The organism is Gluconobacter sp. P5E10 (assembly GCF_018812145.1).
Lineage (GTDB): Bacteria > Pseudomonadota > Alphaproteobacteria > Acetobacterales > Acetobacteraceae > Gluconobacter > Gluconobacter cerinus.
In genome coordinates, this window is the sequence record NZ_JACRVZ010000001.1 from 517885 (window position 1) to 574070 (window position 56186).

Below are 56186 nucleotides of genomic sequence, written 5' to 3' on the forward strand. Positions count from 1 at the left end.
ATTGGCGGCTTTAATGATCATCATATTGCGCATGTCGAAACGAATACGCCCAAAATCCGTATCAGAAAGATTCTCCCCTGCCAGCGTAAAGACGTCGCTGTCCGCCGTATCGATAAACACTGTACTGTTTCCGATGAGGGTAAATGCCGTGGCGGAGGGTGGAATGACGATCGGCGCGGAAATCAGGCACTGGCCCCCATGAAAATTAATCGGAGATCCTAGCCTTGCTGCGACGTTAACAGCCATCTGGATCGCGGCAGTGTCATCCGTTCCAGAAACAGCATGTGTTGCTGTATTCAGAGACGCATTGCATTTAATTCCAAAGTCGTGACTGTTGACGATATCGGAAAAATGCTCGGCAGTCGTTCGGGCCAGTGGCGCACCGGCAGCCTTAATGACAGAACCAGTCACGTCTAGACCTGTCGCTGTACCCCCCTGGATTTCCGGATTTTGCATCTGCCCGTTGAGTGCATCCACTTTCCTGCCAATACTGGCGGCAACGTCTGGAGAGCCAACAATGTCTCCCGGATTCCGGGCCTGAGTATAAGATCGCCAGTTCGGTACGAAATTGGCGGGATTGGCCATTGCCTGCCCCATGCAAGGCAGCAATAAGGCAGAGATGAAAATTGCATAAGCGTGTTTCATGCTACAGGCTTTCCTTATCGCGCAACTGCTGCTTTGAAATGCAGGGTATTGGCTCGTTCGTTGGCCTTGCCCACTGCTATATTATACACACATTTGTGAAGCGAACTTATGTCCATGGAGGGCGTTCTAGGCCGGAAGCAGCCCGCGGTTGCACCAGCATTTGATGCGAGCCGTGGCAGAATTTTAGGCATCACATTGGTAATCATCCGATCAGCGTTTGGCGTCAGATTGCCAATAAGCCCGTGGATAACCTTGGCTACAGTGCTTTGTGATAGATTATTGAGCCGTGCTTCCAGCAATTATCATGCGTCAGAGGCTCTATCTGGGTAAGCCCACGAGCGGGGCCATATCTCGAGTTTGTCCGCTGCCGTTTATAGCGGAACTGGCTTTCTACCATGGGAACTCCGAGCATCAGATTGATAGCGGCGAGGCTGGCGAACTGACTTTCCATGGCCGTCAGCACAATCAGGCTGAAGGCGGTGGGCATATCCAGCACATTAATGCGGGCCTGCGGATCCTCCGTGGTACCGGACCAAGCGTCATAAACGCGTGCCATTCGGGGCCGCATAATAGCGATCCGGATAGGCGGCCTTGATGGCCTCTAGAGCAGTGGTTATTTATTTGTGTACGATTGCAAATACCGTGATGTCTGTTGTGCCGCCGCCGTTGATCCACAACGTAAAGCCGCCTGCATCGGCATTGACCTCCCTGCAGTTCGCGTCGCTCGCACTGGCGTTCTGCGCCACCACCTGCGGCGTATCCGAGAAGCCGGACGAGAACGTCACGTGGCTTTGAGACGCGACCCCATGGACGATCATGCGAACAATCTTGTCCGTCTTGGGGAGCTGCAGATCGTCAGTGAAGACAAAGCCACGGCCGTTCCAGTTGATGGCGCTGGAAGATACGGAGAAAAAGGCATTCCCCGACCCGTCATAGGCCATGGCGTTTCCGTCTGGCTGGAAGCTGAATTTTCCCCCGCCATACTGAACAGTCAGATAGCCATTGACGGTCTGGTTTTGGCTTGTGTCGCCCGCACGCAGAATCCGGGTATCTGCATTGGCGGCATTAATGCCACCAATCGCACGGACGGTCAGTTGCGTGGCTGTCTTGAGGGCAGGGGGCGTGATTCATGGCTTCACCCATGCGCCATCATCGGCCATCTTGCGCGCCTCACTATAAAACGGAGCGACGACACATGGCTGACGAATGGAAACTGAAGGAAGACGGAAACCTCGATATTTCGAGCGTAACGGGCTTTCGTACGGTGGTAATCCAGGACGGCGCTGTGGTGCTTCAGGTAAAAGCTGCAACATCCCCTGAACACTATCCTGCTGGTGATAAGCTCGAACAGTTCTCTCTTTCGCCGCAGACGGCGGCTGAATTAGGACGCGACCTGCTCGACGCTGCGCAGGTGCTTCTCCAAAAGCCTGAAGGCGAGATGCACTAAGGATTACAAGCAGGACTGCATCTTGCTGACGGTGGCATGAGCGGAGCTTACCCTTGAGGGTGTGAAGAATGCTCATGTCGAACCTTCATATAGATCTGGTCGTAGCTTTTTGGGGTGGCATACCTGTTGTTTTGGCTATTGCCAGAACTCGTCCCGGTGAGATTTTTTCCACGAGTACACAGACGGTGGTTTTGCTGTTTTATACGGCGCAGCGTCGCTCGATGTCCGCAAACACCTTCTACAATCAGTTTATTAACTGGTGCTCTCAGGTGCGGCCTTTGTCCGAATGCAATCCGCATGGTCTTCGCAAGGCGCAGGCCCGGAGGCTGGCTGTACAATGCACCAGATCGTCGCCATCACAGGGCATGGGAGTTTGGCCGAAGTAGCGCGCTATACGCGGGCCGCCGAGCCGGTTGAATTGGCACGTTCGGCAATGTCAAGGTTGAGGCGAAATGCCAAACCTGTCTTCGAAAGTGTCAAACCTGCCGAAAACTGGCGGCAGATAGCGATTTTTGAGATTGGTGGTGGACCCGACGCGATTCGAACGCGTGACCTTTGCCTTCGGAGGGCAACGCTCTATCCAGCTGAGCTACGGGTCCGTCGGGTCTCCAATAGACGGTTCAGGATAGGCTTGCCAAGCCCTTAGTAAAATTTTGTTTGTTCACGGTTGCGCGGTGGCTTTCCACAGGGCTGCCGCCACGTCTCCGCCAGATGGGAGGGCGCTTTCAGGCGTCAAAATCCATGAGGTGACGTCCTGTGCTGTCATCCGTTTATCCCGGCTCATCAGGTGGTGGGCCGTCGGAAATTCGTCCAGTCGTACTGAGCCGGGAAGGCGTTGCAACAGACGTGCTGTGTAAGGCGGAAGAACGAACTGGTCCCGACCACCGAAAATCATAAGCATGGGTGTCCTGACTCGTGATGCGGCATCGAAGGCGGTGGTCATGAGGTGGGTCAGGCCAAAAAGTGGATGAATGGTCGAACTATGCTGGGTCAGTGGGTCGAAATACATGCGTCGCAGGGCATGGATATTATCGCTCGCAACGCGCTCTCCGGGGACGGATGATCCATCCAGTTTCCAGTGGGGCGCGACTGTATCGAGGCCATCCAGAACGGTCTGCCAGGGCTCGCCGAGCTTCATGATGGCTGGTGCGAGAAGAATGGTTCCGGATAATTCCGGTGTCGGATTGGTCGCAAGAATCAGGGCGACGGCTCCCCCCATGCTTTCGCCCATGACATAGAGAGGCACGCCGGGATAACGGCTGCGGAGCCACGTAAGCTCTTCCCGCGTGTCCTGAATCATGCGCGCCGTGCTGCTCCAGCCACCTGCGTCCTGTGTGGCGCCGAACCCGCGCTGATCTGGGGAGACGATTTCAATACCGGCAGCGCTCAGGGGCGGTGCAAAGAATTCCCACGCATCCCGGCTGTCTCCGAAGCCATGAAGGGCCAGAACAACGGCCTTCAATGGGTGTATTGCGGGATAAATTCTTAAAGGAATGTGAGCACCATCCGACATGCTAAGCGTCACATCGGGAGGGATGAGGGCTGTTTCTTTCGCTCTCGGATGCAGGTCGGGCATTGGCCGGTGCGTGCAGGCACCAAGAAGCAGCGTGCAGGCCGTAAAGCAGGCCACGGTGCAGGAAAGACGCCACAGGCGGTTTGAAACGGATGGGAATGAGCCTATCATCGCGAAGATTTTAGAACGTCCGGCCCTTCCGGGCGAGAAGGGAGATATTCGTGCCGTCTGAAACGCCTCATCTGGTTCTGGTTGACGGGTCTGGGTTCATTTTCCGTGCGTTCCATGCCCTCCCGCCTATGAGCAGCCCGGACGGCGTGCCGGTCAATGCGGTTTACGGCTTCACGAATATGCTGACACGGTTGCTGCGCGATCATGTCGGTACGCATCTGGCCGTCATTTTCGATGCTGGTCGTCAGACGTTCCGCAACGAGATTTATCCTCAATACAAGGCGCATCGCCCTGAGCCGCCAGAAGACCTGCGCCCGCAGTTTGGTCTGATCCGGGATGCGACAGCGGCGTTCAATGTGCCGTCGATTGAACTGGCTGGCTGGGAAGCAGACGATCTGATCGCGAGTTATGCCAAGGCTGTTGTGGCGCAGGGTGGACGCTGCACGATCATCTCATCGGACAAGGATCTGATGCAGCTGATCTGTCCTGGCGTCGAACTGATGGACCCGATGAAGCAGAAGCCGATTCGGGAAGCGGAAGTTGAAGCCAAGTTCGGTGTGCGGCCAGATCAGGTCGTCGATGTTCAGGCCCTGATGGGGGACTCTACTGATAACGTGCCGGGGGTGCCGGGTATTGGCGCGAAGGGCGCGGCCCAGCTTATTAATGAATATGGCACGCTGGAAAAGGTTCTGGATGCTGCGGAGGGCATGAAAGCCTCTAAGCGCCGCCAGAACCTGATTGAATTTGCGGATGCCGCCCGGATGTCTCGCAAGCTGGTTCTGCTGGCCGATGATGTGCCGTTGCCGCAGCCGATTGAGGAACTGGGGTGCCGTGAGCCTGTTCAGGAAACGCTCCGGGACTGGCTCGACGCGATGGGCTTCCATTCCACGATCCAGCGTATGGGTTTGGGGTTGGCGGCACAGCCAAGGCCCACGCCGCGTCCCAAGGCAGCGCCAGCGGAGGGTGAAGCACCGACCGTGACGCTCTCTGAAGCGTCTTATGGACCGTATGAAACGGTTACAGATTTCGAGACGCTGGATCGGTGGATTGCCGAGGCGCGAACGGCTGGGGTTGTCGCCGTTGATACGGAGACGGACAGCCTCAATGCGCGTCAGGCCAATATGATCGGGCTGTCGCTGTCTGTTGCGCCGGGCAAGGCCTGTTATGTGCCGTTCCTGCATGAAGGCAAGCGGGATCTGTTGCAGGATGGGCCGGACGATCAGCCGACCGATCAGCAGCTTGATCGTGCTGCAACGCTGGAGCGTCTTGCCCCGCTGATGCGGGATGCGTCTGTCCTGAAGATCTTCCAGAACGCCAAATATGATCTGACGGTGTTCCGCAAAGCTGGTCTGCCTGAAATAACGCCGATCGACGATACGATGCTCATTTCCTATGCACAGTCTGCGGGAGAGCACGGGCAGGGCATGGATGAGCTGTCGCAGCTTCACCTTGGCCATACGCCGATCACGTATGATTCCGTAACGGGAACGGGGCGCAAACGCATTCCGTTCGCTGAAGTACCGCTGGATCAGGCGACGGCTTATGCAGCGGAAGATGCCGATGTCACGCTGCGGTTGTGGCAGGTTCTGCGTCCTCAGTTACGTCTTCGTCAGTCGCTGGCCCTCTATGAAGAAATCGAGCGCCCTTTGATTGAAGTCCTGACGGATATGGAAGATGTCGGGATCAAGGTGGATGCTGTTGAGCTGCGGCGTATGTCGGCCGATTTTGAAACGCGTATGGCGGTGATCGAGAAAGATATTCACGAGCAGGTTGGGCGCAGTTTCAATGTTGGATCGCCCAAGCAGCTTGGTGAGATTCTGTTCAACGAAATGGAGCTTCCGGGTGGGAAGCGGACCAAAAGCGGCTCATGGGGGACGGATTCCTCTGTCCTTGAGGGACTGGCGGAGCAGGGGCATGACCTACCGCAGAAGATCCTGTCCTGGCGGCAGTTGGCCAAGCTGAAATCCACGTATGCTGATGCGCTTGTTGAGCAGATGGATCAGGGAACGCAGCGCGTTCACACGTCCTTTCAGATGGCCATTACGACCACCGGGCGTCTGTCTTCCAATGAGCCGAACCTTCAGAACATCCCGATCCGGACGGAAGAAGGCGCGCTGATCCGTAAGGCTTTCGTGGCGGCTCCGGGGCATGTTCTGGTGTCTGCGGATTACAGCCAGATCGAACTGCGACTTCTGGCCCATGTGGCGAAGATCGAGCCTTTGCTGGAGGCGTTCCATCTTGGGCAGGACATTCATGCCCGCACGGCCTCCGAAGTGTTCGGTATTCCCATTGAAGGCATGGACTCTTTGACCCGTCGTCGGGCCAAGGCCATCAACTTCGGCATTATTTACGGGATTTCAGCGTTCGGTCTGGGGCGTCAGCTTCAGATTTCGCCGGGTGAAGCACGCTCTTATATTGATGCGTATTTTGCCCGCTATCCCGGTATTCGCGCCTATATGGACCGCACCAAGGAAGAGGCGAAAGAGCATGGCTACGTTCTGACGCCGTTTGGTCGCCGCTGTTATGTGCCGGGCATCAAGGACAAGAACGGCGCTCGTCGATCTTATGCTGAGCGTCAGGCGATCAATGCGCCGCTTCAGGGCGGTGCCGCTGACATTATCAAGCGCGCCATGGTGCGTCTGGCGAGAAAGCTGCCTGAGACGGGCCTGAAGGTGCAGATGCTGCTTCAGGTGCATGATGAACTGCTCTTCGAAGTTCAGGAGCAGGATGCGCAGGCATTGGCGGGTTTCGTCCGTCAGGAAATGGGAAGTGCTGCCAAGCTGGATGTGGCACTTGAGGTTGAAACCGGTATTGGCCCGAGCTGGGCTGACGCACACTGAGAGACTGAACGACCATGGAAACCCAACACGAACGCCGCAAGCGGATCAGCAATCGCATCATCTGGGGAGTGCTGGCAGTTGCGGCAGTTCTGGCCGGGGTCGGCTTCCAGTTGGCCTCTCATGGTGGACCGGGGCTGCTGGTACAGTCCAACGGAAATGAAGTTGGCGGCAGCTTCCGTCTTGATTCCCTTGGGGAAAGCACGGTGACGGAAGGAGACTTCCACGGGACCTGGGTTCTGGTGTGGTTCTTTGACACCAACTGCCCGGAAGATCGCTGCCAGCCGGTGCTGAAAAGCATGGAGCAGGCGTATCAGGCCCTTCACGCACAAGGCGTCCGTGTCTCTCCGCTTGCGGTGTCTCTGGACCCGTTTGATGAAAACGAAGCCCTCAGGAACTACGTCATTCCGGTCGCTCCCCATGTGATGCCGTTCACGGGTACGCCGAATATGATTAAGGCCATGACGGCTGAGTATCATGCCCCGGATCAGAAAGAGGGTGACCATTACGTTCCGGCTCCACGGATCGTTATCATGGATCCAAGCGCCCGCTATGCTGGTACAATCGATGCGACTGGCGATGCAGATGCGTTGATTGCCCGCCTTCGTCAGCTGTCAAAGCGCTAAATGGCAATGCGTGTCCCGGCCTTTCTCTTCGCTCTTTCACTTGGTGTGGCCGGGACGGGGTTTGCTCAGGAGCAAACACCTCCTGACTGGGATGGGCAGACGCTGGGCAGCCCGCATAGAGGTGGAACGCTTCGACTCACCGCTGATGGTCCCGGTGGGACATTAGATCCGCAGGTTAATTACGGCACGCAGTACATGCAGGTGTTCGTCAATATGTACGATCCCCTGCTGACGTTCAGAGAGGCGCGTGGCCCTACCGGGCTAGAGGTCGTTCCCGATCTTGCGGACGCTATGCCGACTATCAGCCCTGATGGGCTGACATGGACACTCCATTTACGGTCCGGTCTGAAGTTTTCGGATGGATCGCCGGTTCGTGTTGAAGACGTGGTTGCGTCTTTTCGTCGGATCTATCGGGTCGGCAGCCCGACGGCAGCCTCATTTTACGGCGGAATTGTCGGTGCGAAAGAGTGCCTGGATGCGCCGGACCACTGCACGTTGCCGGGTGTGGAAGGGCGCCCAGACGGAACAATCGTATTCCATCTAGCTCATCCGGATGGAGAGTTTCTCTATAAGCTTGCGTTCCCTCACGCAGTTATTCTGCCTGCGTCAGTGTCTGTGCACGATGTGGGGAATGAGACCGTGCCGGGTACAGGGCCTTATCGGATCACGCATTACGATCCCGAGCATGGCATTGTGCTGGAACGAAACTCCCACTTTCATGTCTGGAACCCACAGGCCCAGACAGACGGGTTTGCTGACCGCATCGAGTATAATTTCGGTCTCTCTGACGAGGCGCAGATTACTGCGGTCGAGCAGGGCCAATATGACTGGATGCTCGATGCCAAGCCCTCTGACCGATTGGGTGAACTCGGCGCGAAATACACCTCGCAGGTTCATATAGAGCCGCTGCTGGGGCTGTATTATCTGGCTATGAATTTGCACGAAAAGCCGTTCACAGATCAGCGGGTTCGTCAGGCTGTCAGTATGGCTGTGAATCGGCATGCCATGACGATTTTGTTCGGTGGTGGCGCGATTTCCGAACCTCTTTGTCAGATGGTTCCACACGGCATACCAGGCGCTGATCTTGGTCTTTCGTGCCCACAGGACCTGGAGAGAGCCAGAAAGTTTGTGCGTGAGGCCGGTGAAGAGGGAGCGACCGTAACGCTGGTGGTTCCCAACCGGGCCGTTGAGCTTGGAATGGGAACATATCTGCGAAATGTACTTCAGCAGATCGGTTTCAAGGCACAACTCCGTCCCATAACAGCTGGACTGGCAGAGTCCTACGAACAGAATACAGCCAACCATGTGCAGATTAGTCTGTCTTACTGGTTCGCAGATTATCCCTCAGCATCGACGTTTCTTGATGATCTGTTTGGGTGCGATAATTACCATCCGAACTCAGCCATTTCGCCTAATTTTACGGGTTTTTGTGACCAGCATGTTCAGTCTCTTTTTGAACGTGCCAAAACCCAGACAGATCCAGCTTTAGCAGCACCGATCTGGCAGGATGCTGGTCATGAGATCATGAGGCAAATGCCCGGTGCCCCCATGATCCAGATGAAGACAATCGACTTTGTGTCAAAGAGGCTTGGGAATTACTACTCGACGCTTCTCAGCCACATGCTGTTCTCTCACGTCTGGGTAAAATAAGGCCGCGTGTCGGATTAAGTCTGCTGATATTGCAGGACGCAGAATTTCTCCCAGTCCATCACATGAGAGACGGGCGCAACTGTCCCATCGGGCCGTGCAGAGAGATGCCCGTTTTCGGTATGGATCGAGAAGCAGAAACCATCCTGCTGGGTCTGGCAGGCTAATGGAATAAGGCCTGCGGGTGTAAGGGCGTAAAGACCATCGTCATTCAGGATGACTGGTGCGCCACGTTCGGGAATATGATGCTTGGTTTGCAGGAAAGATTTTTCGGAAATGTCGTAACACAGCAATTCACCGGTCCAGGCCAGGACATATGAAGCGGTGAAAACCTGACGGTAATTTCTCCCGAGTTGACGAAATAGCTGTGTCGCCTCCGTAGAATGACCAGCACGGGCAAGATCAGCAGCCAGAGCACGCATGTCAGCGTCATGATGGCGCATGAAGTGATCGAGGATCTCCCGATTGGCGGGATGGTCAGAGGTTAGTAAGCGAAAAACCCAGAGTGGACTTTTTCTCTGAGCATATCGAAGAATTTTGAAAATATTTTCAGGGGCATTTCTGCGGGTGCGCGCCGCAATACGGCGGATAGCGGTGGGATTGTCTAGGTTGCTCACGAGTTTTTGGAAAATCTTCGTGCCCTTGAGACGTGCCGTCACCATATGGCCTGCGTGACAGACGGGAACAGAAAACGCAGGGGTCTTCTGTTGTATAAGTTTTACTTCTTCGGAGTCGGGTTTTTCATACGGGTCAAAGAAAACATAAATTTTTCCATGAGTGTCTTCGGTCTGAATGCCCATGGATTTGAGTATTGGTTGGAAAAAATTCTGGAAGTGGGAGTGATGACTAACTTCGCTTCTATCAATGCTCCATTGCGGGGCCATGGAAATGACATAGTCAAAATTAAATAGTCTGGAATATTTAATAACAGCATAGGCTCCCATGGATACGCCGTATCCCAGAAGAGAAATATCCTGTGTGTGCAAAGTTTGCTTTCTGATCTGGATCCAGTGAAGAGCTGCGCTAAACGCTTGCAGATAATCTCCGTCCCTGTACCAGCAGTCATGCTTGGCAATAATTCCTACCCAAGGAAGATCGAGTTTTTTTGCAAGTGAATATCCAAAAAATGTACCGTCGTGTCTTTCAGGAGCGCCTACGCCGGTAAAGCTGGTAACAATAATATTTTTTTCGTCAGTACCTTCCAATGCACGAACAATGTAATGATCGCCTTCATATATTGTGCTCATAAAGGTTCTTCTTCGCAGGTGTGCAGGAAGGCTCGAAAATTAATGCCGAACCATGGCGCGTGATAGATTAAATTGAATTCGGATCATATATTCACAAATTTTCAGCCATGTTAAGGGATAGGCATGAGATGACCGTCCGAGAGAAAGAATAAATTATCATGGGAAAAAAGACCGCTGTTCTCTTCAAGTGCCATAACTGGGATGCAGTCATCCAGCGGTCTTACGAGCGCTGCAAAAAACATTCTAACAAATCAGATTTTTATATACTTTACGATAATTCAAGGGGAACAGTAGAAATCCCCGAGCATATACAGGAAGTCGAAAATATATTTCTGGCTCCTTATTCCGAAGTGGAAAGCCTTGGGCTCGCCTGGGGTACGGAAATAGGAAATTATGGTGGATATTGGTATAATGGAGATTACCACCAAAACCTGTTTATTTTAAATCATAACGAGTACGATTATATTTGTTCAATCGAAAATGATGTTGCGGTTTTAAATGATCTCGACAGCATCTTCGATGATATGGCAGCGAGAAATATTGATGCTGTCTATAAGCATGTTGAAGCCGAAAATCATGCATGGGCTCATTCTGGTAGTTGTGAGGGATATTACGATCTCTCTCAACATGTCCATAAAGGGTTATTCTGTATCTCGTTCTTTTCGAGAAGGGCAGCCTTGCTTATTCTGAAGAGACGGTTGGAAATGTCATTTCTTAAGAGGGAAAAAGGCCTGCTGACGTGGCCAATCGGCGAAGCCGTCATGTCGCATGAAGTTATTAGTGCAGGTATGAGAACAGAAGAACTCGCGCATTACTGCGATAGTTTGAGGCAGTATGATTGGGCACCTGTTTATCTTGAAAAAGAAATTGTTAACGGAGCAGAAAAAACGTTTATTCATCCGGTTACGGAGATGAATGAAAAATTTGTCGTTTCAAACCTCGTTCAAGATTACCATTGCATGATTTCGGAAGAAGAGATCAGTAATGGCCTTTCGCGACATAGATCTCGTAAGATTAATGATCTTGAGGTCTACTCACGACTGTTCCATTGCCCTCGTATTTACAATAATCCCGTTCTGCGCGAGGATATTGTTGAGGATGCGCGTGAGCTTCTCACGGGAGTTGATTTCGATCTGGCGTCCGAAGGAATGTCGCCAGATTTAACTCAGGCTCTTACCCAGGTTTACTCTGAGTTTCCTGAAAGAGTTTTCGCATCTCTGCCAAGTTACGAACGAAGCCACTCAATGTTCTTCGATCACGGGGTAGCATTGCCGATTTCGCTTGGGGAGAATGGGGCATACACTCTTGTTCTGGCTGCGCGTGATCCTGATTTAACATCCCATTTTGATGTTAAGCGGAAGGACGTAGCATCCCACTTCGAAGTCATGCCTGTCAGTTTTCTGATGCAGAAAGGCGAACTCCGTTTTTACGCGGTGAATTTCCCTGCAGAATGCACCGAATTCGTGGTGGAGCAGAAAGGCCCGCATGGGTTCTGGTTGAATTTTATGAAAATTCTTCCAACAACCGATGCGCTGCGAGCCCTTTCCACGTCCTGATGCCCGAAGACACAGAAAGCCTGTTTCTTGAGCAGGCCTTCTAGAGGCCGATATCGGTCCGGAAGATCTTGTCTTCCCATTGAATGGCTGAGGCACCCTCATAGGCAAGGCGGCGTGCCTCTTCAGGGGTGCTTGCTTTGGCACAAACGGTCAGGACGCGGCCGCCATCAGCGACAAGCACTCCATCGACCAGTTTTGTGCCTGCATGAAAAACGGACACGCCCGGAACAGCTTCGGCACGTTCGATACCTGTGATGCGCCCTCCCTTCTTTGGGGCATCTGGATAGCCGTTGGCGGCCAGCACCAGAGAAATGGAAGCCTCATCCGAAAAGTCGGCAGCGGCATGTTCAAGATTGCCATCAGCAAGCGCTGCAAGAATGGGGAGCAGGTCGGACTTCAGGCGGATCAACAATGCCTGTGCTTCAGGGTCCCCGAACCGGACGTTATATTCAATCAGTTTCGGACCTTCGCTGGTCAGCATCAGCCCTGCAAAGATCACACCGCGGAAAGGTGTTCCCCGGCGAACCATTTCTGCCAGCATGGGGCGAACGCTCAGATCCAGGGCTTTTTCCTGAGCCGCTCGGTCAAAAGCTGGCGGTGGAGAAATAGCGCCCATGCCACCCGTATTGGGGCCTGTATCGCCATCTCCGAGGCGTTTGTGGTCTCGTGCGGCACCAATCAGAACGGCTTTTTCGTCAGAGCAGAATGCGAAAAGGGAGACCTCTTCGCCCACAAGGCATTCTTCAATCACAAGCGGCATGCCCAGCTTGCGAATGGCATCCTCTGCCTCGTCTACGCTCAACGCTACGACGACGCCTTTACCAGCGGCTAGTCCATCTGCTTTCACCACGATCGGTGCGCCGCGTCGACGCACGAATTCAAGGGCAGGAGCCTCTTCTTCAAAGCGCTCCCATTTTGCAGTTGGAATGGCTGCGGCGTCAGCCACTTCTTTGGTGAAGGCTTTGCTACCCTCCAGCAGAGCTGCCGCTTTGGTCGGGCCAGCACATGGAATGCCAGCGTCCGCGCAGGCATCAGCCAGACCTGCGACCAGAGGGGCTTCAGGTCCGGGGACGATCAGATCAATTTTCTGCTCTTTGGCGAAGGCAACAAGGCCCGCGACGTCCTCAACCTTGAGGGGAACCAAGGTGGCCAAAGACGCCATGCCAGGATTGCCAGGCGCCGCATAAAGGGCCGAAAGACTGGGCGAGCGCGCCAGACATGTTGCCAGGGCGTGTTCGCGCCCTCCGGAACCGACCAGCAAAACGCGCATTCCGCTCTCCCTTTTTCATCTGCGGGTCCCTGAGATCAGGGCTTCGTCTGACGGCGTGCGTAGCATAGACTGGCGCCATGATGGAGAGTGATGCCGCGTCTGCACGCGGGAATGTGCCGCAATATTCAGTTTCCGAGATTTCCGGAGCCATCAAGCGCACGCTTGAGACCGGATTCGGGCGTGTTCGTGTGCGTGGTGAGGTGACGGAACTCAAGCGTTACCCGTCCGGGCATATTTATCTGTCCCTGAAGGATGAGGGCGGAAAGATCTCCGGCGTCATCTGGCGTGGAACGGTGTCGCGCCTGGGTATGGCGCCCGAGAACGGCAATGAAGTCATCGCGACGGGAAAGGTCTCGTCCTACGGCGAGCGCTCCAGCTATCAGCTCATCATTGATCGGATGGAATTCGCAGGCGAGGGAGCTCTGCTCGCCAATATTGAGCGCCTGCGTCGCAAACTGCTTGATGAGGGACTGTTCGAAGCCGATCGCAAAAAAACCATCCCGTTTCTGCCATCGCTGGTCGGTGTTGTGACGTCACGGTCCGGGGCGGTTCTTCATGATATTCGTACGACCATCGAGCGTCGCTTTCCCCGGGATGTGTTGTTGTGGCCTGTTGCCGTGCAGGGAGAGGGGGCTGCGGCCCAGATCGCTGCGGCCATTGACGGTATGGCACACAGGGCTCGTCGCCCGGATGTTCTGATTGTGGCCCGTGGTGGTGGCTCTCTTGAAGATCTTATGGCCTTCAATGATGAGCGTGTTTTACGTGCCGTTGCAGCCTGTCCCATCCCGGTTATTTCGGCTGTCGGACACGAGACAGACACGACATTGATAGATCTTGTCTCAGACCGTCGTGCACCCACACCAACGGCTGCGGCAGAAATGGCCGTGCCCTTGCGCTCTGAACTGGTCGCGGATCTGGCACATCGGACTGCCCGTCTGGCAGGTGGTTTGAGCCGCATCATGCAGACATCCCGGGCAAGGCTGGAGCAGGCTACATCGCGACTGCCAGATCTGCCGTCTCTTCTTGAGACTGCCCGCATGCGTTTGGATGACCGGAGCCAGCGCCTTGATCTTGCTCTTCCAGCCTTTGTCATGCGCGCAAGAAGCCGTCTGGATGCTCCGGTACGGCAACTGCCGTCGCCGGAACTGATTGTCAGCCGGGCGAGGGCCGCCCTGACGGCGCCCTCAAAGCAGCTTCCGTCACCGCGTTTAATGATCGAACGGCGACAGAGCGCTCTTCGTGCGTCAGAGACCGCTCTTGTCACGGCATGGCAGCGCGCGTCTCAACGGTTCCACCTTCGGGTAGAACGACAGAGACTGTCTCCTGAGACTCTCAATAGCGCTATCAGGCTTCAGAAAGCGCGTCTTGATGGGTTGGGAAGTCATCTGGAAGCGGTCTCCCCAAGGGCGATCCTCAGTCGAGGATATGTGCTCGTTCAGGATAGCAAGGGGCGTCCCGTGACCCATTCGGACGCGGAACCTTTGAACGGACGTGTGGTTCTGTCTTTCGCTGACGGCCAACGTGGGGCAAAACTCGATACCCTTCTTACGTCCCAGGCCGATCTGGGTCTTTAATGGTGAAGTGTCCGGGCGTGGCCCGGTTTGTGATCCGGAGTTCACATGCGTTCGTTCTGGTTGAGCCTTGTTGTCCTGCCTCTTCTGGCAGCTTGTGCGGAGCAGCCTTCCGCCCCATCTTCCAGCGCGGCCGTGCAGGCTCCCGCCCAGAAGATTCCCCCGCAGGATTTTGCTCCGGGGTTGGCCGAAGAAGCTCCGGCGGATGGTCATAAGGTGCTTCTGAATGACCCGTCTGCGGCGTCAAATACGCCGCTTTGCGGGACAGCGCAGCGTGAAGCCAATCTGGCAGGATCAGCGCTTTATGCGCAGGGTTTGGCTACCACAACGTCGTCCTGCCCGCAGAATGCGTGTTTTGAACCTTTGACGGGAACGTTCATTGCGGCAAACGGTAACAAGAGCGTCTGCCGGTAAAAGTTTTCCGGGCAGATTGAGCTGGCGCATTTCCCTATCATCTTCAGTGCTTTAAAGTAGATCTCACGAAAGAGTGAGGTTTGATATGACTGATGAGCTGAAATGTCCCAAATGTGGGTCGGAGCATGTTTATCCGGATGGGGCCCTGTGGGTCTGTCCGGACTGCGGCAATGAATGGAACCCGGAAGAGGGCGGTCAGGCCGACGCTGGCGACGCATCTGCGGAAATCAAAGATGCCAATGGCAATGTCCTTGTAGATGGTGACAGCGTTACGGTTGTGAAGGACCTGAAGGTCAAAGGATCTTCGTTGGTTGTGAAAAGCGGAACCAAGGTCAAGAATATTCGTCTTGTTGATGCGACGGACGGACATAATATTGCCTGTAAGATCGCGGGAATTGGCGCAATGAACCTGAAGTCTGAATTCGTAAAAAAATCCTAACGGGTTACGCCATTTAGTTACATCGTGTGTGCTTTCATCAGCCTTCGTGGGGTCTCCTTACGAAGGCTGATGCCGTTCTGGGGGCACGCCTTTCGACGATACAGGAGATGCAGGCATGTATGTCATTCTTGGCGGGACAGGCCATGTCGGCCGCGCTGTTGCACAAACTGTTCTGGCGGCTGGGCATGATGTCACGGTAGTAACCCGGCAGGTGGTTGCGGCCTCTGAACAACGCCATGACGGCGTAGATTATGCGGCAGTGGATGTGAATGACACCGATACTCTGAGGGCGCTTTTTCAGAGGGCGCAACGCGTGTTCGTTCTCAATCCCCCTGCGGCAGTGTCTGGCAATACGGATGTGGAAGAACGCAAGACCGTATGCTCCATTTTGAAAGCATTGCGGGGCGTCGCTCTGGAAAAGGTCGTCGTGCAATCCACCTATGGCGCGCAACCTGGTGAGCACTGTGGTGATCTTGGCGTTTTGTATGAGCTGGAACAGGGTGCGCAGGCCCTGAACGTTCCGGTGTGTATTGTCCGCGCGGCCTATTACATAAGCAACTGGGCGGCGGCGATAAGCGCTGCAAAAGCAACAGGAGTGTTACAGACATTTCTGCCGCCAACACAGGTGTTTCCCATGGTCGCTCCAGAAGACGTTGGAAGCCTGGCAGGTCAGTTACTGATGTCTGACGTCGAAGAGACGGGTATCCACAATATTGAGGGGCCGGAGAGCTACACGTCTTCAGATGTTGCTGCTGTCCTTTCCAGACTGGTAGGACGCGCCGTCCAAGTGCAGGTCATTCCCCAGGAGAGGTGGTATGAGGCCTATCGCGGAAGTGGTTTCTCGAAAGAGGCCGCGCAGTCTTATGCGAACATGACCGGGCTCTTTGTTCATCAACATTATGACCGCCCCGCAGACCCCGTGCGGGGCTCCACAAGCCTTGAAGTTTGCCTGAAGCGTTACGCATGAACCGGGCATAAAAAAAGCCGACCGGATATTCCCGGTCGGCTTTTTGTTGGGGCGAGAAGCGGGTGTTACCGCTTCCACCAGCCCATGCGACGCGTCACCGGTGGCAACTCGTCAATGTTGATGGGCTGTAGTGTGTTTCCATCATCCGCTGCGTCGTCGGCTTTGACAGCCTTGGTTGCGCGACGGGCGCGAGTACGCTTTGGCTTGGCGGTTGCCTCATCCTCTGCGACAGGAGCTGAGGCCTCCGGAGCCATTGCTTCCACAACAACGTCGTCTGCCTTGGCTTCTGTAGCCTTGGTCGTGCGACGGGTGCGTGGGCGCTTTGGCTTTGCCGGAGCTTCCTCTTCCGTCGGAGCAGTCAGAGCAGCCACGACGACTTCTTCTGCCGCTACCGGGGCCACTGCTTCAGCCTTCACAGCCTTTGTGCTGCGGCGCCCTCTGGTGCGCTTCGGCTTTTCCTCTTCTGCAGCAATCGGCTCGGCAGCGATCTCGGCAACGTCAACTACCGGAGCGCTCTCGACAGAAAGGCGGGCAGGGGTTGCTGTGGATGTCTGAAGCGGGCGGGAAGCCTGCTCCATTTCAGCCTGTTCGATCACATCGAAAATATCGAAGCTTCCACCGAACGGATCAGCCGGCGTCGGGCCTGCATATCCCCGCGAAACAGGCTGGCGTTCTTCCCGGCGGCGCTGGGAAGGCTGCTGAACCGGAGCGTGGCGTGCTGGCTTAGGTGTTTCTTCCTGGACGGACACCTTTTCCTGCACCGGGGCTTCTGCTGCGACTTCGTCTTCCTTCTGAACACGCTTGAAGCGCGTCCGACGACGACCCGGGATAAGACCGACTTCTTCGGTTTCATCGTCAGACCGATGGACGGAAGGCTGTTCGCCATTTGGTTCGGCAGCATTACCCTGAACGGTCTCGTTCTCGCCATTCTGATCACGACGACCACGACGACGGCGACGACGACGACGGCGGTTGCCGTTGTTGCCCTCTTCCTCGTCACCCGTGTTGACTTCGACGTCTTCACTCCGGGCAGGCAGTTCAGCTCGTGCTTCAACTGCGGCTGCCTGAGGCACGACAGGTGCCTCGTCCTCAATGATTTCGATCGTGCGGACGTTGTGAGGCGCAGCAATCTGAGCCGGTACTGGCTCAGGTGCCGGTGCAGCGGTCTGCGGACGGATACGCTCGATACGCATGTCTGCTGCGGGCAGATCTTCTTCCGTGCGGAAGATCACGCGCATGCGGTGACGCTGCTCAATGTCAGACAGCCAGTCGCGCTTGTTGTTCAGAATGTAGAGGGCAATGTCCGATCCGATATGAACATCGATTTCGGCGGCACGCTGGCGGGTGCCTTCTTCATCGATCGCACGCAGCACATGAAGAGCGGAGCTTTCCGTACCGCGAATGAAGCCAGTACCCTGACAGTGCGGGCAAGGCGTCAGCAGTGATTCAGCGATGGACGGACGCAGACGCTGGCGGGACATTTCGAGCAGGCCGAAATGGGAAATATGCCCGACCTGAATGCGTGCGCGGTCTGTGCGCAGGGATTCCTTGAGGCGCTTCTCGACCTGAGCGTTGTGACGACGGCTCTCCATGTCGATGAAATCGATCACGACGAGGCCGGCCAGATCACGCAGACGCAGCTGACGTGCCACTTCTTCAGCCGCTTCGAGGTTGGTCCGGAGGGCCGTTTCCTCAATGTTGCGCTGGGACGTGGATTTACCGGAGTTCACGTCGATGGCGACAAGCGCTTCTGTCTGGTTGATGACCAGATAGCCACCAGACTTCAGGCGTGCGGTCGGGGAGAACATCGCATCCAGATGCCCTTCGACGTTGTAACGCGCGAAGAGGCTCTGCCCACGGTTCTGCCAGAGCTTCACCTTGCCAGCGTTGTGCGGCATCAGCAGACGCATGAACTCACGCGCACTTCTCCACGCAGATTCACCGTCGACCATGATGTCTTCGATGTCTTTGGAGAACAGGTCGCGAATGGCGCGCTTGATGAGGCTCGCTTCCTCGTAAACCAGTGTTGGGGCAACGGAAGACAGGGCGTGTGAGCGAATGTCGTCCCAGAGCTGAAGCAGGTATTCACAGTCGCGGATGATTTCCGGTCCTGGACGTCCTGCACCTGCTGTCCGGACGATCATGGCCATCGTCTTGGGCAGGTTCAGCTCTGCAATGATGTCGCGCAGACGGCGGCGATCCGTGTCAGACGTAATCTTGCGGGAGACACCACCGCCACGCAGGGCGTTCGGCATCAGGACGCAATAACGGCCAGCGAGAGAGACGTAGGTGGTGAGGGCCGCGCCCTTGTTGCCACGCTCTTCCTTCACGACCTGAACGAGCAGGACCTGACGGCGGCGAATGACTTCCTGAATCTTGTAGTTACGCAGGAAACGGGCTGTACGACGCGAAGCTGCGCTTTCCTCACCCGTGTCATGCTCGCCACCGACGGTCTCTGGTGCGCGACGATCCTGGTTGTCGTTCTCGTCCGTTTCTTCAGAAGCGGGCTCTTCCTCACTGTCCGGCAGTTCAGCGCGCTGTTCAGACGCAACCTCTTCTTCCTGGATGGCCAGAAGCTTCTCGCGGTCTGCGACGGGGATCTGGAAGTAATCCGGGTGAATTTCGCTGAAGGCGAGGAAGCCGTGACGGTTTCCGCCGTATTCTACGAAAGCGGCCTGAAGGCTCGGCTCAACACGGATGACTTTGGCAAGGTAGATGTTGCCCTTGAGCTGTTTCTTGGATGATGTCTCGACGTCGTAATCTTCAACGCGGTCACCGTCCATGACCACAACACGCGTTTCTTCCGCGTGTGTGGTGTCGATAAGCATACGCTTGGTCATGGAAAACTGAACTCCACGATGCTCCAGTGTGGCGCTTTGGGCCAGAGGGAACACCTGATTGTACGGGGTGGAGGGGGCGGATCAGCCGGAATGCCAGACCGCGGGACGCATCTGGTCCCGTTTCGGTTAGGCTCCTGGCTGTGATCACGTCGCGTGACATTCGACCCCTGACAGACGTCCGGCCCGTGGTCTGGTACCGGATGAAAACGCACTCCGGTCAGGTTGTGAGCCTGTGCCGGACTGAACTAATCCTGCCGGAGCAGCCCGATCAGGACATGGCGCAGAAAATGTCCGGCACATGTCAAACGATGGGGCGTCGCGGCTCGGACGATCGAGGCGGGAGCGTTGTGGGAAAAGGATAAAAGCCCACAAACGATCGGACCGCTCTCTTCAGGTCCTTGGCGCACAGGATGACTTAAAGAAGGGCCGCTGGCAAGCAGGGCTTTTTCCGGCTCTCCAAAAGGTGCTTTGCCTTGTTTCAGACATTGTCCTGTGTCTGTTATGATTGAAGGTCCAGATGATCGAAAAGACGCAGGGTAAACGGATGCTGACGCGACGCACGGTAATGGAAGGTCTTGCCTGCCTCTCCACGGTGGCTCCCCTGGGTGCCATCGCCCGGACCAGGCATCCGTCATCCCATTCCCCATCCGCCAAACCGCTTCAGGCACCGGCTGTTCACCGGAATGCGCCGCCGCCCAAACCGCTGGTCATGCTGGATCCCGGACACGGCGGGAAAGATCCTGGCGCAATCGGTATTTCCGGTACGTATGAGAAACATATTGCTGAAGCTGCGGCGACAGAACTTCGGCGCCAGCTCCTGACATCTGGCCAGTACCGCGTGGCTATGACCCGTTCAGAGGACCATTTCATTCCCCTGGAAGGGCGCGTGGAAATGGCGCAGCAGCACCAGGCGCATCTCTTTATCTCTATGCACGCCGATGCACTGCATGACCGTGATGTTCGCGGAGCGAGTGTCTATACGCTTTCCAGCGGAGCGTCGGATGCTCAGACAGCGGCTCTCGCTCAGCGGGAGAATAGTGCAGATCGGTTTGGCGGCCCTGCATTTCATGGCATGTCTCCCGACGTCCAGCAGATCCTTTCCAGTCTGGTTTCTGAAGAAACGCGGCGCGGGTCTGCGCACATGGCATCAAGCGTTGTAGGGGCGTTTCGTAGTCGCATAGGACTGCTGACGCACCCGTCACGTCATGCCGCTTTTGTGGTGTTGAAGTCTGCAGAAATACCGTCCGTTCTGGTGGAAATGGGTTTCATGTCCAACCGGCTGGATGAGGCTGCGTTACGGCAGGCTGTGCATCGCACACAGGTTGCCAGTGCTATGAAAACTGCGGTCGATCGGTACTTTTCAACCCGCCCTGGTGTGATGACAGGTTGACCCTGAAAGAACGCAGGGCAGAGTTTTTAGTCATGTGGGTTGCGCATGACGAAAGAATCGGACATTTTCCGTGCCCATGACATTTCTTTTGATCCTCTCGCTTCGACTTATCGGCCCCTGAACGCCACATCAAGGCGGGCAGCGTTCCGTTGCGTTCAGGGGATGACAGACCAGAAAATTTCCTGACCAGCGAGATGATCAAGACATGACTTTCCAACACCCGTCCTTCGGTACAATTTCCGACGACCGCGTTATCATTTTCGATACGACGCTGCGTGACGGTGAACAGTCCCCCGGTTTCTCCATGAATCTCGAAGAGAAGCTCCGCATGGCTCATGCGTTGAGCGCTCTGGGCGTGGACGTTATTGAGGCAGGCTTTCCGGTCGCATCCAAGGACGACTTCGAGAGCGTGCGCAGCATTGCGGATGAGGTCCGTGGTTCCGTGATCTGCGGTCTGGCCCGTAGTGGTGGGAAGCGGGACATTGAATCCTGCGGTGAAGCCCTGAAGGGCGCTGAACGCTCCCGGATTCATAACTTCATTTCCACATCTCCGCTGCACATGAAGTACAAGCTGCGGATGGAGCCGGAGACGGTTCTGGACATCATTGCGTCTGGCAACCAGAAGGCCCGTCAGTACACGGATGACGTGGAATGGTCTGCTGAAGATGGTTCCCGTACGGACCCTGACTTCCTGTGCCGTTGTGTCGAAGTCGCCATCAAGAATGGTGCGAACACCATCAACATTCCTGACACAGTAGGCTTTGCAACGCCTGAAGAAATGCGACGCATTTTTGATATGCTGCGTGAACGGGTGCCGGGTGCTGATCAGGTGATTTTCTCCACCCATAACCACAATGATCTCGGCTTGGGCGTTGCAAATACGCTGGCCGCTGTCGAAGGCGGTGCCCGTCAGATCGAATGCACGATCAATGGTATCGGTGAGCGTGCTGGTAATGCTGCGCTGGAAGAAATCGTCATGGCGCTGCGGACGCGTCATGACCAGTACGGCAAGGTGACGGGCATCGAGACGCCGAAGCTGCTGGGCATGTCCCGGATGCTGGCGACGATCACGGGCTTCGACGTGCAGCCGAACAAGGCCATCGTTGGCCGGAACGCCTTCGCACATGAAAGTGGCATCCATCAGGACGGTGTTCTGAAGAATGCTGCCACGTATGAGATCATGACGCCGGAAAGCGTGGGCTGGAACAAGAGCTCGCTGGTGATGGGTAAGCATTCCGGCCGTGCGGCATTCCGCGACAAGCTGGCTCAGCTTGGCTACCCGCCGCTGGAAGACGAGGCTCTGAACGCTGCTTTTGCCCGGTTCAAGGATCTGGCTGACAGCAAGAAGGTCGTGTTCGATGACGATATCTGCGCACTGGTCGATGATGAGAGCCGCGACCACGAGCGTGTTCATCTGATTTCTCTGGAAGTTGCGTCCGGTACCAAGCAGAAGTCTCAGGTCAAGCTGGAAATCAGCGTTGATGGCGCCATCCAGTATGCGGCGGTCAGTGGGAATGGCCCGGTTGATGCGGCATTCCGTGCCATCGGGGAGGCATTCCCTCATTCAGCCGAACTGGCGCTATTCTCTGTGGCAAACGTCACGGAAGGAACGGACGCTCAGGCCCGCACCACGGTCCGTTTGCAGGAAAATGGTAAGCTCGTAGACGGTCAGGGTGCTGATGCCGATACGGTTGTGTCTGCTGTTCGTGCTTATATCCATGCCCTGAATAAGTTGCTTACCAAGCGTGAGCGGACTGAGCCTGAAGCACTCTAAGTTTCGAACGAACCATGAGAGATCATCAATAAACTAATTAATATAGTTTATTGATGATCTAGACAAAAATAACACGATTGATATTGTCTCCTTCTGAATTTGGAAGGGGCAGCTATGCCGCATTCGTGGCTTTATACGGCGTCGGGTCTTTTTGTAGGCTTTCTGGTGGGCATGACCGGAGTGGGGGGAGGGTCCCTCATGACGCCGCTGCTGATCCTGCTGTTTGGGGCAAAGCCTCAGTCAGCTGTCGGAACAGACCTGCTTTACGCAGCCGTTACGAAAATTGTTGGCACCGGCCTCAACCGCCATATGGGCGTTGTGAACTGGAAGATTGTGGGCTGGCAGATGGCGGGGAGTCTTCCCGCAGGTCTTCTGTGCCTGATTTTCCTGCATCATGCGGGTATGTCCGACGCTGCGTCCCGTCTGATTCAAGTTGTTCTCGGTGTAGCTCTGCTTCTGACGGCACCGGCAATTTTGCTGAAGCCGAGGCTCAGAACATGGGCTGAAGGGCGTAAGCCTCTGAGCAATACGGCTGAAACCTTTTTGACCGTTTTACTTGGTATTTTGTTGGGAACGCTGGTGACGCTGTCGTCAGTGGGCGCTGGGGCTGTCGGCATGGCTGCTCTGACGATGCTGTATCCGCGTCTGACAACACGAACGCTTGTTGCAACAGACATCGCCCACGCAGTGCCATTGACCCTGATTGCAGGAGGAGGTCACTGGCTGGAAGGGGCGGTTGATACGGCCGTGCTTCTCGCGTTGCTGATGGGGTCCATTCCGGGAATTATTTTGGGAACGTTATGTGCGGGCAAATTGCACGAAGACACCCAGCGATGGGTTCTGGGCATTCTGCTCGCTGTTATTGGTTTCCGGATGATCTAACATCCGGAAACCGTGAAACTCAGTAGCCGTAATTGCTCTGCTGAGGGTAGCCGCCGTTGTTATAGCCCTGCTGCTGAGGGTACGGGTTCTGGCAGTTCGTGTTGGGTGGGCACTGATACTGCTGTTGCTGCTGCGGATAGGTCGGGTACTGACCGTTCTGCTGCTGATACCCCTGAGGGTAACCGCCCTGCTGGGGGTAACCATTCTGGTACCCACCCTGCTGGTAACTCGGGCGATTAGGGGCGGTAACAGCACCGGTTGTCGCGCCGAGGGCACCACCGGCAAGTGCACCAATCGCTGCACCGCGACCACCGCCAGCAAGTGCGCCGATGGCTGCGCCTGCACCACCACCCAGGAGACCACCGCCGAGCGCACGGGATCCTGGGTCATAATTTCCCTGGCAACCGCCGAGGGAAAGAACGGTCGCAAAAGCTCCAATCAGGGCCACGCCCCGAACAGCAGAGCGGTCGATAACGGACCTCATGTCACAAATCCTTAGAGTTCATGGTCGCCAAGCCCGGTGTCAGGCTCAGTAACCGTTCCGTGAACGCTGGCTTGGCGTGGTCGCCGCACCAACAGCAGCGCCTGTACCACCACCTGCAAGTGCGCCGATAGCCGCGCCGCGTCCACCGCCAGCAAGTGCACCAATAGCTGCACCGGCGCCTGCGCCTACAAGTGCGCCAGAGCCTGCGCGGGCGCCACTGTCGTACGGGCTGCCGCAACCAGCAAGGGCAGCGCCACAAAGAGTCAGGACGGCGATCAGGCGAGGAGTCTTGGTGATGTTCATGTTTTTATGCCCTGTTCTGTTTGGTTTCTCCGAACTCCAGTCATCTTTCAGAAAGGAATGTCGGATAAGACCATGTAGTGGTAACGTGGAGAACGTGACTGAAGGGTGGCAGGATTGAGGCGCGGAAAGATTTTTTTCCATGTCCTGATGTCGCGTGATGAAAAGTTGTTCGTCATGAATGACATTATCCGAACTGTTACCCTTGCTGAACGGCCTTTGCATCGTTAAGTCCACCCGCGGGGAGCCCGCCCCACTTTACGATATATAATCTGTCTGCCGCACAGAGCCGCGCCAGGAGTTTTGGATGTTTTCTCGTCTGCTGGGTCTCATGTCTGCTGACATGGCGATCGACCTCGGCACTGCCAACACGCTCGTTTACGTTAAAGGCCGCGGCATCGTGCTCGATGAGCCGTCTGTGGTTGCCATCGCTGAAGTGCGCGGCAAAAAGCAGGTTCTGGCTGTTGGTAACGAAGCCAAGCAGATGGTCGGGCGTACGCCTGGCAACATCACCGCCATCCGTCCGCTGCGGGACGGCGTCATTGCGGACTTCGAAGTCGCGGAAGAAATGATCAAGCACTTCATTCGTAAAGTGCATAATCGCCGGGCTTTCGCGAGTCCGCAGATCATCATCTGCGTTCCTTCCGGGGCGACGGCTGTTGAACGTCGGGCCATTCAGGAAAGTGCCGAGAGCGCGGGTGCCCGCAAGGTCATGCTGATCGAAGAGCCGATGGCAGCCGCAATCGGTGCAGGCCTCCCGGTCACTGAACCGTCTGGCAGCATGATCGTGGATATTGGTGGCGGGACGACGGAAGTGGCCGTGATCTCGCTGGGCGGCATCGTCTATGCCCGTTCTGCCCGTGTTGGTGGAGACAAGATGGACGAGGCCATCATCTCCTACATCCGGAAGACCTATAATCTTCTCGTCGGCGAAAGCTCTGCGGAGCGTATCAAGATCGAGCTTGGCGCCGCCATGATGCCGGATGATCCATCCAATCCGGATGGTCCCATCACGGAAATCAAAGGCAGAGACCTGATCAACGGCGTGCCGCGTGAAGTGATGGTCAGCCAGGCCCAGATTGCCGAAAGTCTCGCAGAGCCGGTCATGCAGATCGTGGATGCCGTGACTACAGCACTGGAAAATACGCCACCTGAACTGGCTGCCGATATCGTGGACAAGGGCATTGTCCTCTCCGGCGGTGGTGCGCTCCTGTACCGCCTCGATGAGGTTCTGCGTCTCTACACGGGGCTTCCTGTGACCGTGGCTGAGAATGCGCTGTCGTGCGTGGCGCTGGGAACGGGGCGTGCGCTTGAAGAAATGCGCCGTCTGCGCAGTGTTCTGAGCAGCATGTACTGAATCAGGACACAGTTCAGTGTTCTCCATCCACACTCGGCAGGTGTTCGCACGAGCAACTCTGCCGATCCTGATCCTCTTCGCAGTGGCACTGGTCCTGCTTGGGCTGGTTCGGCGGCCGGTAGTGGATGGGGCACGTCTGCAGGCCACGGATATTCTGGCGCCTGCTTATCAGGCGCTTGTTCTACCCCAGGCCAAACTGCGGGACTGGCTTGTGGATCTACGGGGTGCGACGGATCTTGCACGGGAAAACTCCCGTCTGCGAGATGAGAACCGTGCTCTGCGTCACTGGTATGATGTGGCTGTGGCTCTGGCCGCCGAAAATGGCCGCCTGAAGAATAGCCTTCACTGGATTCCGGAAAGTATCCCCCAGTATGTGACAGGCCGCGTTACGCGTGATGATGGCGGGCCTTACTCACGCGCTGTTCTGCTGGATGTTGGAAGCGGGCATCAGGTTCATATGGGCGATGTGGCGTTGGATTCGTCTGGGCTGTTAGGGCGTGTCACAGAGGTCGGGCCTCATACGGTCCGTGTTCTGCTCATCAATGATGATGCCAGCCGAATTCCTGTCACGCTGGCGGCATCTCATGGAGATGCCATTATGGCCGGGGATGACACGGATACACCCCGACTGATTTATTACCCGCAGGACCACCATCCCATTGAAGGGGAACGTGTGGAGACGCGCGGGCAGAGCGCAATGCCTGCAGGCCTTCCGATTGGCACGGTTCATTACCTCGCTCCCAACCGGCCGGTTGTAATGCCGGACGCTGACTTGCGCCGTCTGGATATCGTGCGCGTCTTTGACTATGGAGACGACGGCGGCCAAGCCCCTGATGCGCCAGGGCGCGTCAAGATCCGGCGCCCTCCTTCAGAGCCTGCGTTGCCGGGTGGATTGTCGTTCCCCAAATTACCGGGAATGTCTGAACCTCTGGGGAAGGGAGGGCAATAATCGGATGGTTGCCGAAAACTCCACCCCCCATTTGCATTCTGCTGTTGAGCCGAAACAGACGCTCCGCCGACGGCTGGACATGTTTGTTCGTGCGGCCATGCCGTCGCTGTTCATCATTCTGGTTGCAGTTCTGCTGTCTGCGCCTTTTGGAATTCCCGGGCAGGCAGAGCTTCAGTTTGGCATCGCCATGTGTACAGTCTGGTTCTGGGCCTTTAGTCGCCCACGTTCCATGCCGGCCCTGGCAGTCTTTGTGTGCGGACTCGTTCTGGAACTGTTCAGTTTTGGTCCGCCGGGTGCCATCCTTCTGTCACTGCTCGTGATTTACGGAGTGGCCCATCACTGGCGCTATGGGTTGTCCCGCTTGGGATTCGTAGCCTGCTGGCTGATTTTCAGCTTTCTGGCGGCGCTGGCATCCTTTTTTCAGTGGGCTCTCGTCTGTCTGCATGCATTTGCGCTATTATCGCCCGCACCAGGCCTCTTTCAGGCTGCGCTAACAATCGGTATCTATCCCAGTCTTACCGCGCTGTTTGTCTGGGGCCGCCGCACGTTTGCCAATCCCGATCAGGCCTGACGGCGCATTTTCGCGCTCTCCGCGCAAATCGCCGCTTTCTTTTCCGGACTTGAACGCCTGACCTGATGTTTTCCAGAAAACGCCCTTTTCGGACCCTGCTGCGCTCGCGAAGCCAGGATGCGCCTGTTCGCTCAGGGCGTGGCGTCTTCACGCGCCGTGCCCTCGTGGTGATGGCGGTCCAGGCGGGTGTTCTGGGGGCTTTGGGGCGACGGCTTTATAATATTCAGACCGTTGAGGGCGACCATCTCCGCCAGCTTGCAGAGCGTAACCGCACAAGCAAGCGTCTGCTGGCCCCCGCGCGTGGAACCGTCCATGACCGCTTTGGTGTGGCTCTTGCTGATAACAAGGTTAGCTGGCGCGCACTCCTGATGCCGGAAGAAACGACAGATATCGCCTCTGTCATTGAACGGTTTGCACAGATTGTGCCGCTTGATGAGCATGATCGGGCACGCATTGAGCGCGATCTGAAGCACGTTCATAAATATGTTCCGGTCACGCTCCATGAGTTCCTGTCATGGGATGACATGGCGCGGATTGAGCTGAATGCGCCTTCATTGCCGGGTGTTCTCGTCGATGTCGGGTCCACCCGGCTTTATCCGTTTCAGGACCTGACGGCGCATATTGTCGGTTATGTCGCTCCGCCGAATGAAGACGATGTGGCCAAGGACACGACGTTGTCCCTGCCAGGAATGCGCGTAGGGCGCGCTGGCATAGAGCAGACGCAGGAATCGGTTCTTCGTGGAGATCCGGGGTCTGTTGAAATGGAAGTCAACGCGCTGGGGCGTGTGATTGGCGAGATTGACCGTGTGGAAGGCCAGCAGGGAGAGGATGTTCGCCTGACTCTGGATGTCGGCCTCCAGTCAAAGGTCTTAGAGCGGCTGGGTGATCGTGTCGCCAGCTCCGTGGTCATGGACTGCCGGAACGGTGAAGTGCTGGCGATGGTCAGTACCCCGTCTTTCGATCCTTCCCTGTTTGATTCCGGTGTCAGCCATGCCCAGTGGAATGAGTGGGCGAATGATCCGCGGACGCCACTCGTAGACAAGGCTGTTTCCGGGCTGTATCCGCCTGGATCCACCTTCAAGCCCGCAGTGGCGATGGGCGCCCTGAAGGCTGGTGCTGTGACACCGCAGGACCGCTTTAATTGCCCCGGCTATTTCGATATGGGTGGCGTGCGGTTTCACTGCTGGAACAAGTGGGGACACGGCATGATCAACATGCGTGAAGCCCTCAAATTTTCCTGTGACGTTTATTTTTATGAAGTAGCACGACGCTGTGGCATGGACCCGATCAAGGCCGTCGGGAACGCCATGGGGCTGGGTGTGAAACTCGATATTGAGCTGCCGCATGTCCGTGCAGGTGTCATCCCGACACCGGAATGGCGACAGCAGCACGGCTTTCACTGGAATGGTGGGGATACGGTGAATGCGGGTATTGGTCAGGGCTTTGTGCAGGTCACGCCCTTGGCGCTTGCAACTTACGTGTCCCGGATTGCTTCAGGTCGAAATGTTCAACCGCATCTGATCCGCGCAACGAATGACCAGATTTCCGGACTGGCTTCTTTGGACGCCGCTCCGGCAGTGGATATCCCGCAGGAACATTTGAATGTTGTCCGCGCAGGTATGTTCGCAGTCGTGAATGAGCAGCGTGGTACGGCCCCGAAAGCCCGTTTGGATCTGCCTGATGTCCAGATGGCGGGGAAAACCGGGTCAGCTCAGGTGCGGCGCGTGTCCCGGGCTTTGCGTGAGTCAGGACATTTTAATTCCATGAGCTTGCCATGGGAATATCGTCCTCATGCGCTGTTCATTTGTTTCGCCCCATATGATGATCCCCGATATGCAGTCTCGGTTGTGGTGGAACACGGCAATGCAGGCGCAGATGAAGCCGCTCCACTGGCCAAGCAGATCATGACAGACACTTTGCTTCGTGATCCATCCAATCAATCCAGGCCTCCCGGGCAGACTGTGGCACAGGCGGAGCCGGAGCAAGGGTGAGGGGCGGTGTCATGAATACATTTGGCTTTCTGAAATCTGATAAGCGGCTCCTGCGTGCTGAGCCTGATTTCCGCCCTATGGCCCGGCTGCTTCAGGTCAACTGGCTGTATGTTTTGCTGGTCTGTTTGCTGGCGGGTGTTGGGTATGTGGCGCTGTATTCGGCCGGTGGCGGATCAGCCAAACCTTTCGCTGGGCCGCAAATGGTTCGGTTCGGTTTTGGATTGGTCATGATGATTGCAGTGGCGCTGGTCAGCCCACGCATCCTGCGCATCATGGCCGTTCCCGTCTATTTGTTGTCCATTCTGCTGCTCGGGCTCGTGCTGCGAATGGGGCATGTGGGTAAGGGGGCCGAACGCTGGATCAATCTGGCAGGAATGCAGTTCCAGCCTTCAGAGTTCGCCAAAATCGGCCTGATCCTGATGCTCGCTACGTGGTTTCACCGGATTGGTAACGAGCGGATGGGGAACCCGCTGCGTCTGATAATGCCTGCCATCTTGACGCTTTTGCCCGTCGTTCTGGTGCTCAAGGAGCCCAATCTCGGGACTGCGACGATTATTGGCGTTATTGGTGCAACGCTGTTTTTCGCTGCAGGCATGCGGCTATGGCAAATCGTTCTTCTCGTGGCGCCAATTCCGTTCCTTGGGAAATTCATTTACGGCCATTTGCATGACTATCAGAAGGCCCGGATCGATACCTTCCTGCACCCGGAGCATGATCCTCTAGGGGCCGGCTACAACATCATTCAGTCCAAGATTGCGCTTGGCTCAGGCGGAATGTGGGGGGAGGGATATCTGCATGGCAGCCAGGGGCAACTGAACTTTCTTCCGGAGAAACAGACAGATTTCATTTTCACCATGATCGGCGAAGAATGGGGTTTTGCAGGGGGCATTGCAGTCATTGGATTGCTGACCACTCTCACACTGGGAGGAATGCTCATTGCCATGCGGAGCCGCAATCAGTTCGGGCGACTGCTCGGGCTCGGCATCGCAATGGATTTCTTCCTGTATTGTGCCGTCAATCTGTCGATGGTGATGGGTGCTATTCCGGTCGGTGGTGTGCCGCTCCCGCTGATTTCCTATGGCGGCTCAGCCATGCTGACGATGATGTTCGGCTTTGGGCTTCTGATGTCAGCCTGGGTCCATCGCAATGAGCGCGACCCAGGTTTTGAAGACGAAGACGACTGATCCTTTAGAGCTCCAGAAGAACCTTGGATGAGCTTTTGCGGTCCAGCGAGGCGTCGAAAGCGTCTTTGTACTGAGCGAGCGGAAAGCTGTGGGTGATGAGACCGTCCGCAATCCATAGATTGTCAGCGAGGATTTTCAGCGCCTCTGCGAACTCTTCATCGAAGCGGAATGTCCCTCGGTAGTCGATTTCGCGCGCGATAATCTGCCCTAAGGGAGCAGGCACGTCGCCCGGTGGGAAAATCCCGACCTGTACGAGAATGCCGCCTTTCTGTGTACGGGCGATTGCAGTCGGGAGGGCAAGTATGACTCCCGTGGCCTCAAAGACGATTTCGTATTCCCGATCGTGACTGTCGCGGCCAGTGTTCACTGTGGCTGTTGCCCCCAGTTTGACGGCGATATCCAGTGCAAAGTCTTGCAAATCGGTTGCTACGATCTCCGCGGCCCCCGCCACTTTAAGCCCGGCAATAATCAGGGCGCCAATCGGGCCGGCTCCCTGGACCATGATGCGCTTGCCCTTAACGTCGCCAGCGCGAGAGATGGCATGGAGCGCGACCGAGAAAGGCTCGGCAAGGCTGGCGCGTTTCACGTCCAGCCCTGACGGCAGGGGATAAAGCTGGGATGTTTCGACGACCATCTCGCGCCGGAAACCGCCATCCGTATGGGGCAGAAACGCGGCGCTGCCAAAAAAGCGCATGTTTCGGCACAGGTGCTTCGCGCCTCGTTCGCATTCGGGGCAGTGCCCACACGGGCGAGCCGGATGGATGGCGACAGCGTCCCCGATCCTGAAACGTGTCTCGTCCGGGCTGACAGCTTCCACAATTCCGGAAACCTCGTGGCCAAGAATCATCGGCTCTCGCAGAACGGATGCTCCGGCCCCACCATGCAGGAAATAATGCATGTCCGACCCGCAGATCCCACCCCAGGCTGGACGTATTAGCACCTGACCCGCCTTAAGCGGTGGGACGGTAACAGTCTCTAAACGCAGATCACCCTTTTCATGAATAACCAGGGCTTCTGTCGTCTGAGGGGCGGAAATGCCGGGCATGGCTGTACCTCTTTCATCTGAGCAGCGTGAATGACGTTACTCAGATATGGCCGATCTTGTGCGCTAAAGGCAGTCACGTTTGGGAGACGCGGGTCGCCTGATTATTTCCTCATACATCCAGAAGGCATCTGTCGATTGTTTGAAGAGTTTCCGCACTTTTTAAGGGTTCAATGCCACACGCTAGTAGGAAGTCAGCAATGCCATTCAGTGTTTCCGGGCAACGTGTCGGATCGTCGAGATTACCTTCCGGTACCCAGATGATGGTCTCATAGCGCGCACGGGTCAGCAGCACGCGATAGGTATTGAGGGACCAGAGGGCTTTTTCCGAGGATTTAACGGTCTGCCATGTGGTCCCGCTAAAGCGCCGGGGCTGCCAACGTTGTGGATAGCCTGTACGGATGAGATCTCCATCCCAGCAAAGGCCGACAAAATCCAGTTCCAGTCCCTGAATGGCAAATTGAGTGGCAATAGTTTCCAGCGCATCGGAAGCCCGGACGTCTTTGTCTGGAACCCAGCGGTTCAAAAACCATTGAGCGACCGCATTGGAGTCCATGTGAGCCAGTTCTGCACCGAGGCCCTCCGCACGCAATCGTTTGGCTTGAGAGCTGGCAATCAGACCGCAGCGATAGGTCAGTCGGCTTCGTTCTCGCAGGGCTTTCCGTAGCTCCGGCAGGCTTCGTGTCAGGCGGAATGGAAGACTGGCGTTCTCAGCAATATTGCGCGCGAGAGAGACATTTCCCTCCAGTACGGCATTGACCCATTTGGGTGTTGCAGTGTCCCGAAGGGAGCGAACCGGCACTGTGAGGTGCAGAGAGGGCTCTTTCTGAACTGGCAAGGACGGAGGCAGGGTGGTGAGGCTAGAAGTGGAGCTGACGACATCCGGTGATGCGTGGATCTGCCATTCAGGCCGGCTCGCCAAAGCGTCTCCCCAGCAGGCCATTCCGCCTTCACCGTCATGAATTTCCTGCCCTTGTCCGATAAGGCAGATGATGGCGGCAAATCCGGCATGCCGGTGCATGATGTCGAGGAGATGCGCAGTTCGACTGTGTCAGACGAACAGGCCACTGTGCGCTTTTGCGAATGGCCTGATCGGCGTTCCAGGAGCGCTGGGCTTCGTCAATGACCATGATCCGTTCTGGCGGGCACTCTGCGGTGCGCCCAACGTAGTAATCCCGGAATTGGGTCAGGGACTGAATGGTGGATTCCATGCGCTGTTCTACGGCTGCGCGTTTCTGACTCTGTGCCACGGCGTCACGGGTCAGGGCTTCACGCAGAACATGGACGAGCGTTGGGTTGCCGGTGAGGAATGTCGCGGAGTTATAGGGCTCCGTGGTGCCGAACGCAGCTTTCAGGCCGCAAAGTGTTTTCCCGGCGCCAGGAATGCCCGAGACAAAAATGACTGTTTTCCGGTGCTGTCCCCGGGCGGTTTCAAGGAGTTCTGTAATACGGTCAGACGTCAGGGTCAGATTGGTCGCGTCTGCTCTCGCTGTGTGAATATCTGCGACGCTGTGCGTGGAATAAATGAGGCGAGCCGCTTCGACGATGCTTGGGACGGGATTGTAAGGCGCCTGTTCCCAGTCTTCCGGTCGCATGGGCGCTACTGAATGCAGTGTCCGGCGCGCGAGATCCGACAAAAGCTCAGTCAGGTGCGCAGCATTGCACTTCAGAACTGGCGTGACGCCAGATCCTAAAAGGAGCGGCGATGTTTGGGCAGGTTGTGCGGCTTCTGTTGCAATCAGAATGGGAATGATCGGGTGATGGCGGCTGCCCGCGTGAAAGTCCTGAAGGTCCAGCGCGTAACCTTCGGTCTGGGCGAGAGCCGCGGCGTCGAATTGAGACGCACCAACCTTGAATTCCAGAACAAACGTCGCATCCGGGGAAATGAGGACGGTGTTGATCCGGCCGCCCAGACGGGGAATGGGGAAGTCGAACAGGATTTGCCAGCCTGCCGTTTGCGGCAGAGCGGTTAGCGTGGTGCGGAGAAGATCAAGTTGGGTGGCCCAGGCACGGAGTTGTTGAGGTTCGCTGGAGAAGCGCCTGCGCCCGGCTTCGTGGGCGAGGCGTTCTCCAATGCGATCCGGGTCCGTGTTGAGGAACGTGGCGACTGGGCCGGACCACCACGCTCCCATCAGGTTCAGCCCTCGATCTGACCGAAATCGGCGATCAGGGCTGTGGTCGTGCGGAAAGTCGCCAGAAGCTTCAGACGGTTGGCGCGAATGTCGGCTTCCGGGGCGTTGACGGTAACAGCATCGAAAAAGCGGTCCAGCGTCGGGCGCAACGCTGCAATCGCCTGCATTGCATCGGTGAAACGCTCGTCTTTCAGGGCCGTCTCGATTGTGGGCACAGCGCTGCTCAGGCCGTCTGCCAGAGCGCGCTCTTCGTCCTGCGCGTAGAGAGACGCATCCGGCGTTCCCTTGTGAGGACCGTCCTTCTTGTCTTCGATGCGCAGAATGTTGGCGGCGCGCTTGGCTGCGGCGAGAAGGTTCTTGCCGTCTTCCGTCTGGATCATGTCAGACAGCGCCGAGGTGCGGGCCAGAAGGCGCACAAGATCGCCATCCAGACCGCCTGCCAGTGTGGCAGCCAGAACGTCATGGCGTTCGCCTTCGCTGCGGAGCTGAACGCGCAGACGGTCTGCCATGAAGTCCGGCAGTTTGGCGAGTTCTCCGCCGGCGCGACCATTTGCCGCCTTGGCAAAGAGGTCCGTCAGGTCCAGGCGCAGGCCGTTGTCACGAATGGTGCGGATCACACCCAGTGCCGCACGACGCAGGCCGTACGGATCTCCTGAGCCGGTTGGTGTCTCGCCAATGGCAAAGAAGCCAGCCAGAAGATCCAGGCGGTCCGCAAGGGCCACGGCAATCGAGACAGGCGCTTTTGCCGTATCGTCGGACTGGCCGCGCGGCATGTAATGCTCGGCCACAGCCTTTGAAACGGCGTCGCCTTCGCCATCATGTGCTGCGTAATAGCCGCCCATGACGCCCTGAAGTTCTGGGAATTCGCCGACCATACCGGTCGTCAGATCAGCTTTAGACAGCAGGCCTGCGCGCTTTGCCTGTTCGATCTGCTCTCCGCTCAGGCCCATGGCCGCAGCGACAGTTCCGGCAAGATCGGAAATCCGCTTGGCACGCTCGCCCTGCGTTCCCAGTTTCGCATGGAAGGTCACGGCATCGAGGGCTGCCACGCGGTCCGCGAGCTTTGTCTTGCGATCCAGATCCCAGAAGTGGCGAGCATCGGCGAAACGGGCGCGCAGAACACGCTCGTTTCCGGCGATCGTCAGCTTGCCACCGTCCTTGAACGGCAAGTTGGCGACGAAAGCGAAGAACGGTGCGGCATTGCCGTCTGCATTGCGCAGGGCGAAGTAGCGCTGATTGATGCGCATCGAGACCTGCATGACTTCGGCGGGCAGGTCCATGAATGCGTCGTCGATGCGGCCCAGAAGCGGAACCGGATATTCGACCAGACCGGCGACTTCATCGACCAGTCCTTCATCTTCCACAACCGTAATGCCCTGCTGTTCAGCCAGACGGTGAACACCGGTACGGATCATGTCGCGGCGCTTGTCCGCGTCAACGATGACGGAGCGTGTTTCCAGCTCTTCCAGCCATTGATCTCCCGAACGGACTTCAAACCCGCCGGGCGCCAGAAAGCGGTGACCTTCAGACAGGTTGGAGGATTTCAGGCCGTGGGCATCGTCCCCATCGCGGGTGAGCGAGAAGGGAACGACCTTGCCATCAAGCAGGCAGGTGATGCGACGAAGCGGGCGCACCCATGAGAAGTTCGAGCCTGCACCCCAGCGCATGGACTTGGCCCAGGGGAACTTCCACAGAAGGTCTGGCACGGCTTCAGCCACGCGGCTTTCTGCGCTTACGGGATCAAGCTGTTTGTTCAGAACCCAGAAACCGTTTTCCAGTGTGAGTTCATCAGCCGTTACGCCATGCTTGCGGGTAAAGCCTTCCAGAGCCTTTTCCGGTGCGCCTTCGCGAGGGCCACGTTCGGAGACGGTACGAGCCGGGATTTCGGCGTCGACGTTCAACACGGTCGCGATGCGGCGGGTACCGTAGAACGTTTGAATACCGGATGGGTTAAGGCCATCGAGCGCCTTGGTCAGAAGGGCACCGAGTTCGCTTGCAGCCTTGGGCTGCATGCCTGCCGGGATTTCCTCGCAGAACAGTTCAAGCAACAGTTCAGCCATTGGACGTCTCCTCCTCGCCAGCAAGCCACGCTTCACAGGAGGCTTTCGCCAGCGTCCGGACGCGTCCGATATAGGATGCGCGTTCAGAAACGGAAATCACGCCGCGGGCATCCAGAAGATTGAAATAATGGGAAGCCTTCAGGCACTGATCGAACGCAGGCTGTGCGACGCCAGCTTCCGCCAAACGGATGGACTCTTTTTCCGCATTGTTGAAATGCGTGAGCAGCATCTGCGTATCGGCCAGTTCGAAGTTATGACGGGAATAGTCACGTTCTGCCCGCAGGAACACGTCCCCGTACTTCAGGCCTTTGCCGTTGAAGTCCAGGTCATAAACGTTCTCAACGCCCTGAACATACATGGCCAGCCGTTCCAGACCGTAAGTCAGTTCGGTGGAAGGCATGACGGTAGGGATACCGCCAACCTGCTGGAAATACGTGAACTGCGTGACTTCCATGCCATCACACCAGACTTCCCAACCCAGACCCCAGGCGCCGATCGTCGGGTTTTCCCAGTCGTCTTCCACGAATCGGATATCGTGCTTTTCGGGATCAATCCCGATGGCGCGATAGCTCTCCAGAAGCAGATTCTGGCTCTCTTCCGGGGTTGGCTTCAGCAGCACCTGATACTGATAATAGTGCTGGAGACGGTTCGGGTTCTGGCCATAACGACCGTCCGATGGGCGGCGGCAGGGCTGCACATAGGCCGCAGCCCATGGCTTCGAGCCCAGAGCGCGCAGGGTCGTATGAGGGGAGAGCGTTCCGGCTCCGACTTCTGTGTCATAGGGTTGCAGGATGGCGCAGCCCTTTTCAGACCAGAATTGATGAAGGCGCAGGATCAAGTCCTGAAAGCTGAGCGGCCGGGTCGCAGACAATTCAATAGGCTCCGGTTGGCAAAATTGGCGGTTACCTTACAGCCTGAGGTCCAGAACCGGAAGTGAGCGGGGTTATTGGGCTACTAGATCGCTGAAAATTCGCTGCCAGCCTTATCAAACGCGGCTTTACCGCCAGAGCTGGCGTTTATCCCGGCGGCTACTTTCAGCACGGAGGCATGTCTTCTGTCTGAGCCGCAAGGGTGGAGAAGGTTGAATACACATCCACAGCAATTTCGTTCAGGGCGAAGCTCCGGCCATCACATGATTCGACTTAGCTTGCTACCGGCTTGGATGCAGCCGTGACATCCCGGATGTCCTCGTCAAATTGACGAATCGCTATGACACGGGAATGGCTGGAAAGGCCCGGGTAGCCCAAGCATGAAACTAAAGATCGGACACTGTGTTTGACTGCATGATATGCAGGTCATCGTGAGCCTTGAAAGCAGTCAGGCGCGTTACGTCTAATTTAGTAACAGGCCTGATGGAGCTGCAGGTCGATCCCTTGTCGATTGAGCGCTGGTGCCTCATATGATGGGGGAGAACGTAACTTCTTCGTCTGGAAGGATCAAAGACGATGAACAACGAAGAACGCGAAGTCATTTCCCGCTTTATCGGCCGTGTTGGCGGTGCGCAGCAGGGAGGTGGCTTCAGCCAGCAGCAGATGCCAGCTCTTCCGCCGATCGACCCTGAAGCTGATCGCTTCATTGCCGATAACTTCCAGAAATATCCGGAAGCCCGTTATCGCGTGACGCAGATGGCGGTTGTGCAGGAAGCAGCTCTTGCTCAGGCGCAGAACCGTATCCGTCAGCTGGAATTTCAGCTTCAGCAGGCACAACAGCAGCTTCAGCAGGCTCAGCAGAGCCGTCCTTCCGGAAGTGGCGGACTGTTTGGTGGTCTGTTCGGCGGTGGCAACAATAACCGCCAGCAGGCTTCTGCTCCGCCTCCGGGCTGGGGAGCGCAAGGTGGCGCCATGCCTCCGCCAAACTTCCAGCCGCAGCAGCAGTATGGTTATCCGCCAGGATATCAGCCTGGCATGTTCCAGCGCGGTGGATCGGGCTTCCTCGGCTCCGCTCTGACGACGGCTGCGGGTGTAGCTGGCGGCATGATGGCAGCGAACGCGCTTGAAGGTCTGTTCAGCGATCATCATTCCGGTGGGGACGCCGGTGCTTTTGGTGGCGGCGGAGAAACCATCATCAACAACAACTATGGTGATGCTGGCTCCGATCCGTTCGGTGGTGCAGGCACGGATGCAGGCGGCGGCTTCACGGATTCCGATTTTGGCGGCGGCGGAGGAGACTTCGGCGGTGGCGGAGACGGTGGTGGCTTCGACGACATGTTCTGAAGGTGCAGCGTGTTACGCCTGATAGAGCTTCTATCCAGAAAACCCGCCGGGCGTTGTCCCGGCGGGTTTTTTGCTGTTTGCCAACCCAAATGCCTATGCTGCGTTTGTTTCTGTAACGAGATTTTCCACTATTTTCAGGGGCTGTCCGATGAGCACCAATGATTTTCGCGACCTAGTGGCCTTCAAGGATCTGGAAGAGGGACAGATTGCCTCTTTTTCCATTGAGGGGACTTCGGTCGTTCTGGTGAAGGACGGCGAGGAAGTGCATGCCTTGGGTGGCAAGTGCCCCCATAAGGAAGCGCCGATGGAGCAGGGCGCGTTCTGCAAGACTGAAAAAGGCAGTGTATTGGTCTGTCCTTGGCATAAGGCGGTTTTCGATGCCGTTGATGGCAGTCTCGTAGAGCCGCTCGCTCTTGAGCCCCTGCCACGGTATCCGGTGGAAATTGTTGACGGCCGTGTGTTGGTCGGCACCAGCCCCATGAAGCGGGATGTGCCATCAGCGCGTCAGGAGGAGGAAACCGTCCTGATCCTCGGCGCCGGTGCAGCAGGCCTGATGGCTGCGGTGACGCTCCGTCAGGAGGGATTTGCCGGGAAAATCACGATGGTGACGGAAGAAAAGCACCGTCCATATGACCGGACGGCCCTGAGTAAGACCGTATTGCTGAGCGAGCCGGAGAAAGCGCACGCTCCTTCGCTGCGAAGCGAATCTTTTTATGGCCAGCATCGTATTGGTCTGAAGCACGCAACAATTCAGACCTTCGATCCTGCTACCAAGACGGCTGAATTATCAGACGGAACGAGTGTGTCTGGTGATCATGTTCTGATCGCAACGGGCGCGCGGTCCAAGCGTCTGGACATTCCCGGTGCAGACCTGAAGCGCGTCTTTACGCTGCACAGGGAGCAGGATGCGGAAGACATTGCCCGGGTTATTGACCCGGATCAGGCCGTAACGATCATCGGTGCGAGTTTCATAGGCCTGGAAGTGGCTTCCTGCCTGCGACAGCGCGGTGTGGGAGTGACTGTTATCGCCTCCACGGATGTTCCGATGGAAAAACACTTTGGTCGAGAGATTGGAACGCGTCTGCGCCAGTTACATGAAGAAAATGGTGTGGCGTTCATTTCCGACGCAAAAGTTGTGAAAATTTACGGAGAGAAAAAGGCCGAAGGCGTGGAGTTGGAAGATGGCATGAAGCTGCCAGCATCTTTCATTCTGGCCGGCATTGGCGTGACGCCTGCAACCGGATTTGTGCAAGGCTTAGACCGGGATGAGGACGGTGCCATCGTTGTCGATCATCTGATGCGGGCAGCGCCCGGTGTTTACGCTGCAGGGGATGCGTCCGCGATCCTGCATGAGGGGAAACCACGGCGAATCGAGCATTGGCGTCATGCGCAGGTGCAGGGACGGATCGCCGCAATGGCCATGATGGGACACGAGACCAGCCATATGCCGACGCCATGGTTCTGGACGCAGCAGTTTGGCAAGAAGATCGAGCTGCTGGGGTGGGGCGAGAGCTTCGATAACGTCAGCCTTGAAGGGGATATCAAGGGCTTCAGCTTCCTTGCGACCTATCTTAAGGACGGAAAGCCTGTTGCGTTGGCGGGCGCGGGTCATGCGTATGACATGGCCAGAGCCGCCGTCGATTTCGAAGGTTTTGTGCAGGAAAAGGTCTGAACCGCGCACGAAGCTTGACATGAGCGGGCCGTCCCGGCTTCCTGCGCCCACTTATCCGCCAGGACGTTGAAGAGGCCCGACATGCATCCATACCGCACCCATGACTGTAGCGCCCTGCGTGAACAGGACGCCGGACAGACCGTCCGCCTGTCCGGCTGGGTGCACAGCAAGCGCGACCATGGTGGCCTGCTGTTCATCGATCTGCGTGACCATTATGGCGTAACACAGGTTGTTATCCCGGCTGGAACGGACCTGCTGGAAAAGGCCGAGCGTCTTCGCGTTGAGAGCGTCATTACCGTCACCGGCAAGGTTGTGGTCCGTCAGGGTTCCCAGCGGAACCCGAACCTGCCGACGGGTGACATCGAAGTTCTTGCCGAAGAGCTGGAAGTCCGTTCCAACGCGGCTGTTCTGCCATTCCAAGTGGCAGGTCAGGAAAACTACCCTGAAGAGCTGCGCCTAAAGTACCGCTACATCGACCTCCGTCGCGAGAAGATGCACCAGAACATCATGCTGCGTAGCCGGGTCATCACCAGCCTGCGTCAGCGCATGATCCAGCAGGGCTTCACCGAGTTCCAGACGCCGATCCTGACGGCGTCTTCCCCTGAAGGTGCGCGTGACTTCCTTGTGCCGGCGCGTCTGCATCCGGGCAAGTTCTATGCGCTTCCGCAGGCTCCGCAACAGTTCAAACAGCTTGCGATGGTCGCGGGTTTTGACCGCTACTTCCAGATTGCTCCGTGCTTCCGCGATGAAGCCTCACGCGCTGACCGTAGCCCGGGCGAGTTCTATCAGCTCGACTTCGAGATGTCCTTCGTCACGCAGGAAGATGTCTTCACGGTTCTGGAGCCGGTTCTGGCTGGCGTCTTTAACGAATTCACGCCGGAAGGCTGGAAGATCACGGACGGTGCGTTCCCGCGTATTCCGTATGCTGATGCCATGCGCGATTATGGCTCAGACAAGCCGGATCTGCGTAACCCGCTGATCATCAAGGACGTGACGGATGCTTTCCGGGATTCCGGGTTTGGTCTATTCGCCAAGATCGCTGCCTCTGGCGGTCAGATCCGTGCGATCCCGGCACCGGGTGCGGGCGATCGCCCGCGTGGTTTCTTTGACAAGCTGAACACCTGGGCGCGTGAGAGCGGCGCAGGTGGTCTGGGCTACATCATTTTCGAGGCAGAAGGCGGCAAGGGCCCGATTGCCAAGAACCTTGAAGCTGAGCGCGTCGAGAGCATCCGTGAGATCTGCGGCCTGAAGGCTGGCGATGCCGTATTCTTTGCTGCGGGCAAGGGTGACGAAGTTGCCAAGTTCTCCGGCGTGGTCCGCACCAAGGTGGCAACGGAGCTGGACCTCATCGAGAAGAACGCATTCCGCTTTTGCTGGGTTGTGGACTTCCCGATGTTCGAGCTCAACGAAGAGACGGGCAAGGTCGACTTCTCCCACAACCCGTTCTCTATGCCGCAGGGGGGTCTGGACGCGCTGAACACGCAGGACCCGCTGACGATCAACGCCTACCAGTACGACATCGTCTGCAACGGCGTAGAACTGTCGTCCGGCGCAATCCGGAACCATCTGCCGGAAGTCATGCTGCGCGCCTTCGAGATCGCAGGTTATGGCCCGGAAGTGGTGGAAGAGCGCTTTGGTGGCATGCTGAACGCCTTCCGCTACGGCGCTCCGCCGCATGGTGGCGCTGCTCCGGGTGTGGACCGTATCGTGATGCTGCTGGCTGATGAGCCGAACATCCGTGAGGTCATTCTTTTCCCGCTGAACCAGAGCGGCGAAGACCTGATGATGGAAGCCCCGGCTCCGGTCGAGCCAGCCCGTCTGAAGGAACTGCATCTGGCGCTGGATCTGCCGAAGCCAAAGCCTGCTGTCACGAAGTAACGTATTCGAGCCTGACGTTTGAAAAAGCCGGTACTCCTGAAGGGGTATCGGCTTTTCTTTTGTCTGCGCTCCGAAAAGCTCAGGGGCATCATGATAGTCTACCTTTCCGGCTGAACTTCGGAAGGTCTGTTGTCTATGCCCGTTCGCCCGACTGTCTCTTTTGGCAGGTGCCTGTATCTGGGAGCAGAGTTCCTGGCGCTTTACGGCGGTGGCCCTTTGCTCATTCTGTCCCTTCGCCGGGCCGGGTTGTTGTTCGGCCTGCTCTGGGTTGCCGCGCTTCTGGCTTTCGTCTCGCTCAGGCACCAGAAGTCAGAGGGCCATGATTTTCCGGGAGAAGCACGCAGAATTTTACTGCGTTTCACAGGTCTCGCTCCACTGATCGTGTTGCTGACATGGTGGGTCTGGCCAGACGTGTTCCTCAGCCTGCCGAGACAGAAGCCTCTGTTCTGGCTGCTTGTCATGGTGCTCTATCCCATTCTGTCCGTCTGGCCGCAGGAGGTTCTGTACCGGGCATTTCTGTTCTCCCGATACGACTCTTTGTTCCGTATCGCGCCTGTGACGATCGCGGCCAGTGCCGTGGCATTCGGCTTTGCGCATATTCTGTTTCTGAACTGGATTGCCGTTGGCATGACGCTCATAGGGGGAGCGCTGTTTGCGAGCGATTACAGTCGGCATCGTTCGCTCACCCTGACCTGCTTTGAACACAGCCTGTACGGATGTCTCATTTTCACGGTGGGGTTAGGGCAGTTTTTCTACACGGGTGCGGCCTGGCATCAGTGATGAATGGAAATCTTACTATTCCATGATGTCTATATTGAGCATGACGAGCAGAGCTTATCGTAAGAGCAAGGTTTCAGGGGGAGCCGATGCTTTCCTGACCTCTTAACGGAGCAGATTCATGGCCAGATTTACGACATCCGACGGGGCAGAGATTTATTTCAAGGACTGGGGCACCGGAAAGCCCGTCCTGTTCAGCCATGGCTGGCCGCTGAGTTCAGACATGTGGGATTCACAGATGCTGTTTCTGGCACAGAACGGCTACCGTGTGATTGCCTTTGACCGGCGCGGGTTCGGGCGGTCAAGCCAGCCCTGGGATGGCAATACCTATGATCGTTTTGCTGATGATATTGCAGAACTGATCGAAATCCTGGATCTGAGAGATGTGACGCTGGTCGGCTTCTCGATGGGGGGCGGGGATGTCACCCGGTATCTGACACGCCATGGCAGTGACCGCGTTGCGAAGCTGGTGCTTCTGGGGGCTGTCACGCCTGTTTTCATGAAGCTGAACGATCATCCCGAAGGGGTTGATGCGGCTGTTTTCGATGGCATCATCGAAGGCTTGGTGAAAGACCGGGCCCAGTTCCTGAAAGACTTTGCGGTGCCCTTTTACGGGATCAATCATGGCGCGGAGATTTCTGACGGTGTTCTGGGGCAGACGCAGCAGATTGCTCTTCAGGCGTCCTTGCGGAGCACGATTGAGTGCGTCAAGGCATTCTCCGGGCTGGATTATCGGGAAGACATGAAGCAGATCACCGTCCCGACCCTGATTATTCATGGAGACGATGACCAGATCGTGCCTTTTGAGGCCACAGGTGCCCTGACGGCAAAACTGGTTCCGGGGGCGGTTCTCAAGGTTTACGCGGGTGCGCCGCACGGTTTTGCAGTCACCCATGGAGATCAACTGAACGCGGATTTGCTGTCTTTTCTGCAATCCTGATCAGAAAGACCCCGACCAGAAAAGCGTCGGGGTCTTTTTTTTTGCTCAATGCTGTGCTGCGTCGGCATAAAATGGATAGTCGGTATATCCCCGTGCATCGCCGCCATAGAATGTAGAGCGATCATAGGAATTCAGGGGCCGGTTCTGACGCAGACGCTCGACCAGATCCGGGTTTGCGAGGAATGAGCGACCAAAGGCGATCAGATCCGCCTGTCCAGAAGCCAGCAGGGCTTCGGCGCTTTGTCGGCCAAATCCGCCCGCGGCAATGATGGTGCGGGAAAAAACCTGCCGAAGCGTCCCGGCATCTACAGGGTCCGGTTCTGCATCGCCTCCGATGCGGGGTTGCACCACATGGAGATACCCAGCGCCTAGACGATCCAGTTCAGAAGCCACATAGCGGAACGTTGCCGGGCGGTTGCTGTCTGCCATGGTTCCATAACGCCCGCTTGGGGTTACGCGCACGCCAACCCGGTCCGGCCCCCATACGGTCATTGCAGCCTGAGTCACATCCAGCAGGAAACGGGCGCGATTTTCAAGTGAGCCGCCATAATCGTCAGTGCGGGTGTTGCTGCCATCCTGAAGGAACTGATCCGGCAGATATCCATTCGCACCATGGATTTCCACGCCATCAAAGCCGGCTTTCAGTGCGCGTTCGGCAGCCTGTTCGTAATCCTTGATGATCCCGGGAATTTCATCCCGATCAAGCGCGCGTGGCGTGTCGTAGGGTACCGTCCCCGTGAGCGTCCAGGCGTCTCCATCGGCGCGAATGGCTGAAGGAGCAACGGGAGCAACACCACCCGGCTGAAGGATGCGTGCGGACTGACGGCCAACATGCCAGAGCTGAAGAACCATTCTGCCGCCCTTGGCATGAACGGCGTCCGTGATGTGCTTCCATCCCGGGATCTGGCTTTCATCATAAATTCCGGCCGCCCGTTCAAAGCCATATCCGGTGAGGGAGACGGGGGATGCCTCCGAAATCAGCAGGCCGCCTTCCGTTGCGCGCTGGCTGTAATATGTGCGCATCAGATCATTCGGGAGGTTACCTTTACTGGACCTCATGCGGGTGAGGGGAGCCATGACAATGCGGTGGCTCAAGCGTGTCGGGCCAATAAAGCGTGGTGTGAAGAGAAGCGTCGTCATGCTGATGGTGTTCCGTTGTCTCAAAAGGATGTCCGGTATGGATGCGTCCTGTGACAGCCAGAATGGTTATTCTCTGATAATATGCGTAGATTGGTTTTTCAGATATTTATTATTCTTAAAGGGAATAAATATGGATCGTCTTCAAGCCATGACGGTGTTTGTAAAGGTGGTGGAGGTCGGATCTTTTTCAGGGGCTGCCCGTCTGCTGAACGTCGGTCAGCCATCGGTTTCCAAAGTCATCGCACAGCTTGAAGCCCATTTGGGCGCAGCGCTTCTCTTACGGTCCACGCACGGTCTCACCCCAACGGATGCCGGGCAGCGTTACTACGAGCGTGCAGCCAGAATTATCGAAGATGCCAGAGAAGCGGACAGTCTGGCGCGGGGAAGCGGCAAGGAACTGTCAGGGCGCTTGCGGATCGCTATTCCCACCACATTCGGGCGTATCCATCTGGTGCCACAACTCGGGCAGTTCACCGCACGATATCCCGGGCTCGAGCTTGACGTTCAAATGGATGACAGGCGCGTAGACCTGATTTCGGAAGGGATCGACATGGCCGTCAGGATTGGTCGTCCTGAAGATACAGCCGTGATTGGCCGACGTCTGGCGCGGGGGCGCCGATCCGTTATGGCAAGCCCCGCATATCTGGAAAAATTTGCTGCACCATCAGCCCCGGCAGATTTGGAAAACCATCAGATGGTTCTCTATGCACAGGGCCGACAGCTCCGAGCCGCTTTTACGAAGGACAATGACAGTCAGGAGGTTTCGCTACGGTCCGGGCTTCGTCTGAGTGCTGCGGAGGGAATTCGGGCTGCTGTTCTTTCGGGGCAGGGCATGACCATTGCGGCAGACTGGATGTTCGCACCGGAACTGGCAGCCGGATACATGCAACGGTGTCTGCCTGACTGGTCTTTGGAGGCGGTAGAGCTCTGGCTGTTATTTCCTGCGGGGCGGATGGTCAGTGCCAAAGTGCGGGCCATGGCAGATTTTGTAACTGAAATTGTTGACGATCTTCAGAAGGCGGAGCCCTGATCTCCGTGCAGCGAGAGAATTGTTACAGAGCGCAGCAGAGAATCTTTTTTCCGCCACAACTCCGCCTGATCACTGCCTTGTGAGGGCAGCAAGGTGCACTCCTACGCAGCGCCTTTTGTAAAAGGAGTGAGACGTTATGTTGAAACATCTGTCGGGCTTGCTCGCCGTGTCGGCGCTTTTTGTCGGAGCTATGGCTCTGCCACCCATTAGTGGCACGGCCCATGCCCAGTTCGTTCCTTATCAGGGGCCATATCGCCAGACGCCGCCCCCTCCGCCACATCCCCCCAATGAAAGAATTCCACCGCATGCACGCACGATGCAGTGGATCCCAGGGCAGTGGAAATGGGTCGGAAATGGCTATCAGTGGGTGCCAGGCCATCTGGCCCGGGTGCAAGCCCACAGGCCGCCGCCATACTCACCGCGGGGTTAAAACGGAAAAGCCGCTCCTTGAAAGGGAGCGGCTTTTTTTTGTGGCTTACCGGAGGGTCACAATCACCGGAACATGGTCTGAAGCTTTTTCAGTTGAACGCTCTTCACGGTCGATCGTGAACGAGACAAGCCGTTCGGTGACGCGTGGGGAGAGCAGGGCGTGGTCAATGCGCAGGCCTGAGTTCCGTTGGAATGCGGCGGCCTGATAGTCCCAGAAGGTGTAGTGACGACCAGTAGGATGAACAGCGCGTAGAGCGTCTGTCAGACCCAGCCATTGCAGGCGGTGGAAGGCTGCGCGGGTTTCCGGTCGCACCAGCGCATCAGTAGGCGACAGAGCCTTGGGCGCGAGATCTTCATCTGTGGGGCAGACGTTATAATCTCCGATGAAGGCGAATGACTTTTCGCTTTCCAGAAACTCTTTCCCCCGGACCGCCAGAGCCTCAAAGAACGCGAGTTTTTTGCTGTAGCCATCTTCTCCGCCGGAGTTTCCGTTGGGAAGGTAGAGGTTACCAATCGTCAGGCCATCAAGCTCACATTCAATATAACGAGCCGTGGGGTCATCGAAGCCTGGCAGAGTGTGCGTTGTGACGTCAAATGGGTGGCGGCCAATGAACGCTACGCCATTGTAGGCTTTCTGGCCTGTTGTGGCGACGTGATAGCCTGCGTCCTTGAAAACTGCCGGGAACTGGCTGTCCTCACATTTGATTTCCTGAAGGCAGAGCAGGTCGCACTCCGGATGACGCTCCAGCCAGTCCTGAACGAGATGCGCGCGGGCGCGGATGGAATTGATGTTCCAGCTTGCGAAGGTAAAGGACATTCGATCAGGCCAGCGAGAAGCTTGTGCCGCAACCGCAAGCTGAGGCTGCGTTGGGGTTCGTGACCGTGAAGTGCGCGCCCATCAGCTTGTCCACGAATTCCAGCTCGGCGCCTTCAAGCAGATCGAGGCTGGTTTCATCGACATAGACAGTCGCGCCATCGCGTTGGATCAGAACGTCATCATCGTTCTTCGTGCGATCCAGCTTGAACTGGTATTGGAAGCCATTGCAGCCCCCCGCCAGAACAGCGACGCGCAAAGCTAGCCCTTCGGGTTCCGGCTGGGCGGAAATGATTTCCACGATCCGTGCTGCCGCACTGGCAGACATGGTGAAGGAAGGGGTTTCGGACATTGCTCGTTCCCGGTTTCTGGAGGTCTGCTGAAAGGCAGGACGGTTCTGGTCCTGATTATATGGTCAGACTGGGGTCAGGGGCAAAGGGGTAGAGTTGCGCTGAAGGGAGCCTGTCGTAGAATGACGCGTTTGATCCAGCAATTAGAGTGCTTTCCGCGCCTAAGGATCATCAGGGGAGTGTGTTGATGCCTGCCATCTATGCGGTTCAGGAAAAAGGTGCGCGAGGCCGACTCTACCCGGAGACAGAAAGCCCTGTCCGTTCTCCATGGCAGCGGGACCGGGATCGCGTCCTGCACTCCGCCGGCTTTCGGACGCTTCAGTACAAGACGCAGGTGTTTATCAATCATGAAGGTGATTTCTTTCGCACCCGTCTGACCCATTCCCTGGAAGTCGCCCAGATTGCCCGTTCGATTGCCCGAAGCCTCGACCTGAATGAGGATCTGACGGAAGCGCTCGCGCTAGCCCATGACATGGGTCACACGCCGTTTGGTCATGCCGGAGAAGATGCTCTGGCCCTTGCCATGCAGGATTGGGGTGGTTTCGATCACAACACGCAGTCCCTTCGCCTCGTGACGTCGCTTGAGACGCGCTATCACGCTTTCGATGGTCTGAACCTGACATGGGAAACGCTGGAAGGGCTGGCGAAGCACAACGGCCCGGTTAAGCGCCCAACGCCTTATCTGGCTGAATATGATGCGCGCCATCATCTTGATCTCAGCAGCTACGCGTCAGCCGAAGCGCAGGTTGCGGCCATGTCGGATGATATTGCCTATCATGGCCACGATCTGGATGACGGGCTGAGAGCCGGTCTTCTGACGTTCGACGACATTGAAGATCTTCCCCTGGTGGGTGATGCGCTTCGGGCGTCGCGTGAGATGGAGCGTCGCACGGGTCGCGAAGCGATGGATCAGGCACAGCGTGTTCGTCATGAGACAATCCGCGTGGTGATTAACGCCCTCGCGACGGATTTGACGGATCAGACGCGCCGCAATCTTGAGGCTCTTAATCCGCAGTCCGCAGATGACATTCGCCATGCCGATCATGCGGTTGTGGCGTTCAGTCCCGAGATGCGGGAAAAGAACAAGGCTATCCGCAAATTTCTTTACGCCCGCATGTATCGCCACTGGCGGGTTAATCGCATGGCGCGTAAAGCGAAGATCGCGCTGGCTGAAATCTTTACGATCCTTTCAGAAGAGCCCGGCCTTCTGCCAGACCCGCTCAAGGATCGTGCCAACGCCGCAGATGATATGGAACGACGGCGTCTGGTGGCCAATTATATCGCCGGAATGACCGATCGTTTCGCGATGGAAGAACATCGACGGTTGACGGACCTCTCCGTGCTGGGCTGATAAAGCCCCTCCAAGACGATACAGGTTACAGGAATCGAGCTGAAATGGTCGCTGCACCCACTGCCCATACGACTGACTGCCTTTTTGCCCGCGCCAGAGACCAGGTGTGCGAGGCGCTGCGGTCCGTTGTCCCCGGCCTGCCGGAAGAGGTGGTGCAGCGCGTTGAAGTGACGCCGCCGCGTGACCCGTCCCATGGCCATATGGCGACCAATGCTGCTTTGCTGGCCGCAAAGCCTGCCAAGCGCAAGCCAGCGGAGATTGCGGCAGAACTGGTACAGAAACTCGCCGACCTGCCAGACATAGATCATGCTGAAGCCGCCGGTCCTGGCTTCGTGAACATGACGCTGAAGCCATATGTTTTGCAGGGTGTGGCGAAGGCTGTTCTGGAGGCCGGTGAAGCCTTCGGTCGTTCCTCGATCGGGGAGGGAACGCGCGTCAATGTTGAATACGTCTCCGCCAATCCGACTGGCCCGATGCACGTGGGTCATTGTCGTGGCGCTGTGGTGGGGGATGCGCTTGCAAACCTGATGCAGGCTGCAGGCTACAAGGTCACGCGCGAATATTACATCAATGACGCCGGCACGCAGGTTGTTGCACTGACATGGGCAACTTACTGGCGTTACCTGCAGGTTATTGGCACCGACATCGATGCCGACACGTTCAGCCCGCTGACGCCGAATGGTTTGCAGTATCAGGGTGACTATCTGATCCCGGTTGCCAAGAGCATTGCTGAAAAGCATGGTCGCGCTCTCGCCAATGATGATGGCAGCCCGGCTGATCCGTCTGTCTGGTTCGATATCATCCGCGCTGAAACGCTGGTGCAGATGATGGCCGCAATCCGCGAAGATCTGGAAGGGTTGGGCATCTCCCATGAGGTTTTCGCCAGTGAAGCGGAAACGCTAGCGAGTGGACGGGTTGATGCCGCGATTGCCAAGCTGGAAAGCAAGGGCCTGCTTTATGAAGGCGTGCTTGAGCCACCCAAGGGCAAGACCCCCGAAGACTGGGAACCGCGCCCGCAAACCCTGTTCCGCTCTACAGATTTCGGGGACGATCAGGATCGTGCACTTCGCAAATCTGACGGGACCAACACCTATTTCGCCAATGACATCGGATATCACGCTCAAAAGGCTGAGAACTCAGACGTTCTGATCGATGTGCTGGGTGCGGATCACGGCGGTTACGTTTCCCGCATGCGCGCTGCAATTTCGGCGCTGACGGATGGCAAGACCGGCTTTGAAGTCGTGATGTGCCAGATTGTGCGCGTTGTGAAGAATGGTGAGCCCGTCCGTATGTCCAAGCGTGCGGGCACGTTCGTGACGCTGCGCGATCTGCTGGATGAAGTCGGACGTGATGCCGTGCGCTTCACAATGCTGACCCGTAAGGCCGATGCGCAGATGGAATTCGATCTGGATGCCGTTGTTGCCCAGACGCGTGATAACCCGGTGTTTTACGTTCAGTATGCTCACGCCCGCTGCCGCTCGGTTCTGCGTTCAGCAGAAGCGATGTTTGGTGCTGCATCCGTGACGCCTGAAGCGCTGGCAACTGTTGATCTTTCCGGTCTGTCGTCAGACGTGGAACTGGCCGTTCTGCACCGTATCGCGTCTTTCCCACGTTCTGTCGAAGCGGCTGCTGCAGCGCGTGAACCGCATCGGATTGCAACGTATTGCATTGATCTGGCGTCTGATTTCCACACACTGTGGAATCGTGGACGCGAAGACACGACCCTGCGCTTTCTGCATGAGAACGATCGTGAGACGAGCCTGGCAAAGCTGGCGCTTGTTTCTGCGATTGCCGGCACCCTGCGTTGCGCACTGACCATTCTTGGCGTTGTGCCAGTGGAGGAAATGCGATGAGCCCTGACAGCGAGAATGATCGCGATTTCCGGGATCCGGGTGATTACGGCGCGGGACCTTCTTCTCCCCGCCCGTCGTCTGCCCCGCGTGCGGAGCGTGAGCGCCTGAGCAACGACTACGATGATGACGCCCCACCGCGTCGTCGTGCGGCGGCAGCGCCGGAGACTGCGAGCCGCGCCGGTGGCGTTGCGTCCCTTCTTGGCAGTGATCCGGCGACGCGAAAGCTTGTCGGTGGCGCTATCGGCATCGGCGCCGTGTTGCTGCTCGCTGTCGGAGGATGGTCTCTGACAGGAGGCCATCACGGCGGAATTCCCATTATCGGCCCACCGCCAGGCCCTGTGAAAGATGTTCCAACCGATCCGGGAGGAATGCAGATCATGGGCAGTGATAGCGGCGATACGGATCTGACAGGCAACGGGGAAGCGCATCTGGCTCCGGGACCGGAACAGCCGGACGCGAAGGCGCTGGCTCGTCAATATGGTGTGCAGCCAGGGACGCCTCCTGCGGCTCAGCCGGACAAGCCCGCAGCGCCCGCTGACGCTACGCCTCCTGACGGTGCGGCTCCGGCTGCTCCAGATGCTGCAGCAGGCAAGGACAAGGCTGCCGCTGAACCGTCGGTTGTGCCTCCCGAGGCTCCTGAAAGCAAAGATGCCGCTTCAGCGCCCGCGGACGCCGAGGCGCCGGAAGACGCTCCAGCACCAAAGCCGGTTCCAGCCGTCAAGCCGCAGCCTAAGGCCCCTGATGCGCCTGTTCACAAGGCTGTTCCGCCCAAGCCTGTGCAGAAGCCCCTTCCGGCGCCTGTGGCTGAGCCAGAAAATGCTATTTCTCAGCAGAAAACGGCTGCTGCGGCTCCGAAGGCTGAGGCTGGCGGTGCACGCGAAGTTCAGCTTGCCGCGCTCGACAGTGAAGCCGCAGCGCGCAAGGAGTGGGACACACTGCGCCATCAGGCACCCGGACTGTTCGCAGGTCATTCACCGCTCTTTGAGAAGACTGCTCATGGGGACAAGACGTTTGTGCGGCTGCGTATTGGTGGCTTCGCGGATCTGAAGGCCGCCCGGGCGTACTGCGTGAAGCTGCACGCACAGTCCATCGCCTGCACTCCGGCACAGTTCTGAGAGACCGGGCTTGAGCGAGGTTCTGCATCTGACGCTGGACGGATTTGAGGGGCCGCTGGATCTGCTCCTTGACCTCGCCCGGTCCCAGAAGGTGGACCTCGCAAAAATCTCCATTCTTCAGCTTGTCGAGCAGTATCTGTCCGTTGTGGAGCAGGCCCGCGTGGAAGCACGGGCACTGCGGCTTGAACTGGCAGCAGACTGGTTGGTGATGGCAGCGTGGCTCGCTTGGTTGAAGTCCAAACTGCTTCTTCCCGCAGAAAATAACGGGGAAGACGCTGAAGAAGCGGTGGAGCAGCTTCAGGAGCGTCTGTTCGAACTGGAACGTATGCGGGCGGCCGCAGCCTGGCTCATGGAACAACCAAGGCTGGGTATGGATGTGTTCCGTCGCGGCGAAGGGGAAGACCACACCGAGATTGACCGTTCGGGTCTGAGAGTGGACCTGTCAGCGCTGATCACGGCTTATCTCTCTGCCCGCAGGCGTACGAACCGCAAACGTGTCTATGCGCCACGCACCCGCAGGTACTGGAGCGTGCAGGATGCCTTAGCCCGTCTCCGCCGCATGCTGGGCACAGACGCCGTGGCGGACTGGCAGACGCTGACGTCCCTTCTGCCCGAACATCTGGGGGAAGGGCTGGAAGCTGGGCCGTATGACCGCAACGCCGCTCTTGCGGGAACACTACTCGCAGGGCTGGAAATGGCTAAGGGTGGTGCGGTGGAACTCCGTCAGCCAGAGGCTTTTGCTGAAATTGAATGGCGGGCAGTCTCGTGATGTCTTCCGATATGGAACGCGCCTGCCTGCTGGTGGAGGCACTTGTTTTTGCCAGCCCTGAGCCGGTGCGCCTTTCCATCATTGCGGACCTTCTAAGTACACAGGGTCTGAAAATCGCGGCCACGGACGCTCTGGACGCCGTGGGAGAGCGTTATGCGACCCATGCTATCGAGCTTGTTGAAGTGGCTGGAGGCTGGCAGTTCCGGACGCGCGCTGAATATGCATCTGCGCTGACCAAGATCGTGGAGAAGCCTCGTCGGCTCAGCCGGGGGGCAATGGAAACGCTGGCAATTATTGCGTATCACCAGCCGTGCACACGGGCAGAAATTGAAGCGATCCGTGGTGTATCTCTGGGGCAGGCTATTCTGGATGCGCTGCTGGAAGATAGTCTGATTGCGCCGAAAGGCCGAAAGGAAGTGCCGGGGCGCCCCGTTCTCTGGGGAACGACACCCATATTTCTGGAGAGTTTCGGACTGCCCGATATCGGGTCATTGCCGAAGCGTGAAGACTTCCTGTTGGACAGGGCTCCCACTGAAGCAGCACCAGATGCGCCTTCACCCGTAGGCGAGACTGACGGGAAGGGCTAGGATTGTTGCATGTTTGACTTCAGTTTCTCTGAAATTGCCCTTTTTGTCGTCGTGGCAATGGTTTTCATTCGGCCGAAAGATCTGCCGGTTGCCATTCGTACACTCTCGAACGGTATCAAGGCGATGCGCCGGATGGCTGGTGAATTCCAGTCTCATATTGACGATATGGTACGGGAAGCGGACCTGTCTGAAGCGCGGGATCAGTTTCGGGACCTAAAGAACTTCAATCTGCGGGACCGCGTCACGAAGGCGATCGACAGCGATAATTCCATTCGCCGTAGTCTGGACATTGATACCAGCGGCGCAGCAGTGTCGTCCTCCAGTGTCAACGATCTGCCACGGGTCCCGGCTCCTCCGCCGATGCCGCCATCTTCTTTTGGTGGTGGTGAAAGCCGCCCCTACAACGCGATGGTTCAGTATCAGGCGGAAGAAGAGCTCAATGATGACATTGTGGACGCGCCATCCATCCTTCCACCCGCAACAGCACGGCGCCTGATGCATGAGCGCGCCCGCTGGCGCGCCCCGGATATTCTGCCGCCTGTCCGTGCGCTTCATCATGGCCGGCGCGTTGCCATTTCGAGCGCGGAGAAAGACGCATGACGGACTCCGATACGATCCAGGACACCCCGATGCCGTTGCTCGACCATATTGTCGAGCTTCGACGTCGGCTGATCTGGTCCATTGCAACGTTCGTGATCGCCTTTGCGATCTGCTATCACTATGCAGGCGATATCTACCGGTTTCTTGCGGCGCCTCTCGGCAATATCATGCGCGAGAAGGGTGAGCAGCCACACCTGATCTATACGGCGCTTTATGAGGCGTTCTTCACGTATATTCGTGTGGCGGTGTTTGGCGCGACGTGCCTGTCTTTCCCGATGATTGCCATTCAGGCGTGGATTTTCATCGCGCCCGGCCTGTATCGCAGTGAGAAGAAGGCATTTGCACCGTTCCTCGTCGCAACGCCTGTCATGTTCACCGTTGGCGCCGCGCTGGCCTATTATGTCGTCTTCCCATTTGCCTGGAAGTTCTTCCTGTCGTTCCAGACCTCGGGCAATGGCGGAATGGACATCGAGCTTCAGGCCAAGGTGTCTGAATATCTGACGCTCGTGACGAAGATGATCCTCGCATTTGGGGTCTGCTTCGAGCTTCCGGTGATCCTGACCTTGCTGGTGCGTGTGGGGCTGATCGGGACGGCGCAGCTTAAGAAATTTCGCCGCTATGCGGTGGTGGCGTCCTTCGCCGTGGCGGCCGTGATTGCCCCGCCTGACGCCATCACCATGCTGAGCCTCGCCATTCCGCTTGTGGCGCTGTACGAGGTATCCATTCTTGTGGCGCGGCTGGTTGAGCCGAAGCCCGTGACTGACGAAGAAGACTGACGGAGCCCTGAACCATGCATGACCTGAAAGCCCTGCGCGCCGATCCGGCCGCATTTGACGCTGCTCTTGAGCGTCGGGGCCTGTCACCTGTGGGGCAGAAAATCGTCTCCGAAGATGAAGAGCGCCGCGCCGCTCTGGCGGCGCTGCAGGAGGCTCAGGCGACCCGCAAAACGCTGGCCAAGGAGATCGGGCAGGGCAAGCGCACTGGCGCCGATACGTCCGCTCTCGAAGCGCAGGCAGTCGAACTGCGTGACCGGATTACGGGTCTGGAAGAGCGTGCGGCCATCATCGAAAAGAGCATCGACGATGTTCTGGCCTCCCTGCCGAACCAGCTTGACCCGTCCGTGCCGGATGGGAAAAGCGAGGATGAGAACGTCGTCGTTCACTATCGTGGCGAAAAGCGCGAATTCACATTTGAGCCGAAGCAGCATTTCGAGCTGGGTGAAGCTCTTGGCCTGATGGACTTCCCGACGGCGGCCAAGCTGTCCGGGACGCGCTTTGTCGTTCTCCGTGGCGCGCTGGCCCGTCTGGAGCGTGCGCTGGGTCAGTTCATGCTGGACACACATACGACCGAGTTTGGTTACAGCGAAACCAGTGTTCCACTGCTGGTGAATGATGCGGCGATGTACGGCACCGATAAGCTGCCGAAGTTTGCTGAGGATTCCTTCCGTACGGAAGATGGCCGCTGGCTAATCCCGACCGCGGAAGTTCCGCTGACGGCCTCTGTCATGGGCGACATTCTGCCTGCTGATGCGCTGCCGATCCGTTTGACGGCACTCTCCCAGTGTTTCCGTTCCGAAGCCGGGTCTGCGGGGCGCGATGTGCGCGGTATGCTGCGCCAGCATCAGTTCACGAAGTGCGAACTCGTTTCCATCGTGAAGCCCGAAAACAGCGATGCCGAACACGAGCGCATGACGCAGGCCGCCGAGACCATTCTGGAGCGCCTTGGCATCACGTTCCGCCGTATTCTGCTATGTGCGGGCGATACGGGTTTTGGTGCGGCCAAGACGTTCGATCTGGAAGCGTGGATTCCTGGGCAGCAGGCCTGGCGTGAGATTTCCTCCTGCTCCAACACCCGGGCCTTTCAGGCTCGGCGCATGAAAGCCCGGTATCGTTCCGACAATGGTCCGGCCTTCGTGAATACGCTGAATGGTTCCGGTCTTGCTGTAGGGCGGACGATGATTGCCGTGATGGAAACCTACCAGAACGAAGATGGCAGCATAACCATTCCTGAAGTTCTGCGTTCCTATATGGGTGGGCTAACCCGTATTGGCTAAGGACTATTGCTAAGATGATAACACGCCGTTTCGCTCTTTCCCTTGTGGCAGGAAGTGCCTTTGTCCAGATGGCAAAAGCCGCGCCTCTGGAAACTTTGAGCGGGACGGTGACGTACCGGGAGCGTATGGCGCTCCCGGCTGGAGCTGTTCTCACAGTTCAGCTTGAAGACATTTCCCGCGCAGATGCCCCCGCGATTACTCTGGCGGAGAGCCGCCAGGATATTCTCCGTCCGGGCCCGATTGCTTACACATTGCGCTACCCCGCATTGAAAAGCGGGTTTCGCTACGCGCTGCGTGCAGAAATTCGTGTGGGTGATACCTTGCTGTTCACCACCGAAGATTTTCATGGGCTCGATCAGCCGAACATTCTTGTTCATCGCGTTTCTGCGCCTGCTGCATCATCCCCTTACGGAACCTGGAGTGTACAGGCGCTGGACGGCAAGCCTTTGGAGACGACGGCCAGAAAGCCTGTATTAACGCTCAATCAAAACGGTCGCGTTTCGGGGTTTGGTGGCTGTAACAGGCTGATGGGTCATGCCGTGATCAAGGGGAACACAATACGGTTCGCCCCGATGGCGATGACGCGAATGGCTTGTATTGGCTCTGGCATGGGGATCGAAAGTCATTTCGTCAAAAATCTGGAAGACGTGCGCTTCTGGTCTATCGGTCAGAGAGGAGAGCTCACTTTGAATTCACAATCTGGGATCGCCATGATTGTTTTGACTTCGGCAGATATTGATAGTCAAAAATTATGATTGCTACCGAGGTTGGCTGAAATTTCGCCTGATACGAAGTAATCGTGATGCGTAAAGCTGTGTCAGATTATTTTTAACTTCAGCCTGTGATAAAAATTATTTGCAAATTGATGAAGTTTTTCCGATAGCTGCGGTCTTGTTGATACCTTCTCAATCTGAAGAGCGTGCGTTTCAGGTGCTTGAAGGTACGGTGATGCTTGGGATGAAAAAAATGACTCAACCTACGGAAGAAAATGGGCCAGAGCGGCTCTCACCGGGGCTGGAGCTTGGACGCCGTATCCGTCTTCTTCGGGAAATGGTTGGACTGAATCAGCAGCAGCTTGCAGATCGGGTTGGAATTTCGCGGTCTGCCGTGGCTTTCTGGGAAACCGGGCGCTCCGGCCACGTCGGTAAGCATCTGGGCGCACTGGCTGAGGCCCTTGGGGTGGACGCTGAAGTGCTCCTGACCGGCATGGCATACAAGGAAATTCAGGAAACGCTGACCCCCGATGAAAGCATGTTCCTGAACCTTTATCGGCAGCTCAGTCCGCTTATCAAGCTGCAGGCCCAGAAAT

General features: G+C 57.0%; 53 protein-coding genes and 1 tRNA gene (2 of these 54 only partly in view). 36 read left to right on the forward strand and 18 right to left on the reverse strand.

Annotated elements, in window-relative coordinates; translation table 11 throughout:
- The 3 genes from KP707_RS02320 to KP707_RS02330 all read right to left on the reverse strand — a co-directional run.
- Positions 1–645, reverse strand: the 5' portion of a protein-coding gene (locus KP707_RS02320) for a hypothetical protein (RefSeq protein ID WP_211502013.1). It extends 1269 nt beyond the left edge of the window; the window shows 645 of its 1914 coding nt (coding positions 1–645); it begins with the start codon at positions 643–645; the stop codon falls past the left edge of the window.
- 256 nt (positions 646–901) lie between these two features.
- The gene (locus tag KP707_RS02325) at positions 902–1213 is read right to left on the reverse strand and encodes a hypothetical protein (RefSeq protein WP_211502014.1); all 312 of its coding nucleotides are present in this window, start codon (positions 1211–1213) and stop codon (positions 902–904) included.
- 49 nt (positions 1214–1262) lie between these two features.
- Positions 1263–1463 carry a hypothetical protein gene (locus tag KP707_RS02330; protein WP_211502015.1) on the reverse strand — a complete coding sequence of 67 codons (201 nt, stop codon included), beginning with the start codon at positions 1461–1463 and terminating at the stop codon, positions 1263–1265.
- Here KP707_RS02330 and KP707_RS02335 point away from each other — a divergent pair.
- The gene (locus KP707_RS02335; protein ID WP_211506702.1) at positions 1452–1862 is read left to right on the forward strand and encodes a hypothetical protein; all 411 of its coding nucleotides are present in this window, start codon (positions 1452–1454) and stop codon (positions 1860–1862) included. The genes KP707_RS02330 and KP707_RS02335 overlap by 12 nt on opposite strands.
- Positions 1841–2092, forward strand: a complete 252-nt coding sequence (locus KP707_RS02340) for a hypothetical protein (protein ID WP_007283724.1) — start codon at positions 1841–1843, stop codon at positions 2090–2092. Before KP707_RS02335 ends, KP707_RS02340 begins: the two co-directional genes overlap by 22 nt.
- A gap of 522 nt (positions 2093–2614) precedes the next feature.
- Here the strand turns inward: KP707_RS02340 and KP707_RS02345 are convergent.
- A tRNA-Arg gene (locus KP707_RS02345) sits at positions 2615–2691 on the reverse strand.
- A 62-nt stretch (positions 2692–2753) separates the two neighbouring features.
- Entirely contained in the window at positions 2754–3776 is a 1023-nt protein-coding gene (locus tag KP707_RS02350; RefSeq protein ID WP_211502017.1) for an alpha/beta hydrolase, read from the reverse strand.
- A gap of 50 nt (positions 3777–3826) precedes the next feature.
- Between KP707_RS02350 and polA the strand changes: the two genes are divergently transcribed.
- Genes polA through KP707_RS02365 form a run of 3 tightly spaced genes read left to right on the forward strand, consistent with a single transcriptional unit; the run spans position 3827 to position 8889 of the window.
- The gene (gene polA / locus KP707_RS02355) at positions 3827–6616 is read left to right on the forward strand and encodes a DNA polymerase I (protein ID WP_215751558.1); all 2790 of its coding nucleotides are present in this window, start codon (positions 3827–3829) and stop codon (positions 6614–6616) included.
- A 14-nt stretch (positions 6617–6630) separates the two neighbouring features.
- Positions 6631–7239, forward strand: coding sequence for an SCO family protein (locus KP707_RS02360; protein ID WP_064273936.1), 609 nt, complete (start codon positions 6631–6633; stop codon positions 7237–7239).
- Positions 7240–7245: 6 nt separating this feature from the next.
- Positions 7246–8889, forward strand: coding sequence for an ABC transporter substrate-binding protein (locus tag KP707_RS02365; RefSeq protein WP_373687771.1), 1644 nt, complete (start codon positions 7246–7248; stop codon positions 8887–8889).
- A 14-nt stretch (positions 8890–8903) separates the two neighbouring features.
- Here the strand turns inward: KP707_RS02365 and KP707_RS02370 are convergent, their stop codons facing one another.
- The gene (locus tag KP707_RS02370; protein WP_211506700.1) at positions 8904–10133 is read right to left on the reverse strand and encodes a hypothetical protein; all 1230 of its coding nucleotides are present in this window, start codon (positions 10131–10133) and stop codon (positions 8904–8906) included.
- Between the two features lie 158 nt (positions 10134–10291).
- Here KP707_RS02370 and KP707_RS02375 point away from each other — a divergent pair, with 158 nt between their 5' ends.
- Positions 10292–11689, forward strand: a complete 1398-nt coding sequence (locus KP707_RS02375) for a hypothetical protein (protein ID WP_211502021.1) — start codon at positions 10292–10294, stop codon at positions 11687–11689.
- Positions 11690–11729: 40 nt separating this feature from the next.
- On the opposite strand, the gene purD is transcribed toward KP707_RS02375, so the two are convergent.
- Positions 11730–12959, reverse strand: a complete 1230-nt coding sequence (gene purD / locus KP707_RS02380) for a phosphoribosylamine--glycine ligase (protein WP_211502022.1) — start codon at positions 12957–12959, stop codon at positions 11730–11732.
- 77 nt (positions 12960–13036) lie between these two features.
- Between purD and xseA the strand changes: the two genes are divergently transcribed.
- The 4 genes from xseA to KP707_RS02400 all read left to right on the forward strand — a co-directional run bounded on the left by xseA (position 13037) and on the right by KP707_RS02400 (position 16350).
- Entirely contained in the window at positions 13037–14533 is a 1497-nt protein-coding gene (gene xseA / locus KP707_RS02385) for an exodeoxyribonuclease VII large subunit (protein WP_211502023.1), read from the forward strand.
- A gap of 45 nt (positions 14534–14578) precedes the next feature.
- Positions 14579–14944 (forward strand): hypothetical protein, encoded by a 366-nt coding sequence (locus KP707_RS02390; RefSeq protein ID WP_211496566.1) that lies wholly within the window; start codon positions 14579–14581, stop codon positions 14942–14944.
- 85 nt (positions 14945–15029) lie between these two features.
- Positions 15030–15383 carry a zinc ribbon domain-containing protein YjdM gene (locus KP707_RS02395; RefSeq protein WP_211502024.1) on the forward strand — a complete coding sequence of 118 codons (354 nt, stop codon included), beginning with the start codon at positions 15030–15032 and terminating at the stop codon, positions 15381–15383.
- Positions 15384–15498: 115 nt separating this feature from the next.
- Positions 15499–16350, forward strand: a complete 852-nt coding sequence (locus tag KP707_RS02400) for an NmrA family NAD(P)-binding protein (RefSeq protein ID WP_211502025.1) — start codon at positions 15499–15501, stop codon at positions 16348–16350.
- Between the two features lie 65 nt (positions 16351–16415).
- On the opposite strand, the gene KP707_RS02405 is transcribed toward KP707_RS02400, so the two are convergent.
- Positions 16416–19190 carry an Rne/Rng family ribonuclease gene (locus KP707_RS02405; protein WP_211502026.1) on the reverse strand — a complete coding sequence of 925 codons (2775 nt, stop codon included), beginning with the start codon at positions 19188–19190 and terminating at the stop codon, positions 16416–16418.
- Between the two features lie 140 nt (positions 19191–19330).
- Here KP707_RS02405 and KP707_RS02410 point away from each other — a divergent pair, with 140 nt between their 5' ends.
- The 4 genes from KP707_RS02410 to KP707_RS02425 all read left to right on the forward strand — a co-directional run bounded on the left by KP707_RS02410 (position 19331) and on the right by KP707_RS02425 (position 23236).
- Entirely contained in the window at positions 19331–19552 is a 222-nt protein-coding gene (locus KP707_RS02410; protein WP_099210490.1) for a hypothetical protein, read from the forward strand.
- Positions 19553–19734: 182 nt separating this feature from the next.
- Positions 19735–20580: an N-acetylmuramoyl-L-alanine amidase gene (locus tag KP707_RS02415; protein WP_249202767.1), complete on the forward strand. Its 846-nt coding sequence runs from the start codon at positions 19735–19737 to the stop codon at positions 20578–20580.
- Between the two features lie 205 nt (positions 20581–20785).
- Positions 20786–22354, forward strand: coding sequence for a 2-isopropylmalate synthase (locus tag KP707_RS02420; RefSeq protein ID WP_046899736.1), 1569 nt, complete (start codon positions 20786–20788; stop codon positions 22352–22354).
- A 114-nt stretch (positions 22355–22468) separates the two neighbouring features.
- Positions 22469–23236 (forward strand): sulfite exporter TauE/SafE family protein, encoded by a 768-nt coding sequence (locus KP707_RS02425; RefSeq protein ID WP_211502029.1) that lies wholly within the window; start codon positions 22469–22471, stop codon positions 23234–23236.
- A gap of 19 nt (positions 23237–23255) precedes the next feature.
- Here KP707_RS02425 and KP707_RS02430 read toward each other — a convergent pair whose 3' ends face one another.
- A complete protein-coding gene (locus KP707_RS02430; RefSeq protein WP_046899735.1) occupies positions 23256–23720 on the reverse strand; it encodes a hypothetical protein in 465 nt (154 codons plus the stop codon).
- A gap of 45 nt (positions 23721–23765) precedes the next feature.
- Positions 23766–24023 carry a hypothetical protein gene (locus KP707_RS02435; protein WP_046899876.1) on the reverse strand — a complete coding sequence of 86 codons (258 nt, stop codon included), beginning with the start codon at positions 24021–24023 and terminating at the stop codon, positions 23766–23768.
- Positions 24024–24327: 304 nt separating this feature from the next.
- Between KP707_RS02435 and KP707_RS02440 the strand changes: the two genes are divergently transcribed.
- The 5 genes from KP707_RS02440 to rodA all read left to right on the forward strand — a co-directional run bounded on the left by KP707_RS02440 (position 24328) and on the right by rodA (position 30072).
- A complete protein-coding gene (locus KP707_RS02440) occupies positions 24328–25377 on the forward strand; it encodes a rod shape-determining protein (protein WP_007283695.1) in 1050 nt (349 codons plus the stop codon).
- Positions 25378–25393: 16 nt separating this feature from the next.
- Positions 25394–26326, forward strand: coding sequence for a rod shape-determining protein MreC (mreC, locus tag KP707_RS02445; protein WP_046899734.1), 933 nt, complete (start codon positions 25394–25396; stop codon positions 26324–26326).
- 4 nt (positions 26327–26330) lie between these two features.
- Positions 26331–26897 carry a hypothetical protein gene (locus tag KP707_RS02450; RefSeq protein ID WP_046899733.1) on the forward strand — a complete coding sequence of 189 codons (567 nt, stop codon included), beginning with the start codon at positions 26331–26333 and terminating at the stop codon, positions 26895–26897.
- A 65-nt stretch (positions 26898–26962) separates the two neighbouring features.
- Entirely contained in the window at positions 26963–28888 is a 1926-nt protein-coding gene (mrdA, locus tag KP707_RS02455) for a penicillin-binding protein 2 (protein WP_099210478.1), read from the forward strand.
- A gap of 11 nt (positions 28889–28899) precedes the next feature.
- Positions 28900–30072, forward strand: a complete 1173-nt coding sequence (gene rodA, locus KP707_RS02460) for a rod shape-determining protein RodA (protein WP_064273947.1) — start codon at positions 28900–28902, stop codon at positions 30070–30072.
- 4 nt (positions 30073–30076) lie between these two features.
- On the opposite strand, the gene KP707_RS02465 is transcribed toward rodA, so the two are convergent.
- The 5 genes from KP707_RS02465 to KP707_RS02480 form a co-directional block, all read right to left on the reverse strand.
- Positions 30077–31117, reverse strand: a complete 1041-nt coding sequence (locus KP707_RS02465) for an L-idonate 5-dehydrogenase (RefSeq protein ID WP_215751556.1) — start codon at positions 31115–31117, stop codon at positions 30077–30079.
- Positions 31118–31226: 109 nt separating this feature from the next.
- On the reverse strand, positions 31227–32135 hold the full coding sequence (locus tag KP707_RS16700) for a DNA/RNA helicase domain-containing protein (protein WP_252348820.1): 909 nt from the start codon (positions 32133–32135) through the stop codon (positions 31227–31229).
- Positions 32071–33246, reverse strand: coding sequence for a DNA/RNA helicase domain-containing protein (locus tag KP707_RS16705; RefSeq protein WP_252348821.1), 1176 nt, complete (start codon positions 33244–33246; stop codon positions 32071–32073). Before KP707_RS16705 ends, KP707_RS16700 begins: the two co-directional genes overlap by 65 nt.
- 5 nt (positions 33247–33251) lie before the next feature.
- A complete protein-coding gene (glyS, locus tag KP707_RS02475; protein ID WP_215751555.1) occupies positions 33252–35306 on the reverse strand; it encodes a glycine--tRNA ligase subunit beta in 2055 nt (684 codons plus the stop codon).
- The gene (locus KP707_RS02480) at positions 35299–36177 is read right to left on the reverse strand and encodes a glycine--tRNA ligase subunit alpha (RefSeq protein WP_202206523.1); all 879 of its coding nucleotides are present in this window, start codon (positions 36175–36177) and stop codon (positions 35299–35301) included. Before KP707_RS02480 ends, glyS begins: the two co-directional genes overlap by 8 nt.
- A 574-nt stretch (positions 36178–36751) precedes the next feature.
- Here KP707_RS02480 and KP707_RS02485 point away from each other — a divergent pair.
- From KP707_RS02485 to KP707_RS02505, 5 genes are all read left to right on the forward strand, one after another.
- Positions 36752–37519, forward strand: a complete 768-nt coding sequence (locus KP707_RS02485; protein ID WP_046899725.1) for a DUF2076 domain-containing protein — start codon at positions 36752–36754, stop codon at positions 37517–37519.
- A gap of 148 nt (positions 37520–37667) precedes the next feature.
- Positions 37668–39191: an FAD-dependent oxidoreductase gene (locus KP707_RS02490; protein WP_215751554.1), complete on the forward strand. Its 1524-nt coding sequence runs from the start codon at positions 37668–37670 to the stop codon at positions 39189–39191.
- A gap of 81 nt (positions 39192–39272) precedes the next feature.
- Positions 39273–41069: an aspartate--tRNA ligase gene (gene aspS / locus KP707_RS02495; RefSeq protein ID WP_211502033.1), complete on the forward strand. Its 1797-nt coding sequence runs from the start codon at positions 39273–39275 to the stop codon at positions 41067–41069.
- Between the two features lie 135 nt (positions 41070–41204).
- Positions 41205–41849 carry a CPBP family intramembrane glutamic endopeptidase gene (locus KP707_RS02500; protein WP_211502237.1) on the forward strand — a complete coding sequence of 215 codons (645 nt, stop codon included), beginning with the start codon at positions 41205–41207 and terminating at the stop codon, positions 41847–41849.
- A 118-nt stretch (positions 41850–41967) separates the two neighbouring features.
- Positions 41968–42786 carry an alpha/beta fold hydrolase gene (locus KP707_RS02505; protein ID WP_211502034.1) on the forward strand — a complete coding sequence of 273 codons (819 nt, stop codon included), beginning with the start codon at positions 41968–41970 and terminating at the stop codon, positions 42784–42786.
- Positions 42787–42831: 45 nt separating this feature from the next.
- Here KP707_RS02505 and KP707_RS02510 read toward each other — a convergent pair whose 3' ends face one another.
- Positions 42832–43926 (reverse strand): alkene reductase, encoded by a 1095-nt coding sequence (locus KP707_RS02510; protein ID WP_211502035.1) that lies wholly within the window; start codon positions 43924–43926, stop codon positions 42832–42834.
- 130 nt (positions 43927–44056) lie between these two features.
- On the opposite strand from KP707_RS02510, the gene KP707_RS02515 reads away from it, so the two are divergent.
- Both KP707_RS02515 and KP707_RS02520 read left to right on the forward strand, forming a co-directional pair.
- Positions 44057–44956, forward strand: a complete 900-nt coding sequence (locus tag KP707_RS02515) for a LysR family transcriptional regulator (protein WP_211502036.1) — start codon at positions 44057–44059, stop codon at positions 44954–44956.
- A gap of 136 nt (positions 44957–45092) precedes the next feature.
- Positions 45093–45386, forward strand: a complete 294-nt coding sequence (locus KP707_RS02520; protein WP_080951390.1) for a hypothetical protein — start codon at positions 45093–45095, stop codon at positions 45384–45386.
- A gap of 45 nt (positions 45387–45431) precedes the next feature.
- Here the strand turns inward: KP707_RS02520 and KP707_RS02525 are convergent, their stop codons facing one another.
- Positions 45432–46202 (reverse strand): exodeoxyribonuclease III, encoded by a 771-nt coding sequence (locus KP707_RS02525; protein WP_211502038.1) that lies wholly within the window; start codon positions 46200–46202, stop codon positions 45432–45434.
- Between the two features lie 4 nt (positions 46203–46206).
- Positions 46207–46551 (reverse strand): iron-sulfur cluster assembly accessory protein, encoded by a 345-nt coding sequence (locus KP707_RS02530; protein ID WP_046899719.1) that lies wholly within the window; start codon positions 46549–46551, stop codon positions 46207–46209.
- A gap of 185 nt (positions 46552–46736) precedes the next feature.
- Here KP707_RS02530 and KP707_RS02535 point away from each other — a divergent pair, with 185 nt between their 5' ends.
- From KP707_RS02535 to KP707_RS02580, 10 genes are all read left to right on the forward strand, one after another.
- On the forward strand, positions 46737–47900 hold the full coding sequence (locus KP707_RS02535) for a deoxyguanosinetriphosphate triphosphohydrolase (protein ID WP_211502039.1): 1164 nt from the start codon (positions 46737–46739) through the stop codon (positions 47898–47900).
- A gap of 44 nt (positions 47901–47944) precedes the next feature.
- Complete coding sequence (gene argS / locus KP707_RS02540) at positions 47945–49753, forward strand: arginine--tRNA ligase (protein ID WP_211502040.1); 1809 nt, start codon at positions 47945–47947, stop codon at positions 49751–49753.
- Positions 49750–50868: an SPOR domain-containing protein gene (locus KP707_RS02545; RefSeq protein WP_211502041.1), complete on the forward strand. Its 1119-nt coding sequence runs from the start codon at positions 49750–49752 to the stop codon at positions 50866–50868. The genes argS and KP707_RS02545 overlap by 4 nt, the downstream gene beginning before the upstream one ends.
- A 10-nt stretch (positions 50869–50878) precedes the next feature.
- Positions 50879–51637, forward strand: coding sequence for a ScpA family protein (locus KP707_RS02550; RefSeq protein WP_211502042.1), 759 nt, complete (start codon positions 50879–50881; stop codon positions 51635–51637).
- Positions 51619–52224: an SMC-Scp complex subunit ScpB gene (scpB, locus tag KP707_RS02555; RefSeq protein WP_211502043.1), complete on the forward strand. Its 606-nt coding sequence runs from the start codon at positions 51619–51621 to the stop codon at positions 52222–52224. The genes KP707_RS02550 and scpB overlap by 19 nt, the downstream gene beginning before the upstream one ends.
- A gap of 9 nt (positions 52225–52233) precedes the next feature.
- On the forward strand, positions 52234–52824 hold the full coding sequence (gene tatB / locus KP707_RS02560; protein ID WP_211502044.1) for a Sec-independent protein translocase protein TatB: 591 nt from the start codon (positions 52234–52236) through the stop codon (positions 52822–52824).
- Positions 52821–53600 (forward strand): twin-arginine translocase subunit TatC, encoded by a 780-nt coding sequence (gene tatC, locus KP707_RS02565; RefSeq protein ID WP_211502045.1) that lies wholly within the window; start codon positions 52821–52823, stop codon positions 53598–53600. The genes tatB and tatC overlap by 4 nt, the downstream gene beginning before the upstream one ends.
- Positions 53601–53614: 14 nt before the next feature.
- Positions 53615–54877 carry a serine--tRNA ligase gene (gene serS, locus KP707_RS02570; RefSeq protein WP_211502046.1) on the forward strand — a complete coding sequence of 421 codons (1263 nt, stop codon included), beginning with the start codon at positions 53615–53617 and terminating at the stop codon, positions 54875–54877.
- Positions 54878–54891: 14 nt separating this feature from the next.
- On the forward strand, positions 54892–55632 hold the full coding sequence (locus tag KP707_RS02575) for an META domain-containing protein (protein ID WP_211502047.1): 741 nt from the start codon (positions 54892–54894) through the stop codon (positions 55630–55632).
- Positions 55633–55843: 211 nt separating this feature from the next.
- Positions 55844–56186 carry the 5' portion of a helix-turn-helix domain-containing protein gene (locus KP707_RS02580; protein ID WP_099211091.1) on the forward strand. Its footprint extends 47 nt past the window's final position, so the window shows 343 of its 390 coding nt (coding positions 1–343); its start codon is at positions 55844–55846; the stop codon falls past the right edge of the window.

Excerpts from the sequence above, each read along its gene's own strand:
- KP707_RS02510 (WP_211502035.1), bottom strand. The coding sequence starts at position 43,926 with ATGACGACGCTTCTCTTCACACCACGCTTTATTGGCCCGACACGCTTG.
- KP707_RS02375 (WP_211502021.1), top strand. The coding sequence starts at position 10,292 with ATGGGAAAAAAGACCGCTGTTCTCTTCAAGTGCCATAACTGGGATGCA.
- KP707_RS02440 (WP_007283695.1), top strand. The coding sequence starts at position 24,328 with ATGTTTTCTCGTCTGCTGGGTCTCATGTCTGCTGACATGGCGATCGAC.
- KP707_RS02575 (WP_211502047.1), top strand. The coding sequence starts at position 54,892 with ATGATAACACGCCGTTTCGCTCTTTCCCTTGTGGCAGGAAGTGCCTTT.
- xseA (WP_211502023.1), top strand. The coding sequence starts at position 13,037 with ATGATGGAGAGTGATGCCGCGTCTGCACGCGGGAATGTGCCGCAATAT.
- glyS (WP_215751555.1), bottom strand. The coding sequence starts at position 35,306 with ATGGCTGAACTGTTGCTTGAACTGTTCTGCGAGGAAATCCCGGCAGGC.
- KP707_RS02400 (WP_211502025.1), top strand. The coding sequence starts at position 15,499 with ATGTATGTCATTCTTGGCGGGACAGGCCATGTCGGCCGCGCTGTTGCA.
- KP707_RS02330 (WP_211502015.1), bottom strand. The coding sequence starts at position 1,463 with ATGATCGTCCATGGGGTCGCGTCTCAAAGCCACGTGACGTTCTCGTCC.
- KP707_RS02390 (WP_211496566.1), top strand. The coding sequence starts at position 14,579 with ATGCGTTCGTTCTGGTTGAGCCTTGTTGTCCTGCCTCTTCTGGCAGCT.
- purD (WP_211502022.1), bottom strand. The coding sequence starts at position 12,959 with ATGCGCGTTTTGCTGGTCGGTTCCGGAGGGCGCGAACACGCCCTGGCA.
- KP707_RS02525 (WP_211502038.1), bottom strand. The coding sequence starts at position 46,202 with ATGTCCTTTACCTTCGCAAGCTGGAACATCAATTCCATCCGCGCCCGC.
- KP707_RS02535 (WP_211502039.1), top strand. The coding sequence starts at position 46,737 with ATGCCTGCCATCTATGCGGTTCAGGAAAAAGGTGCGCGAGGCCGACTC.
- serS (WP_211502046.1), top strand. The coding sequence starts at position 53,615 with ATGCATGACCTGAAAGCCCTGCGCGCCGATCCGGCCGCATTTGACGCT.
- KP707_RS02340 (WP_007283724.1), top strand. The coding sequence starts at position 1,841 with ATGGCTGACGAATGGAAACTGAAGGAAGACGGAAACCTCGATATTTCG.
- aspS (WP_211502033.1), top strand. The coding sequence starts at position 39,273 with ATGCATCCATACCGCACCCATGACTGTAGCGCCCTGCGTGAACAGGAC.
- KP707_RS02415 (WP_249202767.1), top strand. The coding sequence starts at position 19,735 with ATGCTGACGCGACGCACGGTAATGGAAGGTCTTGCCTGCCTCTCCACG.
- KP707_RS02435 (WP_046899876.1), bottom strand. The coding sequence starts at position 24,023 with ATGAACATCACCAAGACTCCTCGCCTGATCGCCGTCCTGACTCTTTGT.
- KP707_RS02515 (WP_211502036.1), top strand. The coding sequence starts at position 44,057 with ATGGATCGTCTTCAAGCCATGACGGTGTTTGTAAAGGTGGTGGAGGTC.
- KP707_RS02485 (WP_046899725.1), top strand. The coding sequence starts at position 36,752 with ATGAACAACGAAGAACGCGAAGTCATTTCCCGCTTTATCGGCCGTGTT.
- KP707_RS02545 (WP_211502041.1), top strand. The coding sequence starts at position 49,750 with ATGAGCCCTGACAGCGAGAATGATCGCGATTTCCGGGATCCGGGTGAT.
- KP707_RS16700 (WP_252348820.1), bottom strand. The coding sequence starts at position 32,135 with ATGCACCGGCATGCCGGATTTGCCGCCATCATCTGCCTTATCGGACAA.
- rodA (WP_064273947.1), top strand. The coding sequence starts at position 28,900 with ATGAATACATTTGGCTTTCTGAAATCTGATAAGCGGCTCCTGCGTGCT.
- KP707_RS02365 (WP_373687771.1), top strand. The coding sequence starts at position 7,246 with ATGCGTGTCCCGGCCTTTCTCTTCGCTCTTTCACTTGGTGTGGCCGGG.
- KP707_RS02425 (WP_211502029.1), top strand. The coding sequence starts at position 22,469 with ATGCCGCATTCGTGGCTTTATACGGCGTCGGGTCTTTTTGTAGGCTTT.
- KP707_RS16705 (WP_252348821.1), bottom strand. The coding sequence starts at position 33,246 with ATGGGAGCGTGGTGGTCCGGCCCAGTCGCCACGTTCCTCAACACGGAC.
- KP707_RS02490 (WP_215751554.1), top strand. The coding sequence starts at position 37,668 with ATGAGCACCAATGATTTTCGCGACCTAGTGGCCTTCAAGGATCTGGAA.
- KP707_RS02360 (WP_064273936.1), top strand. The coding sequence starts at position 6,631 with ATGGAAACCCAACACGAACGCCGCAAGCGGATCAGCAATCGCATCATC.
- KP707_RS02530 (WP_046899719.1), bottom strand. The coding sequence starts at position 46,551 with ATGTCCGAAACCCCTTCCTTCACCATGTCTGCCAGTGCGGCAGCACGG.
- KP707_RS02520 (WP_080951390.1), top strand. The coding sequence starts at position 45,093 with ATGTTGAAACATCTGTCGGGCTTGCTCGCCGTGTCGGCGCTTTTTGTC.
- KP707_RS02500 (WP_211502237.1), top strand. The coding sequence starts at position 41,205 with ATGCCCGTTCGCCCGACTGTCTCTTTTGGCAGGTGCCTGTATCTGGGA.
- KP707_RS02325 (WP_211502014.1), bottom strand. The coding sequence starts at position 1,213 with ATGCGGCCCCGAATGGCACGCGTTTATGACGCTTGGTCCGGTACCACG.
- KP707_RS02395 (WP_211502024.1), top strand. The coding sequence starts at position 15,030 with ATGACTGATGAGCTGAAATGTCCCAAATGTGGGTCGGAGCATGTTTAT.
- KP707_RS02465 (WP_215751556.1), bottom strand. The coding sequence starts at position 31,117 with ATGCCCGGCATTTCCGCCCCTCAGACGACAGAAGCCCTGGTTATTCAT.
- tatC (WP_211502045.1), top strand. The coding sequence starts at position 52,821 with ATGACGGACTCCGATACGATCCAGGACACCCCGATGCCGTTGCTCGAC.
- mrdA (WP_099210478.1), top strand. The coding sequence starts at position 26,963 with ATGTTTTCCAGAAAACGCCCTTTTCGGACCCTGCTGCGCTCGCGAAGC.
- KP707_RS02350 (WP_211502017.1), bottom strand. The coding sequence starts at position 3,776 with ATGATAGGCTCATTCCCATCCGTTTCAAACCGCCTGTGGCGTCTTTCC.
- KP707_RS02405 (WP_211502026.1), bottom strand. The coding sequence starts at position 19,190 with ATGACCAAGCGTATGCTTATCGACACCACACACGCGGAAGAAACGCGT.
- argS (WP_211502040.1), top strand. The coding sequence starts at position 47,945 with ATGGTCGCTGCACCCACTGCCCATACGACTGACTGCCTTTTTGCCCGC.
- KP707_RS02335 (WP_211506702.1), top strand. The coding sequence starts at position 1,452 with ATGGACGATCATGCGAACAATCTTGTCCGTCTTGGGGAGCTGCAGATC.
- scpB (WP_211502043.1), top strand. The coding sequence starts at position 51,619 with ATGGCGGGCAGTCTCGTGATGTCTTCCGATATGGAACGCGCCTGCCTG.
- KP707_RS02420 (WP_046899736.1), top strand. The coding sequence starts at position 20,786 with ATGACTTTCCAACACCCGTCCTTCGGTACAATTTCCGACGACCGCGTT.
- KP707_RS02505 (WP_211502034.1), top strand. The coding sequence starts at position 41,968 with ATGGCCAGATTTACGACATCCGACGGGGCAGAGATTTATTTCAAGGAC.
- KP707_RS02450 (WP_046899733.1), top strand. The coding sequence starts at position 26,331 with ATGGTTGCCGAAAACTCCACCCCCCATTTGCATTCTGCTGTTGAGCCG.
- KP707_RS02370 (WP_211506700.1), bottom strand. The coding sequence starts at position 10,133 with ATGAGCACAATATATGAAGGCGATCATTACATTGTTCGTGCATTGGAA.
- KP707_RS02430 (WP_046899735.1), bottom strand. The coding sequence starts at position 23,720 with ATGAGGTCCGTTATCGACCGCTCTGCTGTTCGGGGCGTGGCCCTGATT.
- tatB (WP_211502044.1), top strand. The coding sequence starts at position 52,234 with ATGTTTGACTTCAGTTTCTCTGAAATTGCCCTTTTTGTCGTCGTGGCA.